The sequence below is a fragment of the Stenotrophomonas sp. PA-6-5C genome (assembly GCF_021605635.1).
GTDB lineage: Bacteria > Pseudomonadota > Gammaproteobacteria > Xanthomonadales > Xanthomonadaceae > Stenotrophomonas > Stenotrophomonas lactitubi.
Genome location: NZ_WKEE01000013.1, coordinates 1 through 57671, shown reverse-complemented (window position 1 = coordinate 57671; position 57671 = coordinate 1). Strand labels below are relative to the sequence as shown.

At 66.5% G+C, this 57671-nt stretch carries 41 protein-coding genes and 1 riboswitch (1 of these 42 running past the window's edge); of the genes, 22 read left to right on the top strand and 19 right to left on the bottom strand.

The features are described from left to right. From pbpC to prpB, 7 genes are all read right to left on the bottom strand, one after another. Nucleotides 1-1824 carry the 5' portion of a penicillin-binding protein 1C gene (gene pbpC, locus GIW57_RS07925; RefSeq protein WP_089236466.1) on the bottom strand. It extends 561 nt beyond the left edge of the window, so 1824 of the gene's 2385 nt are visible here — the first part of the coding sequence; it begins with the start codon at nt 1822-1824; its stop codon lies off the left edge, out of view. 49 nt (nt 1825-1873) lie between these two features. Next, nucleotides 1874-6796, bottom strand: a complete 4923-nt coding sequence (locus GIW57_RS07920; protein ID WP_236509862.1) for an alpha-2-macroglobulin — start codon at nt 6794-6796, stop codon at nt 1874-1876. Between the two features lie 301 nt (nt 6797-7097). Then, nucleotides 7098-8558 carry a bifunctional 2-methylcitrate dehydratase/aconitate hydratase gene (locus tag GIW57_RS07915; RefSeq protein ID WP_236509859.1) on the bottom strand — a complete coding sequence of 487 codons (1461 nt, stop codon included), beginning with the start codon at nt 8556-8558 and terminating at the stop codon, nt 7098-7100. 148 nt (nt 8559-8706) lie between these two features. Continuing rightward, a complete protein-coding gene (gene prpF / locus GIW57_RS07910; protein WP_100460047.1) occupies nt 8707-9885 on the bottom strand; it encodes a 2-methylaconitate cis-trans isomerase PrpF in 1179 nt (392 codons plus the stop codon). 51 nt (nt 9886-9936) lie between these two features. After that, complete coding sequence (gene acnD / locus GIW57_RS07905) at nt 9937-12555, bottom strand: Fe/S-dependent 2-methylisocitrate dehydratase AcnD (protein ID WP_100460048.1); 2619 nt, start codon at nt 12553-12555, stop codon at nt 9937-9939. A gap of 109 nt (nt 12556-12664) precedes the next feature. Then, nucleotides 12665-13822: a 2-methylcitrate synthase gene (gene prpC / locus GIW57_RS07900; RefSeq protein WP_089236472.1), complete on the bottom strand. Its 1158-nt coding sequence runs from the start codon at nt 13820-13822 to the stop codon at nt 12665-12667. A 35-nt stretch (nt 13823-13857) separates the two neighbouring features. Further along, a complete protein-coding gene (gene prpB / locus GIW57_RS07895; RefSeq protein ID WP_089236473.1) occupies nt 13858-14751 on the bottom strand; it encodes a methylisocitrate lyase in 894 nt (297 codons plus the stop codon). Nucleotides 14752-14907: 156 nt separating this feature from the next. Here prpB and prpR point away from each other — a divergent pair, with 156 nt between their 5' ends. Continuing rightward, nucleotides 14908-16491 carry a propionate catabolism operon regulatory protein PrpR gene (prpR, locus tag GIW57_RS07890; RefSeq protein WP_236509833.1) on the top strand — a complete coding sequence of 528 codons (1584 nt, stop codon included), beginning with the start codon at nt 14908-14910 and terminating at the stop codon, nt 16489-16491. A gap of 132 nt (nt 16492-16623) precedes the next feature. On the opposite strand, the gene pdxH is transcribed toward prpR, so the two are convergent. Next, nucleotides 16624-17223 carry a pyridoxamine 5'-phosphate oxidase gene (gene pdxH / locus GIW57_RS07885; protein ID WP_100460050.1) on the bottom strand — a complete coding sequence of 200 codons (600 nt, stop codon included), beginning with the start codon at nt 17221-17223 and terminating at the stop codon, nt 16624-16626. 40 nt (nt 17224-17263) lie between these two features. On the opposite strand from pdxH, the gene GIW57_RS07880 reads away from it, so the two are divergent. Next, nucleotides 17264-18091 (top strand): kinase, encoded by an 828-nt coding sequence (locus GIW57_RS07880; protein WP_100460051.1) that lies wholly within the window; start codon nt 17264-17266, stop codon nt 18089-18091. A 6-nt stretch (nt 18092-18097) separates the two neighbouring features. On the opposite strand, the gene GIW57_RS07875 is transcribed toward GIW57_RS07880, so the two are convergent. Beyond that, nucleotides 18098-18301 (bottom strand): dodecin family protein, encoded by a 204-nt coding sequence (locus GIW57_RS07875; RefSeq protein ID WP_049465447.1) that lies wholly within the window; start codon nt 18299-18301, stop codon nt 18098-18100. Between the two features lie 98 nt (nt 18302-18399). On the opposite strand from GIW57_RS07875, the gene GIW57_RS07870 reads away from it, so the two are divergent. The 5 genes from GIW57_RS07870 to mdtD all read left to right on the top strand — a co-directional run bounded on the left by GIW57_RS07870 (nt 18400) and on the right by mdtD (nt 23024). Beyond that, nucleotides 18400-18942 carry a shikimate kinase gene (locus GIW57_RS07870; RefSeq protein ID WP_099818888.1) on the top strand — a complete coding sequence of 181 codons (543 nt, stop codon included), beginning with the start codon at nt 18400-18402 and terminating at the stop codon, nt 18940-18942. Then, complete coding sequence (gene aroB / locus GIW57_RS07865; RefSeq protein ID WP_100460052.1) at nt 18939-20051, top strand: 3-dehydroquinate synthase; 1113 nt, start codon at nt 18939-18941, stop codon at nt 20049-20051. Before GIW57_RS07870 ends, aroB begins: the two co-directional genes overlap by 4 nt. Nucleotides 20052-20172: 121 nt before the next feature. Continuing rightward, a complete protein-coding gene (locus tag GIW57_RS07860; protein WP_099818886.1) occupies nt 20173-20412 on the top strand; it encodes a WGR domain-containing protein in 240 nt (79 codons plus the stop codon). Between the two features lie 28 nt (nt 20413-20440). Further along, entirely contained in the window at nt 20441-21523 is a 1083-nt protein-coding gene (gene hemE, locus GIW57_RS07855; protein ID WP_032951968.1) for a uroporphyrinogen decarboxylase, read from the top strand. A gap of 91 nt (nt 21524-21614) precedes the next feature. Next, the gene (gene mdtD / locus GIW57_RS07850; protein WP_100460053.1) at nt 21615-23024 is read left to right on the top strand and encodes a multidrug transporter subunit MdtD; all 1410 of its coding nucleotides are present in this window, start codon (nt 21615-21617) and stop codon (nt 23022-23024) included. 551 nt (nt 23025-23575) lie between these two features. Here mdtD and GIW57_RS07845 read toward each other — a convergent pair. Beyond that, entirely contained in the window at nt 23576-27106 is a 3531-nt protein-coding gene (locus GIW57_RS07845; protein WP_236509830.1) for a hybrid sensor histidine kinase/response regulator, read from the bottom strand. A gap of 96 nt (nt 27107-27202) precedes the next feature. Continuing rightward, nucleotides 27203-30748 (bottom strand): ATP-binding protein, encoded by a 3546-nt coding sequence (locus GIW57_RS07840; RefSeq protein ID WP_100460055.1) that lies wholly within the window; start codon nt 30746-30748, stop codon nt 27203-27205. 165 nt (nt 30749-30913) lie between these two features. Between GIW57_RS07840 and GIW57_RS07835 the strand changes: the two genes are divergently transcribed. Genes GIW57_RS07835 through GIW57_RS07825 form a run of 3 tightly spaced genes read left to right on the top strand, consistent with a single transcriptional unit; the run spans nt 30914 to nt 32703 of the window. After that, nucleotides 30914-31558 (top strand): YceI family protein, encoded by a 645-nt coding sequence (locus tag GIW57_RS07835; RefSeq protein ID WP_100460056.1) that lies wholly within the window; start codon nt 30914-30916, stop codon nt 31556-31558. Then, nucleotides 31555-32127 (top strand): cytochrome b, encoded by a 573-nt coding sequence (locus GIW57_RS07830; RefSeq protein ID WP_100553249.1) that lies wholly within the window; start codon nt 31555-31557, stop codon nt 32125-32127. Before GIW57_RS07835 ends, GIW57_RS07830 begins: the two co-directional genes overlap by 4 nt. Nucleotides 32128-32130: 3 nt before the next feature. Beyond that, a complete protein-coding gene (locus GIW57_RS07825) occupies nt 32131-32703 on the top strand; it encodes a YceI family protein (protein ID WP_236509827.1) in 573 nt (190 codons plus the stop codon). An 88-nt stretch (nt 32704-32791) separates the two neighbouring features. On the opposite strand, the gene GIW57_RS07820 is transcribed toward GIW57_RS07825, so the two are convergent. Next, on the bottom strand, nt 32792-33022 hold the full coding sequence (locus GIW57_RS07820; RefSeq protein ID WP_100553251.1) for a glutaredoxin family protein: 231 nt from the start codon (nt 33020-33022) through the stop codon (nt 32792-32794). Nucleotides 33023-33123: 101 nt separating this feature from the next. Here GIW57_RS07820 and GIW57_RS07815 point away from each other — a divergent pair, with 101 nt between their 5' ends. Beyond that, a complete protein-coding gene (locus tag GIW57_RS07815; RefSeq protein ID WP_100460060.1) occupies nt 33124-34506 on the top strand; it encodes an L-serine ammonia-lyase in 1383 nt (460 codons plus the stop codon). Between the two features lie 124 nt (nt 34507-34630). Beyond that, entirely contained in the window at nt 34631-35626 is a 996-nt protein-coding gene (locus tag GIW57_RS07810; RefSeq protein ID WP_236509815.1) for an alpha/beta hydrolase, read from the top strand. Nucleotides 35627-35716: 90 nt separating this feature from the next. Here the strand turns inward: GIW57_RS07810 and GIW57_RS07805 are convergent, their stop codons facing one another. The 3 genes from GIW57_RS07805 to GIW57_RS07795 are packed head-to-tail and all read right to left on the bottom strand — an operon-like array spanning nt 35717 to nt 39044. Beyond that, complete coding sequence (locus GIW57_RS07805; protein WP_100460062.1) at nt 35717-36784, bottom strand: homoserine dehydrogenase; 1068 nt, start codon at nt 36782-36784, stop codon at nt 35717-35719. Continuing rightward, complete coding sequence (locus tag GIW57_RS07800) at nt 36781-38016, bottom strand: O-succinylhomoserine (thiol)-lyase (RefSeq protein ID WP_205406138.1); 1236 nt, start codon at nt 38014-38016, stop codon at nt 36781-36783. Before GIW57_RS07800 ends, GIW57_RS07805 begins: the two co-directional genes overlap by 4 nt. After that, the gene (locus GIW57_RS07795) at nt 38013-39044 is read right to left on the bottom strand and encodes a homoserine O-succinyltransferase (RefSeq protein ID WP_089236491.1); all 1032 of its coding nucleotides are present in this window, start codon (nt 39042-39044) and stop codon (nt 38013-38015) included. The genes GIW57_RS07800 and GIW57_RS07795 overlap by 4 nt, the downstream gene beginning before the upstream one ends. A gap of 76 nt (nt 39045-39120) precedes the next feature. Next, a riboswitch (SAM riboswitch) is annotated at nt 39121-39239 on the bottom strand. 138 nt (nt 39240-39377) lie between these two features. Here GIW57_RS07795 and GIW57_RS07790 point away from each other — a divergent pair. The 4 genes from GIW57_RS07790 (at nt 39378) to GIW57_RS07775 (ending at nt 44762) form a co-directional block, all read left to right on the top strand. Continuing rightward, entirely contained in the window at nt 39378-40262 is an 885-nt protein-coding gene (locus tag GIW57_RS07790) for a M23 family metallopeptidase (protein WP_236509811.1), read from the top strand. 74 nt (nt 40263-40336) lie between these two features. Then, complete coding sequence (locus tag GIW57_RS07785; RefSeq protein WP_025877820.1) at nt 40337-41941, top strand: peptide chain release factor 3; 1605 nt, start codon at nt 40337-40339, stop codon at nt 41939-41941. Between the two features lie 96 nt (nt 41942-42037). Beyond that, the gene (locus tag GIW57_RS07780) at nt 42038-42676 is read left to right on the top strand and encodes a hemolysin III family protein (RefSeq protein WP_100460066.1); all 639 of its coding nucleotides are present in this window, start codon (nt 42038-42040) and stop codon (nt 42674-42676) included. Between the two features lie 112 nt (nt 42677-42788). After that, on the top strand, nt 42789-44762 hold the full coding sequence (locus GIW57_RS07775) for an AsmA family protein (protein WP_236509808.1): 1974 nt from the start codon (nt 42789-42791) through the stop codon (nt 44760-44762). A 565-nt stretch (nt 44763-45327) separates the two neighbouring features. On the opposite strand, the gene GIW57_RS07770 is transcribed toward GIW57_RS07775, so the two are convergent. The 3 genes from GIW57_RS07770 to mtgA all read right to left on the bottom strand — a co-directional run bounded on the left by GIW57_RS07770 (nt 45328) and on the right by mtgA (nt 47599). Further along, nucleotides 45328-45759, bottom strand: a complete 432-nt coding sequence (locus GIW57_RS07770) for a CBS domain-containing protein (RefSeq protein ID WP_089236496.1) — start codon at nt 45757-45759, stop codon at nt 45328-45330. Beyond that, a complete protein-coding gene (locus GIW57_RS07765; RefSeq protein WP_100460069.1) occupies nt 45719-46738 on the bottom strand; it encodes a glycosyltransferase family 2 protein in 1020 nt (339 codons plus the stop codon). Before GIW57_RS07765 ends, GIW57_RS07770 begins: the two co-directional genes overlap by 41 nt. Nucleotides 46739-46849: 111 nt before the next feature. Further along, complete coding sequence (gene mtgA / locus GIW57_RS07760) at nt 46850-47599, bottom strand: monofunctional biosynthetic peptidoglycan transglycosylase (RefSeq protein ID WP_100553261.1); 750 nt, start codon at nt 47597-47599, stop codon at nt 46850-46852. Between the two features lie 77 nt (nt 47600-47676). On the opposite strand from mtgA, the gene GIW57_RS07755 reads away from it, so the two are divergent. The 3 genes from GIW57_RS07755 (at nt 47677) to GIW57_RS07745 (ending at nt 52676) form a co-directional block, all read left to right on the top strand. Beyond that, nucleotides 47677-48570 (top strand): Hsp33 family molecular chaperone HslO, encoded by an 894-nt coding sequence (locus GIW57_RS07755; RefSeq protein WP_236509805.1) that lies wholly within the window; start codon nt 47677-47679, stop codon nt 48568-48570. Nucleotides 48571-48690: 120 nt separating this feature from the next. Continuing rightward, on the top strand, nt 48691-49545 hold the full coding sequence (locus GIW57_RS07750; protein ID WP_032952038.1) for a hypothetical protein: 855 nt from the start codon (nt 48691-48693) through the stop codon (nt 49543-49545). Nucleotides 49546-49919: 374 nt separating this feature from the next. Then, nucleotides 49920-52676, top strand: a complete 2757-nt coding sequence (locus tag GIW57_RS07745) for a TonB-dependent receptor (RefSeq protein WP_100460072.1) — start codon at nt 49920-49922, stop codon at nt 52674-52676. A 137-nt stretch (nt 52677-52813) separates the two neighbouring features. Here GIW57_RS07745 and GIW57_RS07740 read toward each other — a convergent pair whose 3' ends face one another. Next, on the bottom strand, nt 52814-53416 hold the full coding sequence (locus tag GIW57_RS07740; RefSeq protein ID WP_025877807.1) for a TetR/AcrR family transcriptional regulator: 603 nt from the start codon (nt 53414-53416) through the stop codon (nt 52814-52816). Nucleotides 53417-53558: 142 nt separating this feature from the next. Here GIW57_RS07740 and GIW57_RS07735 point away from each other — a divergent pair, with 142 nt between their 5' ends. From GIW57_RS07735 to GIW57_RS07725, 3 genes are all read left to right on the top strand, one after another. Beyond that, nucleotides 53559-54476, top strand: a complete 918-nt coding sequence (locus tag GIW57_RS07735; RefSeq protein ID WP_100460073.1) for an alpha/beta hydrolase — start codon at nt 53559-53561, stop codon at nt 54474-54476. Beyond that, entirely contained in the window at nt 54473-56950 is a 2478-nt protein-coding gene (locus GIW57_RS07730; protein ID WP_099818865.1) for an acyl-CoA dehydrogenase, read from the top strand. Before GIW57_RS07735 ends, GIW57_RS07730 begins: the two co-directional genes overlap by 4 nt. Nucleotides 56951-57014: 64 nt before the next feature. After that, nucleotides 57015-57482 (top strand): hotdog fold domain-containing protein, encoded by a 468-nt coding sequence (locus GIW57_RS07725; protein ID WP_100460074.1) that lies wholly within the window; start codon nt 57015-57017, stop codon nt 57480-57482. Nucleotides 57483-57671 lie beyond the last annotated feature (189 nt).

Below are 57671 nucleotides of genomic sequence, written 5' to 3'. Positions count from 1 at the left end.
GGCCAGTTCACCGGTCGGCCAGCAGATGTCCGCCTCGGTCACGCTGGCCGGCATCGGCGCGGCCGCCGCATCGCCGCGCTGGCGCGGCAGGCTGTCGACCACTTCGAACATCAGCGGCAACGCCGTGACCGCACCGTACTGGCCCGGCAAGGGCGTGCCATCGGGCCGCCCCACCCACACACCCACGGTGTAGTGGCGGGTACTGCCGATCGCCCACGCATCGCGGTAGCCATAGCTGGTGCCGGTCTTCCAGGCCACGCGCGGCCGCCCGCCAACATCGAACGTGCCAACGCCGTAACCCGGGCGCGGGTTCGATTCCAGCATCTCGCGCACGATCCAGCTGGCACCGGGCGACGCCAGCCGGCGCTCGATCATCGGTTCGTCATCGGTGTAGCGCACGCGGCCGGCAATGCCGTTGCGATTGAGCGCGGCAAACGCACCGACCAGGTCTTCCAGGCGCGCGCCGGTGCCGCCAAGAATCAGCGACAGATTCGGCGAGCTGCCCGGCGGGAAACGCAGTTGGATGCCAGCATGCGACAGCCGCGCGGCAAAGCGTGCAGCGCCCACCCGCTGCAGCAGGTCGACCGACGGCACGTTCAGCGACAGACGCAAGGCACTGGCGGCACTGATCGGTCCGTTGAAGGCCATGTCGAAGTTGCCCGGCCGGTAGTTGCCGAAACTCTGCGGCGCATCCACCAGCAGGCTCTCGGAATGGATCAGGCCATCATCGAGTGCCATCGCGTACAGGAACGGCTTCAGCGTGGAGCCCGGGGAACGCCAGGCCTGCACCATGTCCACGTGACCCAGCCGTTGCCGATCACCGAAAGACAGCGTGCCGACGTAGGCACGCGCCTGCAGGGTCTGGTTGTCGACCACCAGCAGCGCCGCCGAGGTGCGCTCGGGCAGCGTGGAGAAATAGCTGGCCACGCGCTCTTCCAGGGTGCGCTGCAGGCCGATGTCGATGCTGCTCTGGATCCGCGCCTGCCCCGGATGCGCGGAGTGCAGCCGCTGGGCCAGCAGTGCGGCATGCAGCGGCGGGCGCAGCGAGCGTGCAACCACGTTCTCGATGCGCGCATCTTCCACTTCGTCCGGCGTCCACGCGCCGAGCTCGGCCATGCGCGCCAGCACTTTGTCGCGCGCCTTCTGTGCCGCTTCAGGATGGCGGTCCGGGCGCAAGCGACTGGGCGCCTGTGGCAGCACCGCCAGCAGCGCGGCCTCGGCATGCGAAAGCTGCGCGGCCGGTTTGCCCAGATAGGCCCAGCTGGCCGCTTCCACGCCTTCGATGGTGCCACCGTAGGGCGCGCGCTCCAGATACAACGCAAGGATCTCGCGCTTGGACAGGTGCACTTCCAGCTGCACCGCACGCAGCATCTGCTTCAGCTTGCCCCAGGGGGTGCGTGTATGCGGATCCAGAATGCGCGCGACCTGCATGGTCAGGGTCGAGCCACCGGAGACGATGCGGCCACCGCGCAGCAACTGCCCGCTGGCACGCAGGATCGCCAGCGGATTGATGCCCGGATGCTGCCAGAACCAGCGATCCTCGTAGGTCAGCAGCGCCTGCAGGTACAGCGGCGAGACGCTGTCGACCGACGCCGGATAGCGCCACACGCCCTCGGCGTCGGCGAACGCACGCAACGGACTGCCGTCAGCGGCAACCACCAGCGTGCTGGTATCGCGCTGCTTCGGCAACGGTGGCGGAAAGACGACATCCAGCACCAGCAACAGCGCCAGCAATGCTGCGGTGCCCCAGCGCAGCCACGGCCATAGCGGTTGCAGCCGCTGCCGCAGGCGCGGCAGCCGCGTTTTCAGAGATCCCACCTTCATCCACGGCATCCTGTGGGACGGGCCGCGCCGTCGCGGCCCGTCCGCACGATCACGGCTGTACCACCGTCAACGTGGTCGGGTTGCTGCGGCCGACGCCACGCAGCTGCGGCCGGTACATGTCCTCCACCAGCGACGGCGGCACCGTGTAGGTACCCGGAGTGACCGCACGCACCAGATAGAACACATTGGCCTTGCTGCCACGCGAGAGCTTCAGCGCCGCCACGTAGCGGTCATCGCGGAACTCTTCGTGCTTGGTATCGGCCGCTTCGCTGCGGTCGCTGATGGTGATGCCATCCACCACCACATCGGCCCACTGCTTGGCATCGCCCAGGTTGAGGTTCTCGATCTCCAAGCCCGCCGGCAGCAGGTCGGTCAGCAACGCATCGGGCATCTCGCTGTCGGCGGTGACGGTGACGCGCACGATCAGCGCTTCGCCCTCCTTCAGCGGACGCGGCGACCACGGCTTGCCATCGGTGCCGAAGTAACTGCGCTCGACGCCGATCACGCTGTTGTCCGGTGCCGGTCCGCTGCGCGGGATGCCGGCCACGTCGATGCTGGCGAACATCGGCGGCTGCCCCTGCGGCGTGAAGCGCACGCCCGCGGCCAGCTGCCCTGCGTCGAAGTTGCGGCCAAACAGCTTGCGCTCGCCGATGGCCTCAATGCTGCCACCGATCACCAGCTCACCGGCCACCAGTGCCTTCTGGTTGGCAGCCAACGCCTTGCCGAGGCGGGCGATGGCCACCTGTTCCTGCGTGCTCAGCCACATCCAGCCACTGTTGCGGCGCGCATCCAGGCCGCGGCCAAGATCGACCGCGCGTGCATCCCATGCCGGCTTGGCCAACTTGTTTTCGTGGGTCAGCGCGATCATCAGTGCGTCGTCGCGTACGGCACTGCCGTAGTCGCCGAAGTACGACGGGCGTTCGCTGCTGGACTTGGCGAAGCCGGCCGCAAGAGCAGCCTGGCCACGCTTGGCATCGCCCTGCAGCGACAGTGCCACGCCCAGGTGCACCAGCGACAGGCCACCCACGGCCTTGCTGCGTTCGTTGTCGTACAGCGTGCGCAGGGTGCCCAGCGGCGCGCGATTGACGCGGGCCAGCACGTAACCCGAGTACGCCTGGTTGGCGAACTTCAGGCTTTCGCGTTTTTCCTGGCCGTAGAACTGGTTGCCACCGGACAGCAGGTCTTCGCTCAGGCGGTTCAGCGCCTTCTGCAGCACGTTGTCCGGCACCGCAAAACCACCGTCCTTGGCATCGAGCAGGAACTCGGCGATGTACGGCGTCAGCCACGGGTTCACGTAGCCATCGTCACCCCACATCGAGAAGTTGCCGTTGGCCACCTGCATCGACGCCAGGCGACCGAACGCACCTTCCATGCGCTCGCGACGGGTCTTCGCGTCCAGGCCATCAGCGCCGAGCATGGACGACGTGGCCTGGTCCAGGATCAGCGCGGCGTAGCCCTTGCTGGTGGTCTGTTCGGCGCAGCCGTACGGGTAGTTCAGTGCGCCCTGCAGCGCGCTGGCGAACGGGATCGGCGGCAGCGGGCTGACCAGCAGGCGGGCATTGACCGATTCGGACATCAGCCCGTCCATCAGGCTGCCATCCAGGCTCACCGCAGCCAGCGGATCGAGCGTGCGCACCTGCGAGCGCAGCACCTGCGGCCACGCCGCGCGTACCGGCAGATCGTAGCGGCGGTCGGCCTTGAAGCCGTTGCCATCCACGCGCACGCGAACCTTGGCCACGCTGTGGCCCTCGCGCGCCGACAACGGGAAGCTCAACGTGGTCTTGGCATCAGCATTGAGCTGCACGCTACGGGTGCCTTCGCTCAGGCTCAGCGGGCCTTCGCTGTCCACGCGCACGTTGAACTGACCGGGCTTGCCGGTGAAGTTCTGCACGTCCAGGGTGACGGTGCTGCGGTCGCCCGGGGCGAGCACGCGCGGCATGCTGGCCTCGGCCAGGATCGGCGCGCGCACCACGGTTTCCACATCCCGCTTGCCGTACTGGTCATCGCTGTAGACCAGCGCCGACACACGCAGGGTGCCATTGAAATCCGGCACCTTCAGGCGGATGCGGGCAATGCCCTTGGCATCGAGCTGCACCGGGCCGGAGAACAGGTCCACGGTCTGTACCCGTGCGGTCGGTCGCTTGGCCTGCGGCAACGCCTGCAGCGCCATGTCACCACCGAACTTCAGCTTGCCACTGCTGCCGTCGAAGCTCTCGATCACCCGGCTGTAGATGTCATAGGCATCGATGCCAAGGCGACGCTGGGCGAAGAAGTGCGCGCCGGCATCCGGCACCGGGAAACGGGTGATGTTGAGAATGCCCACGTCCACCGCCGAAACGGTGACGTGCGCGGCCTTGCCGGCCAGCTGCGGTGCACTGACCGTCACCGGCAGGTCCTGCTCCGGTCGCATCTGCTTGGGTGCGACCAGGCCGACGGCCACGGTGCGGCCCTTGCGGTCCATCGGCACGTGCACCACACCCACCGCGCGGGCCGGGGTGATCTTGCTCGGCGCACTGCCACCGCGGAACACCAGCGCGGTGATGTAGACGTCGTGGCGCTCCCAATCGGCAGTGACCGGGATCTTGTAGGTGGCACCGGGCTTGGCGTCGATGTCCTGCACGTACAACATGCGGTCGGTCTCGACCATCAACACACCCTTGCCGGCGTGCGGCGGGGTCACCGTCACTTCCAGGGTATCGCCGGCCTTGTAGCCGGTCTTGTCCAGGCCCAGCTTGACTTTGTCCGGGCGGGCATCGAGGCCACGGTTGTCATCGCCCCAGCTCCAGCCGGCGCGGAACGGATAGCGGCTGGTCAGGCCGGTGGACGGATCGAACACGTCCACCCGGTACTCGCCCCACTCCACCGGGAAGTCGAAGGCGACCGCGCTGCCGCCCGCATCGACGGTACGGGTTTCCTTGTTCTCGAAACGGCGGCTGAAATCGTAATCCCAGCGGTTGTCGTTGAAGGTCCAATGGTAGTCGCGCAGCTCGCGCACCAGGGTGATCTTCAGGCCCTTGGCCGGCTGCGGCTTGCCGTCCGCATCCACGCGCATCAGTTCAAAGCGCGCGTTGCCGTTGGAATCAGCGCCATCGTCCGGATTGAACAGCGGGCGCACGCCGACCAGTGCGGCGGCCGGCCACACCACCCGCTTCAGGGTGCGGGTGACCGTGCGGCCACCGGTTTCATACAGGCTGCCGGACAGTACCACCGCGATCGGCGCCTTCGCCTTGGTCGCTTCTTCCGGCAACGACACGTCTTCGCGCAGCTGGCCATTGGCCGGCAGCGTGGTGTCGATCACATCCTTGGCTTCGCGCGGCAGCTGCAGGGTCGGGTCGCCGAAGAAGTAACCCGGCAGCCCCTCCACCGGCTTCTGTTCGGCCGCCACCGCCATGCGCGCGGTGAAGCGGTTGCCATCGGCCGGGGCACCATACAGATAGGCACCGTTGGCCTGCAGACGCAGGTCTTCACCCGGCTTCAGCGTTTTCTGGGCACTGTCCAGGTCCAGCTTCATGCGCTCGGGCAGGAACTCCTCGATGCGCAGGGTCATGCCCTGGATCGCTTCCTTGCTGGCCGGGTCGGTGCGGAACTCGACCTGCCAGCGCCCGGTCGGCGCCTCGGCAGGAATGGTCTGCTCGAAATTGATGTAGCCCTGTTCGCCCGGTTGCACGCGGGTTTCGCGGAAGGTCTTGCCGTCGGGCTGCTTCAGGCGCAGGAACACCGGCTGGACGCTTTTACCAGGCCCGCCGACCGGCTTGCCGTCGTTGTCGCGCAGCAGCGCGGACAGGCGCACCGTCTCACCCGGGCGGTACAGGTCGCGGCCCGACCAGGCGTAGACATCGAACCAGGCGTTGTCACGGCCGGCCACGGCGAACTCGCTCAGGTCCAGCGCGGGCTGGTTGAAGGGCAGGAAGCTGGTGTCCTTGCCGCTGCTGGCCACCAGCACGTGGGTGGCATCCAGGGTGTAGTTCAGCAGCGCATTGCCGTTGCTGTCGGTGCTGCCCTTCAGCACCACCTCGCCCTTGGCATCGAGCACGCGCAGGTCGATGCCCTTCAGCGATGCACCGTCCTTGAGTGCGGCCGTGTGTACGAACAGCTTGTCCTTGTACGCGCGGGTGTGCAGGCCGATGTCGCTGACCGAGAAGAACGCGGTATCGAACTCGCCTTCGTAGTCACCGGTACGCTTGAGCAGGGCGAAATACAGGCCCGGCTCCTGCAGCTCCTTGATGTCCTGGGTCGGCAGGTAGGTCAGCACGCGCTCGTTCTGCTTGCCACCCAGAATGAAGCGGTTGACGTAGACCGGCTCGGCCAGCTTGTTGATCGGGCTGCGCTCGTAGTCGCTGCTCAGTTCCCAGCTGCCACGGCGACCGCCGCGCTGGTACTGGCTGAAGAAGGTCGGCAGGTCCTTTTCGCGCACGCGCAGGAACTCGACATCGACTTCCGGCACGTTCACCGACACCACCGGCAGGCCACGGCTGTCCTTGGCAGGCAGCACGCTGCCCTGCGAGGCAAAACCGGCCACCGGCTTCAGCTCGCCGCTGAACACCTTCTGCTTCAGTTCCTTGCCCAGGCGGCTGCCATCGGCGGCCAGCAGGTCCGGCGAGACCACCAGACTGAATTCCTTGCCGGCTTCGACGAACGGGTAGCGCAGGGTCAGGCCGTCATCGGACAGGGTCCAGCTGCTGTCATCGTTGCCGACCTTCTCTTCGAAGCGCACCAGCTTGTCGAAGTCCTGGGTGCCGACCAACGGGCGCGAGAACTCCAGCGCCAGCGACAGGCCTTCACTTTTCTGGTCCGGGTAGGCACGCAACAGGGTGAACTCCTTCACCTGCTCGGCCTTGGTGGCGATGGCCTCGCCGCTGGCCTTGGGCAGCTGTCCGCTGTCGTTGCGGCAACCGGCCAGGCCCAGCAACAGGCCTCCTGCCAGCAAAGCTGCCGTCCATCCCCACCGCATCCGCCGTGCCGGACCGCTCATGTCGTCACTCCTTGATCGAGGTGCCCATTATAGGGCCGCCGCGTCAAGGCGTTGACGCCCGGCACCCGGCACCGGAAACCCGGTAGACGCCAACCTTGGTTGGCACTGTCCGTCACGCGCCCGCTGCCGACGTTGTGCCAACCAAGGTTGGCATCTACCAGAGCAGGTCCGGAAACCCGGTAGTTGCCAACCTTGGTTGGCGCTGTCCGTCACGCGCCCGCTGCCGACGCTGAGCCAACCAAGGTTGGCATCTACCAGAGCAGGTCCAGCGCGGCTGCCCGGTGGAGCGTCGGAGCGGGCCCTACCCCGGCAGGTACAGGTCCACATAGTCGGTCACCGGCATCGCCGCCAACGCGACCGGGTCCAGCGAGGCGGCCAGGATGCGTTGTTGCTGGGCAGTCGGGAAGCGGTGGGCCAGGTGCCGGCGGAACTTGTCCATCAGCAGCGGGATACCTTCTTCGCGCCGGCGCGCGTGGCCCAGCGGATACTCCACCAGCACCTCCGGCAGCGCGCTGCCATCACTGAAACGCACGCTCAGGCCGTTGGCGATGCTGCGCTTGTCGGGATCCAGGTAATCGGCGCTGAGCTGCGGGTCTTCATGGCAGGTCATCTTCGCCCGCAGCGTGTCGATGCGCGGATCGGCAGCCATGTCGTCCTCGTAATCCTCGGCCACCAGCCGCCCATGCAGCAGCGCGATGGCCACCATGTACTGCACGCAGTGGTCGCGGTCGGCGGGGTTATGCAGCGGCCCCTGCTTGTCGATGATGCGGATGCAGGCTTGCTGGGTACGGATCGCGATGTGCTCGATGTCCTCGACCTTCCGCCCCAGCGCGCGCAACTGATGGTGCAGCAGGACCGCTGCCTCCACCGCCGTCTGCCCGTGGAACTCGGCCGGGAAACTGATCTTGAACAGCACGTTTTCCATCACGTAGCTGCCGAAAGGGCGGCCGAGGGTCAGCGCCTGGCCATGCATCGATACCGCCTCGAAGCCCCAGGTCGGTGCACTGAGCACGCTGGGGTAGCCCATCTCGCCGGTGGCGGCCATCAACGCCAGGCGCACGCCGCGGCTGCTCGCGTCACCGGCTGCCCAGCTCTTGCGCGAGCCGGTGTTGGGCGCATGCCGGTAGGTGCGCAGCGCCTGCCCATCCACCCAGGCCAGCGACACCGCATTGAGCATGCGCTCGCGGTCCAACCCGAGCATCTGCGCGACGACGGCGGTGGTGGCCACCTTGACCAGCAGCACGTGGTCCAGGCCGACCCGGTTGAAGGAGTTCTCCAGCGCCAACACGCCCTGGATCTCGTGCGCCTTGATCATCGCCAGCAGCACGTCGTGCACGGTCGGTGGTGGGCGTCGCAACGCAGCCGCATTGCGGCCGAGCCAGTCGGCTACGGCGAGGATGCCCCCCAGGTTGTCCGAGGGGTGGCCCCATTCGGCGGCCAGCCAGGTGTCATTGAAATCCAGCCAGCGCACCATCGCACCGATGTTGAAGGCCGCCTGCACCGGATCGAGTACGAAGTTGGTGCCGGGGACACGCGCGCCATTGGCCACGCTGATGCCCGGCACCAGCGGACCCAGCAGCTTGCTGCAGGCGGGGAAGGACAGCGCCTCCAGCCCGCAGCCCAGCGTATCGAGCAGGCAGTGATGCGAAGTCTGGAACGCCAGCGGCGAATCGATGCGGGTGTCACGCACGTAGTCGACGATGTCCACCAGCAGCGCATCCCAGGCTGCACGCGCGTTGGATGGGATCTGATTTTCGGACATCGTCGATCTCCTCGTGGGTTTGCCGGACCACGCCAGACCCGGTAGTCGCCAACCTTGGTTGGCGCGGACGTTTACCCGGCGCTGCCTACTCCATGCCAACCAAGGTTGGCATCTACCGAAGCATGTGATGCCACCACCGACCAGCCCATCACTCGGCGGGGACCCGGACCTTGCCTTCCATCAGCACGCGGGCGCTGCGGCTCATGATGGCCTTGGACACTGTCCACTGGCCGTCAACGAGCGCCGCCTGCGCGCCCACGCGCAGCGTGCCCGAGGGATGCCCGAAATTCACGGACTCACGCTCGCCGCCACCGGCCGCACGATTGACCAGCGTGCCGGGGATTGCCGCGGCGGTACCGATGGCCACTGCAGCGGTACCCATCATCGCGTGGTGCAGCTTGCCCATCGACAGCGCGCGTGCATGCAGATCGATGTCCGCAGCAGGGATCGCCTTGCCGCTGGACGACACGTAGTTCTGCGCGGGGGCAACGAAAGCCACCTTCGGCGTGTGTTGGCGGGTCGCCGCATCTTGCAGCGTCTGGATCAGGCCCATGCGCAAGGCGCCGTAGGCACGGATCTTCTCGAAGCGCTCCAGCGCCGCCTTGTCTTCATTGATCGCCGGCTGCAACTCGGTGCCGGTGTAACCGAGGTCGGCAGCGTTGAGGAAAATGGTCGGGATGCCGGCGGTGATCATCGTCACCTCGAAACTGCCCACGCCCGGCACGTCCAGCGTATCAACCAGGTTGCCGGTGGGGAACATCGCGCCAGCATCACCATCGTCGGACGGATCGATGAACTCCAACTGGATCTCAGCGGCCGGGAAGGTCACCCCATCCAGCTCGAAATCGCCGATCTCCTGCACTTCACCATCGCGCATCGGCACGTGGGCGATGATCGTCTTGCCGATGTTGGCCTGCCAGATGCGCACGGTGCACAGGCCATCGCGCGGCACCCGGGCCGCATCGATCAGGCCGTTGGCGATGGCGAACGGGCCGACGGCGGTGCTGAGGTTGCCGCAGTTGCCGCTCCAGTCCACGAATGCGGTGTCGATCGACACCTGGCCGTACAGGTAATCCACGTCGTGGTCGGGCACCGAAGCGGTGGAAATGATCACGCACTTGCTGGTGCTGGACGTCGCACCGCCCATGCCGTCGGTCTGCTTGCCATACGGGTCGGGCGAACCGATCACGCGCATCAGCAGCGCATCGCGTGCGGCGCCTGGCACCTGCGCGGCTTCGGGCAGGTCCTGCAGGCGGAAGAACACGCCCTTGCTGGTGCCACCGCGCATGTAGGTGGCGGGAATACGGAGTTGCGGGAGAAATGCCATGGATCGATTCCTTGCAATGAAAGACGGCCCGTTGCCGGGCCGTCGGATGTCTCACGCCACCTTGGCACCTTCCAGGAAGTCCTGGGCGAAGCGCTGCAGCACGCCACCTGCCTCGTAGATTGCCACTTCCTCGTCGCTGTCCAGGCGGCAGGTCACCGGCACGATCACGTCCTGTCCATCACGACGATGGATCACCACGCTCAGCTCAGCGCGGGGCGTACGCTCACCAATCACGTCGAAGGTCTCGGTGCCGTCGATGCCCAGGGTCAGGCGGGTGGTGCCCGGCTTGAACTCCAGCGGCAGCACGCCCATGCCGATCAGGTTGGTACGGTGGATGCGTTCGAAGCCTTCGGCAACGATCGCCTCCACACCAGCCAGACGCACGCCCTTGGCGGCCCAGTCACGCGAACTGCCCTGGCCGTAATCGGCACCGGCGATGATGATCAGCGGCTGCTTGCGCTCCATGTAGGTCTCGATCGCCTCCCACATGCGCATGACCTTGCCTTCCGGCTCCACGCGTGCCAGCGAGCCCTGCTTCACGCTGCCGTCGTCGTTGCGCACCATCTCGTTGAACAGCTTCGGGTTGGCGAAGGTGGCACGCTGTGCGGTCAGGTGGTCGCCGCGGTGGGTCGCGTAGGAATTGAAGTCCTCTTCCGGCAGGCCCATCTTCGCCAGGTACTCACCCGCAGCGCTCGAGGCAAGGATCGCGTTGGACGGCGACAGGTGGTCGGTGGTGATGTTGTCCGGCAGCACCGCCAGCGCACGCATGCCCGCCAGCGTACGCTCACCGGCCAGTGCACCCTCCCAGTACGGCGGGCGGCGGATGTAGGTGCTCTGCGCGCGCCAGTCGTACAGCGGACTGACCTTTGCAGCGTGCTCTACGCGCACGTTGAACATCGGGTTGTAGACGCTGCGGAACTGCTCCGGCTTCACCGCAGCCTTCACCACCGCATCGATTTCGGCGTCGCTCGGCCAGATATCCTTCAGGCGCACCTCGTTGCCGTCTGTGTCCACGCCCAGCACATCCTTTTCGATATCGAAACGGATGGTGCCGGCAATGGCGTAGGCGATCACCAGCGGCGGCGAGGCGAGGAAGGCCTGCTTGGCATACGGATGGATGCGGCCATCGAAGTTGCGGTTGCCCGACAGCACAGCGGTGGCGTACAGATCACGATCGATGATTTCCTGCTGGATCTTCGGATCCAGCGCGCCGCTCATGCCATTGCAGGTGGTGCAGGCGAAGGCGACGATGCCGAAGCCCAGCTTCTCCAGGTCCGGCAGCAGGCCGGCCTCTTCCAGATACAGCTGCACCGCCTTCGAACCCGGCGCCAGCGACGACTTCACCCACGGCTTGCGCAGCAGGCCACGCTCGTTGGCCTTGCGTGCCAGCAGCGCCGCAGCGATCACGTTGCGCGGGTTGGAGGTGTTGGTGCAGCTGGTGATGGCGGCGATGATCACCGCGCCGTCGGGCATCAGACCCCGTGCCTGTTCGGCCTTGCCGGCCTCCAGCTTGGCGGCATCGGCGATGCCACGCTCGACCAGTTCCGATACCGGCAGGCGGCGATGCGGATTGCTCGGGCCGGCCATGTTGCGCACCACCGTCGACAGATCGAAGTGCAGCACGCGCTCGTACTCCGCGGTGGCCAGGTCATCGGCCCACAGGCCGGTGCTGCGCGCGTAGTTTTCAACCAGTGCGACCTGCGTTTCCTCGCGGCCGGTCAGGCGCAGGTAATCGATGGTCTGGCCATCGATGTAGAACATCGCGGCGGTGGCGCCGTATTCGGGGCACATGTTGGAGATGGTGGCGCGATCACCGATGGTCAGTGCGGCGGCACCCTCACCGAAGAACTCAAGCCAGGCGCCGACCACGCGCTCCTTGCGCAGGAACTCGGTCAGGGCCAGCACCACGTCAGTGGCGGTGATGTCCGGCTTCGGCTTGCCGGTCAGCTCGACGCCGATGATGTCCGGCAGGCGCATCCACGACGCGCGACCCAGCATCACGTTCTCCGCTTCCAGGCCGCCCACGCCGATGGCGATCACGCCCAGCGCGTCCACGTGCGGGGTGTGACTGTCGGTGCCCACACAGGTATCGGGGAACGCCACACCGTCCTGCACGTAGATCACCGGCGACATCTTCTCCAGGTTGATCTGATGCATGATGCCGTTGCCCGGCGGAATCACGTCCACGTTCTCGAAGGCCAGCTTGGTCCAGTCGATGAAGTGGAAGCGGTCTTCATTACGGCGATCCTCGATGGCGCGGTTCTTCTCGAACGCCTGCGGATCGAAACCACCGCACTCCACCGCCAGCGAGTGATCGACGATCAGCTGCACCGGCACTACCGGATTGACCTTGGCCGGGTCACCACCCTTGTCGGCGATCGCATCACGCAGGCCAGCGAGGTCGACCAGCGCGGTCTGGCCGAGGATGTCATGGCACACCACGCGCGCCGGGAACCACGGGAAGTCCAGGTCGCGACGGCGCTCGATCAGCTGCTTCAGCGAGTCGGTCAACGTGGCCGGGTCGCAGCGACGCACCAGGTTTTCGGCCAGCACGCGCGAGGTATACGGCAGCGTGGCATAGGCACCCGGCTGGATGGCATCGACCGCGGCGCGCGCGTCGAAGTAGTCCAGCGAGGCGCCGGGGAGGTTCTTGCGATAGTCGATATTCATGGGCTGGCGGAATGCTTGAGGCGGGCCGGGTGCCGGCGATGCGGCGGCGAAAACATCCGGCCGGCACGGGGCCGGCCGGATGCATGCAGCAGTGGAACAGTGACGATGATCAGGAACGCTTGTCGATGGCCACGAACTCACGATCTTCCGGGCCGATGTAGTTGGCGCTCGGACGGATGATCTTGCCGTCGATGCGCTGCTCGACGATGTGCGCGCTCCAGCCGGCGGTGCGGGCGATCACGAACAACGGGGTGAACATCGCGGTCGGCACGCCCATCATGTGGTAGCTGACGGCGCTGAACCAATCCAGGTTCGGGAACATCTTCTTGATGTCCCACATCACCGTTTCCAGGCGCTCGGCGATGTCGTACATCTTCAGGCTCGACTGTTCTTCGGACAGTTCGCGGGCAACGTCCTTGATCACCTTGTTGCGCGGATCGGACACGGTGTAGACCGGGTGGCCGAAACCGATCACTACTTCCTTGCGCTCGACGCGGGCCTTGATGTCTTCCTCGGCTTCGTCCGGATTGTCATAGCGCTTCTGCACTTCGAACGCCACTTCGTTGGCGCCGCCGTGCTTGGGGCCGCGCAGCGCGCCGATGCCACCGCAGATCGCGCTGTACATGTCGCTGCCGGTGCCGGCAATGACGCGGCAGGCGAAGGTCGAGGCGTTGAACTCGTGCTCGGCGTACAGGATCAGCGAAGTGTGCATCGCCTTCACCCACGAATCCTGCGGCTTCTCGCCGTGCAGCAGATGCAGGAAGTGGCCACCAATGGAGTCATCGTCAGTCTCCACGTCGATCGCGCGACCGTTGTGGCTCCAGTGGTACCAGTACAGCAGCATCGAGCCCAGGCAGGCCATCAGCTTGTCGGCGATGTCACGTGCGCCCGGATGGTTGTGGTCGTCCTTCTCCGGCGACACGCAGCCGAGTACGGACACGCCGGTGCGCATCACATCCATCGGGTGCGCCGACGGCGGCAGTTCTTCCAGCGCAGCCTTCACCGCAGCCGGAATGCCACGCAGCGACTTCAGCTTGGCCTTGTACGAAACCAGCTCGGCGCGGGTCGGCAGCTTGCCGTGCACCAGCAGGTAGGCGATTTCCTCGAACTCGCTGGTGTTGGCCAGGTCGAGGATGTCGTAGCCGCGGTAATGCAGGTCGTTGCCACTGCGGCCGACGCTGCACAGCGCGGTGTTGCCGGCGGCGGTGCCGGACAGGGCGACGGACTTCTTCGGCTTGAAGGTCGGGGTTGCGGTCGTATCGTTCATGTTTCCCTCCGAAACTTGATGGTGCAGGGTACTGCTTATTTCTTGGCGGCGAACAGCGCATCGAGCTGCTGCTCGAAGGCGTGGTAGCCGATACGGTCATACAGCTCCTCGCGGGTCTGCATGCTGTCGATCAGGTTGCGCTGGTGGCCTTCGCGGCGGACCGTCTGGTAGACGTTCTCGGCCGCCTTGTTGGCGGCGCGGAACGCCGACAGCGGGAACAGCTGGATGGCCACGCCGGCCGAGGCCAGTTCGTCGCGGCTGAACAGCGGGGTCGCGCCGAATTCAGTGATGTTGGCCAGCACCGGCACCTTCACCGCATCAACGAAGCGGCGGTAGGTCTCCAGGTCATAGGCAGCCTCGGCGAAGATGCCGTCGGCACCGGCTTCGACGCAGGCGATGGCGCGCTCGATGGCCTTGTCCACGCCGTCCACCTGGATGGCGTCGGTGCGTGCGATCAGGAAGAAGTCCGGATCGGTCTTGGCATCGGCAGCCGCCTTCACGCGGTCGACCATTTCGCCCTGCGAGACGATCTCCTTGCCCGGGCGATGCCCGCAGCGCTTGGCGCCGACCTGGTCTTCGATATGGCAGGCGGCCGCGCCGGCCTTGATCAGCGACTTCACGGTACGGGCGATGTTGAACGCGCTCGGGCCGAAGCCGGTATCGATGTCGACCATCAGCGGCAGGTCGCAGACATCGGTGATGCGGCGCACGTCCACCAGCACGTCTTCCAGGGTGTTGATGCCCAGGTCCGGCAGGCCCAGCGAGCCGGCAGCAACGCCACCGCCGGACAGGTAGATGGCGCGGAAGCCGGCGCGCTTGGCCAGCAGCGCATGGTTGGCGTTGATCGCGCCGATCACCTGCAGCGGCGATTCGGCAGCCAGCGCCTCGCGGAAGCGGGCACCAGCGGAGAAGGGGGTGGAAGCGGTCATGCGGCGATCCAGGTTGAAGGACAGGGAGGTAAGCGCAAGCACCGTGCCAACCTGCAAGCGATTGATTTAACGGGGATGACCGCCCAACCTCGGCGAAACATATGAAACATTGAAACAGATGTATCATGAAACATCGCCACACCCGATCCCCGCGCCATGTACCTGCCCCGCTCGCCCTTGCGCCATGCCGATGCCGACCCCGGCCGCCCGGTGATCTGGACCGTCAGCGTCTCGCGCCTGACCGGCCTGCTGGGCGATGTCATTCCCGAATTCGACCGCCGCGCCCGCATCGAGCAGATCAACCTCGGCTTCGAGGAAGCAGTGGAAGTGATCGGCCAACGCCTGCGCCGCGAGCACTGCGATGTCGTGATCGCTGGCGGCTCCAACGCGGCTTGGCTGCGCGGCCGCCTGGACCTGCCGCTGGTGCCGATCCAGGCCAACGGTTTCGATCTGATGGAAGCACTGGCGCGGGCGCGCCGCATCGCCCCACGCATCGGACTGGTTACCCACGCCAGCGATGTGCCGGTGTTCAGCAGCTTCCAGCAGAGCTTCGGCCTGGACATCGAGCATCGCCGTTTCGTCACCCGCGAAGACGCTCGCGACTGCATCGCCGACCTGCGTGCGAACGGCATCGAGGTGATCGTCGGCACCGGCATGGCCATCGATCATGCCGAACAGGCGGGCCTGCCCGGCGTACTGCTGTACTCGGCCGATTCGGTGCGGCAGGCCTTCGAGCACGCGCTGGAACTGACCCAGACCCTGGCACGCTCGGCGGACGCGCGCCCGGCCGCACGCCGAAGGGCCGCGCCGCGCGCCGACGCGCATGCGCTGCTCGGCGACAGCAACGCGATGGCCGACGTGCGCGCACAGATCGCGCTGTACGCCCCGCACGACAGCACCGTACTGGTCACCGGCGAGACCGGCACCGGCAAGGAACTGGTAGCGCGGCAGCTGCATGCCAGCAGCGGTCGTCGTGGACGCTTCGTCGCGTTGAACTGCGGTGCGATCAGCGAATCGCTGCTGGAGGCAGAGCTGTTCGGCTACAGCGATGGCGCCTTCACTGGTGCGCGGCGTGGTGGTCGCGTCGGCCTGGTCGAGGCCGCCGATGGCGGCACCCTGTTCCTGGATGAGATCGGCGAACTGCCGCTGCCGTTGCAGACCCGCCTGCTGCGCGTGCTGGAAGAACGCGAGGTGCTGCGCGTGGGAGCGACCGAACCGACGCCCGTCGACCTGCGGGTGGTCGCCGCCACCCTGCAATCGCTGGAGCAGCGCACGGCGGCCGGCAGCTTCCGTCGCGACCTGTACTACCGGCTGGCAGCGTTGCGCATCGCGCTGCCCACCCTGCGTGCGCGTCGCGGCGATATCCCGCTGCTGACCACGCACTTCTTCCGCCAGTTGCGCGGCATCGATGCACCGCTGGATGCAGAAGCGCTGGCCCTGCTCAGCGCTGCCGACTGGCCGGGCAATGTGCGTGAGCTGCGCAATCTGGTCGATCGGCTGCGCATCCACTGGCAGCCGGGTGAAGGGCTGATCGATGCCGCGCGACTGCTGCAGCTGGCACCGGAGCTGGTGAACGAAGGCGTCGCGGCACTACCGGTGGAAAGCAACGGCAAGCGACCGCCGCGTGCGCAGCTGGAAGCACTGCTGCAGGAACACCGCAATGACCGCGAAGGCATGGCGCAGGTGCTTGGCGTCTCACGCACCACGCTGTGGCGATGGCTGCGTGCGGAGGGGTTATAACCACCTGTTGCCTGGTGGATGCGAACCGATGTCTGGTGGGTGCGAACCTTGGTTCGCACCGCTCTTCCCATCCACGCATGGCGTGGATCTACTGGCATCGCGGAAGTGCCACACCCGCCTCATCACTGCGCCTTACGGGTACAACAAGCGCTTGCTCCAGCGCCCTTCGGCACCCGCTTCATAGCACCAGCGCTCGTGCAGGCGGAACTGCGCGCCGTACCAGAACTCGATGCGGTCAGGCACCACCCGCAGACCACTCCAGCCGTCCGGACGCGGTACGTCCTTGCCGTCGAAACGTGCCTCGACCTCGGCCACGCGCGCGTCGAACTCCTCGCGCGTGTTCAAGGTCTTCGACTGCAGCGACGCCCATGCGCCGATCTGGCTCATGCGCGGACGGCTGGCAAAATAGGCATCTGCCTCGGCGTCGGCCACCTGCTCCACGCGCCCCTCGATGCGCACCTGGATGCCGGCCTCGCGCAGGCTGCGCCACAGGAACAGCAGCGCTGCCTGCGGATTGGCCTGCAGTTCGGTGCCCTTGTGGCTGTCCAGGTGGGTGTAGAACACGAAGCCGCGCTCGTCGAACGCCTTCAGCAGCACAGTGCGCGCCGATGGCCGGCCCTGCGTATCGGCAGTGGCCACTGTCATCGCATTGGGCTCGACTTCGCGGCTCTGTTTCGCTTCTTCAAACAGGGCGGCAAAGGTCGACAGGGCTTCGGCGTACAGGTCGCTCATGACAGCATTCTTCTCACACGGTTTGGGCTATTGTGGCGGCATGGTCGCTGCTGCGTACATGCCCCAGGTGAAAGGATTCCCCGAAACAGTGGTCGAGCAGGCGCTGGATGACGCGCTGGGCAGCAGTACAGCCGTTCCAGTATTGGCGATCAGCGGCCTGCAGGGGAGCGGCAAATCGACGCTGGCCGCGCAGGTGGTCGCCCGTGCCCAGGCCCGTGGCCTGAACGCCGCAACGCTCTCCATCGACGATGTCTACCTGACCCGCGCGCAGCGCCAGCGCCTGGCCCGGCAGGTGCATCCGCTGTTGATCACCCGTGGCCCGCCGGGCACCCACGACCTGCCGCTGGCGCATGCGGTGCTGGATGCAGTGGCCACACGACAGCCGCTGGCCCTGCCCCGCTTCGACAAACTGGCCGACGAACGCCTGCCAGAGGCGCAGTGGCCGCAGCTCGAGAAGCCGCTGGATCTGCTGGTGTTCGAGGGCTGGTTCCTCGGCACTCCGGCGCAGGACGAGGCCGAACTGGGCCCTCCCCTCAACGCACTCGAGCGCGAGGCCGATGCCGATGGCCGCTGGCGGCGCTGGTGCAACCAGGCGCTGGCCCGCGACTATCCGGCGCTGTGGCAGCGCTGCGACCGTCTGTGGTTCCTGCAGCCCCCGGATTTCTCGGTGGTGCCGCGTTGGCGCTGGCAGCAGGAGCAGAACCTGCAGGCGGCCCAGCCGGGCCGGCATGGCATGAGCCGGCCACAGCTGGAACGCTTCGTGCAGTACTACGAGCGGGTCAGCCGGCAGGCATTGCGTGCGCTGCCGGCCATTGCCGACCGGATGGTAGTGCTGGATGCGCAGCGCCAAGTGCAGGCGCTGCGCTGAGCAGGCTCACTCGACCAGGAAGGTGATCCGCAGGTTCACCCGCCATTCGGTGATCTCACCGTTGCCGTCGGTGACCACCTTGGTCTCGTTGATCCAGGCGCCCTGGATGCCCTTGACCGTCCCGGACACCTTCTTCAATCCGCTGCGCACCGCGTCCTCCACGCTCTTGGGCGAGGACGCATTGATTTCGATGACCTTGGCAACCGACATGGCAGGTACTCCGTCAGGCGCGGGAAACCCCGCAGGAACCTCCACCCTGACGTGAAGAACGTAAAGGCCAAGGCACGGAGGTGTTAGCATCAGAGGGCATGAATCCCGCTCCGAACCTGATCCTGATCGGCCCGATGGGTGCCGGTAAAACCTGCATCGGCCGTCGCCTCGCCGAGCGCTTCACGCTGGACTTCGTCGACGTCGACCAGGCCATCGTCGATGCGACCGGGGCCAGCATCCCCACGATCTTCGAGCATTCCGGCGAGGCCGGCTTCCGCGCCCATGAGCGCCAGGCACTGGCACAGGTGCTGGCCGGCCGTGGCCAGCTGGTGTCCACCGGCGGTGGTGCCGTGCTCGATCCGGACAATCGCGCCCTGATCGCCCGGCGTGGCTTTGTCGTCTACCTGCGGGTCAGCGTCGCGGCCCAGCTGGAGCGCCTGTCACGCGACAAGGCGCGCCCCCTGCTGCAGCGGCCGGACCGCGAACAGGTGCTGCAGGATCTGGCCGCGCATCGCGACCCGCTGTATCGCGAGCTGGCCGATGTCACCCTTGATACCGACCCGTTTACCGCAGCCGATGCGACCGCCCAGCTTGTGCTCAAGCTGGCCACGCACTGGCAGCGACAGGACCCCACTGCATGACTTCCCCTGCCCTGCTGCAGGTCGCCGTTGGCGGCGACCGCCCCTATTCCATCACCATTGGCGCCGGCGCCCAGGCCGAAGGTTCCGCGCTGGCCAGCCATGTACGTGGCCGCCATGTGCTGCTGGTCAGCGACAGCGAGGTTGCGCCGCGCTATCTGGATGCCGTCAAACAGACCCTGCTGGCCGCACGACCGGAGCTGATCGTGGGTGAGCATGTACTGGCTGCCGGCGAAGCCTCCAAGACCCTGGCCGAGTTCGGCTCGGTCATCGAGGCGCTGGCTGCGCTCGGCGCAACCCGCGACGCCTGCGTGTTCGCCCTCGGCGGCGGTGTGGTGGGCGACCTTGCCGGCTTTGCCGCGGCCTGCTGGATGCGCGGCGTCGACTGCGTGCAGCTGCCGACCACGCTGCTGGCGATGGTCGACTCCTCGGTGGGCGGCAAGACCGCCGTGGATATCCCGGCCGGCAAGAATCTGGTCGGCGCGTTCCATCCGCCGCGTGCGGTGATCGCCGATACCCGCGTGCTGGCCACCCTGCCGCCGCGTGAACTGCGCGCCGGCCTGGCTGAAGTGGTGAAGTACGGTGCGCTGGGTGATGCGGTGTTCTTCGAATGGCTGCAGCAGCATGCCGACGCGCTGGCAGCCGGTGAGGACGCAGTGATCGCCGAGGCCATCGCCCGCAGTTGCCGGCACAAGGCGGCGATTGTCGAGCGCGATCCCTTCGAGAAGGGCGAGCGCGCCCTGCTCAACCTGGGGCACACCTTCGGCCACGCCATCGAAACCGAACAGGGCTACTCCGCACCGGGGCGCGATGCGCTCAACCACGGTGAGGCCGTAGCGGTGGGCATGGTGCTGGCGGCCCGGCTATCCACCGATCTGGGCCTGGCCGACGACGCCGATCGCGTGCGCCTGCAGGCGCTGCTTGAACAGCTTGGCCTGCCGGTGGCAATCCCCGCCGGACTTGACCCGCAGGCCCTGCTCGGCCGCATGCGCCTGGACAAGAAAAACGTGGCCGGCCGCCTGCGCCTGGTGCTGTGGCGCGGCATGGGTCGTGCCGAAGTGGTACCGGATGTGGATGAAGCGGCGGTGCTGAAGGTGCTGGGCGCAGGCTGACCGCTTCCGCGTTCGCCGGGCATGGCCCGGCGCTACCGGATTGTGCCGCGGCATGAAGCGCAGCCGAGCGTGGGCTCGGCTCTACAGGTCCGTGCCGCCCCGGGGCGATACAATCGACGCCATGCACGTCCACCTGCAACAACCCGCCGACGGTGCCCAGGCACCGCGCTTCCTGCGCCTGACCCTGGTCCCGGACCTGTTCGGCGGTTGGGAGCTGCTGCGCGAATCCGGCCGCGTCGGCGCCCGCTCGCAGCTGCGGCGCGAGCTGTACCTCAAGGCCGACGAAGCCCGCCACGCCTACGAGAAGGCCCGCGATGCCGAACTGCATCGGGGCTTCCAGATTCTTTCGCACGGCGACTGACTGCGCCGCTGCCCTTTTCGCCCAAGGAATGCCCACTGTGACCAGCCCTCTCCGCAACGATCGCCTGCTGCGCGCCCTGCGCCGTGAACCGGTGGACTGCACCCCCGTCTGGCTGATGCGCCAGGCCGGCCGCTACCTGCCGGAATATCGCGCCACCCGGGCCAAGGCCGGCAGCTTCCTGGCCATGGCCAAGAACCCGGAGATCGCCTGCGAAGTCACCCTGCAGCCGCTGCGCCGCTTCCCGCTGGACGCGGCCATCCTGTTCTCGGACATCCTCACCATTCCCGACGCAATGGGCCTGGAGCTGTACTTCGTCGAAGGCGAAGGCCCGAAGTTCCGCCACCCCGTGCGCGATGAAGCGGCCATCGCCAGGCTGGCGGTGCCGGACATGGAACAGGACCTGGGCTACGTGATGGACGCGGTGCGCCTGATCCGCCGCGAGCTGGACGGCCAGGTACCGCTGATCGGTTTTTCCGGCAGCCCGTGGACACTGGCCTGTTACATGGTCGAAGGCGGCGGCAGCAAGGATTTCGCGCGCATCAAGGCGATGGCGCTGAATCATCCGCAGGCCCTGCACCGTCTGCTGGAGGTAACCACCGACGCGGTGATCGCCTATCTCGGCGCGCAGCGCGCGGCCGGCGCGCAGGCCCTGCAGGTGTTCGACACCTGGGGCGGCGTGCTGTCGCCGGCGATGTACCGCGAGTTCTCGCTGCGCTACCTGCAGCGCATCGCCGAGGGCCTGGAGCGCGGCGAAGGCAGCGAGCGCACGCCGCTGATCCTGTTCGGCAAGGGCACCGGCCTGCACCTGGAAGCGCTGTCGCAGACCGGCGCCGATGCGCTCGGCCTGGACTGGACGCTGGACCTGGATGAAGCACTGCGCCGCACCGGTGGCCGCGTAGCCCTGCAGGGCAACCTGGACCCGACCACGTTGTATGCCTCGCCCGATGCGATCGCTGCCGCGGCCGCACGTGTGCTCGACACCTATGCCGCCGGCAATGGCGGTTCGCGCGAGGGCCATGTGTTCAACCTCGGCCACGGCATGTCGCCGGACATGGACCCGGCCCATGTACAGGTGCTGGTCGACGCGGTGCACGCGCACAGCCAACGCTGAGCATCCCGCATGCGGTCACGGCGCGATGTTGATCGCGCCGTGACCCGCAGTGCGCGATCATGGCGCCCCCACGTTGCACCGGTCACACCCCATGTCCACAGCGCCATCGACCTACACCCGCCAGCGCCCCCTGCTGTGGCTGGTCTCGCTGGCGATCTTCATGCAGATGCTGGACTCGACCATCGTCAACACGGCACTGCCGGCGATGGCGGCCAGCCTCGGGGAAAGTCCCCTGCAGATGCAATCGGTGGTGTTCAGCTACGCGCTGGCCGTGGCCACCTTCATTCCCGCCTCCGGCTGGATCGCCGACCGCTACGGAACCCGTCGCACCTTCCTGGTGGCGATCATCCTGTTCACCCTCGGCTCGCTGGCCTGCGCGATGGCGCAGCAGCTGCACCAGCTGGTGGCGGCCCGCGTATTGCAGGGCATCGGTGGCGCGATGCTGCTGCCGGTCGGTCGCCTGGCGGTGATGCGCTCGGTACCGCGCGAGGACTTCCTGCGTGCAATGAGCTTCATCGCCATCCCCGCATTGGTCGGTCCGCTGATCGGCCCGACTCTGGGCGGCTGGCTGGTCGAAATCGCATCATGGCACTGGGTGTTCCTGATCAACCTGCCGATCGGTGTCATTGGCTTCATCGCCGCGATGAAGATCATGCCCGACCATTACGCCAGCCATCGCACCCGTTTCGACCTGCGCGGCTACGCCATGCTGGCCTTTGCGATGGTGGTGCTGTCGCTGGCGCTGGATGGCATTTCCGGACTCGGCACACCGCACGCGCTGGTGATGCTGATGACCGTGGCTGGCCTGGCTGCACTGGTCGGCTACTGGCTGCACGCGGCAAATTCAACGGCACCGCTGTTTTCGCTGGCGCTGTTCCGCGTGCCCAGCTATCGCATCGGCATTCTCGGCAACCTGTTCTCGCGCATCGGCAGCAGTGCCATGCCGATGCTGATTCCGCTGCTGCTGCAGGTCGGCCTTGGCCTCGGGCCGATGAACGCCGGCCTGATGATGGTGCCGGTGGCGGCCGCGGGCATGGTGTCGAAGAAGCTGGCGGTGAAGCTGGTCGAACGCTACGGCTATCGCCGCGTACTGATGACCAACACCGTACTGGTCGGCCTGGCGATGGCCAGCTTCATCCTGATGACGCCGGGCCAGCACCTGAGCGTGCGCCTGCTGCAGCTGGCCTTCTTCGGCGCGGTCAATTCGCTGCAGTTCACCGTGATGAACACCGTCACCCTGCGCGACCTCGACCGCGAGTTCGCCAGTTCCGGCAACAGCCTGCTGTCGATGGTGATGATGCTCGCCGCCGGCTTCGGTGCGGCGGCTGCAGGCAGCCTGCTGGCCGCGTTCGGCACGCAGCTGGAAGGCCACGGCGCCACGGCGGCGCTGCACGCTACCTTCCTGTGCGTGGGCGCGATCACCCTGACCTCGACGCTGATCTTCTGGCAGCTGCCCGACACCAAGCCGGAGCCGCGCGAGGTCGAGCACGTAGCGGAGTAGTGGGTTCGGCAGGGCTGCGCCCTGCACCTGCAGAGGCCAGAGCAACGGCAACAGCCGAAGCAAAAGCTGGCATTCCGTGGGATGGCGGGGCGGTGTCGGAGTGCGGGGACGCCGTAAATCCGTCCATGGAGGCTTGGCAGCCGCATCCATGCGGCTGACACCCCGCAATCCGACACCGCCCCACCTTCGATAGATTTCTGGTGGCTGATGGATTCACGCCATGCGTGGATGAATCTCTGTCAGATATCGAAATAATTCTGGGGTCAGATCCGTTTTCCATCGGAAAACGGATCTGACCCCAAGAGCCAACACAGAACGCCGTTCCGACAGATCGCGGAAATCTGTCGAAGGCGGGGTGGGTCCGGTTGCGGGGGTGTCCGCGGCATGGATGCCGCGGCCAAGCCTACAGGGACGTATTTACGGCGTCCCCCGCAACCGGACCTACCCCGCCATCCCACGGATAGCCAGCTGTTGCTGTTGCTTCGGCCGTTGCCGTTGCCGTTGCCGTTGCCGTTGATTCGGCAGGTGCAGGGCGCAGCCCTGCCGAACCCCTACCTCCCCAGCACGCGGGCGATCGCTTCCACCAGCAGCTCACCGGTCACCGGCTTGCGCAGGAAACCACCGATGCCCGCCGCTTCCACCTGCTGCTGCAGATCGGGGTCGGTGCGTGCGGTCACCGCCAGCAGCGGCAGCGTGTAGCCCTGGTTGCGCAGATGCTGGGCCAGTTCGAAACCGCTCAGGCCCGGCAGATCCAGATCAAGCAGGCCGACATCGAAATCGCCTGCGCTGATTTCACGCAGTGCAGCCAGCGCGTGGGCGGCGTGGACCACCTCATGGCCACGGGTCGTGAGCAGGCCACACATCACATCGGCTACGGTCGCATCGTCCTCCACCAACAACACCCGCAGCGGTGGCATGTTGACCGCGGCAGCAGCGGCATCGCTGTCGGCACCTCCGTCGCTGGTCGCACCCTGCTGCAGCGGCAACGGCAGGCTGACACCGAAGCAGGTACCGCTGCCCAGTTGGCTTTCCACGCGGATCCGGCCCTGCATGGCCAGTGCCAGCTCGCGGCAGATCGCCAGGCCCAGGCCACTGCCACCGTACTGCGCGGCAGTGCGCGCGCCGTCAGCCTGCTCGAAGCGTCGGAACAACCGTTGCTGCTGTTCCTGGCTGATGCCCGGACCGGTATCGCGCACTTCGAAGTGCAACCCGCGCGGCCCTTCCTCGCAGCGCGCGTGCAGCGTGATGCTGCCGCGGCTGGTGAACTTGACCGCGTTGGACAGCAGGTTGAGCAGGATCTGTCGCACCCGCATCGCATCGCCGGTCGCCTGCATCCCTGCAGGCAACTGGTTGTCGAGGATGAACCGCAGGCCCTTCTGTGCAGCCAGCGGCCCCATCAATGCGGCCAGATCCTGCAGCAGACGATTGAGACCGAACGCATTGGATTGCAGTTCCAGGCGCCCCGATTCGATCCGCGCCAGATCCAGCGCATCGTTGACCAGGTGCAGCAGATGCTCACCCGCATGCCGGATCGACTGGGTATAGCCACGCTGCTGCGGATCCAGCGGCGAGGCCAGCAACAGCTCACTCATGCCCAGCACGCCGGTCATCGGCGTACGGATTTCATGGCCGAGATTGGCGAGGAACCGCGTCTTGGCCGCCGACGCGTGCTCGGCCAGATCCTGCTTGTGCAGAGCGAGCTGGTAGGCGTGCTGGCGCTGCAGCCGGCGCCGGTACAACCAGGCGAACCAGCTGGTCAGCAGCAACGCGATCGAGGCCAGCACCAGCAGGCCGGACAAGCTGCGCCACCATGGCGGCTGCACGTGGAATTCCAGGGTCTGCACCCGCGACCACACGTGGTCGGCCGAGCGCGCCTGCACTTCCAGCCGGTAGGCCCCGGGGGGCAGGCGCGAGAACAGGCGCTCGCCTGCCGGGCCCACCTCGACCCAATCCGGGTCATAGCCGGCCAACCGGTAGCGGTAAGTGTTGGAGGCCGAATCGGCGAAGGACAACAGGCGCGCGACGATACGCAGGTCGCGGTCGCCATCGGCGATCTGCAGCGGCGTGTCATGGGTCAGGTCCAGCAACTGTTCGTTGCGGCGCACCTCCACCCGCTCGATCACCAGCGGCGCACGCCGGGTGGAAGGCCGCACCTGCTCGGGATCGAACACCACCACGCCAGCGGGTGTACCTGCCACCATGCGCCCAGCGGCGGAGGCGATGAGGGTATGTTCGCGGAACTCCTGGCTGGGCAGGCCATCGTGTACCCCGTACAGGCGTACGCTTTCGCCATCGGCACTGACCCGCACCAAGCCGCGGGCACTGGTGGCCCACGCCACGCCCTGTGCGTCGACGACCAGACCGGTAGCGGAAATCGCCGGGTAGCCCTGCTCCGCGCCCACCACCGCCTGCCGTTCCAGTCTGCCCTGGCTCCAGAGGTAGCGCGACAGTCGACCATCCTCGGACAACCAGACCTGCCCGTCCTTGCCGACGTGCAGGGCATACACCGCCGTGGCCGGCGCGCCGGGCACCGGCTGGAAGCGCTGCGCGTCCGGTTGCCATTGCAGCAGGCCACGGCTGCTGGCCAGCCAGATCCGGTCCTGCGGACCGCATTCCACGTCCAGATTGAGCTGACCCGCCTGCAGACCGTCCTGGCCGTTTTCCAGCTGCCGGCGCACGTGCCCGTCCAAGTCGCGCTGCTGCAGGCCCGCCGACAGCATCAACCACAGGCTGTCGCCATCGCAGGTCATCATCGCCTCGATATTGCCTTCCATGGTCGCATCCGCGCCGGAGTCCCGCCCCCAACGCCGCAGTTCGCCACGACGCGGGTCGTAGCGCATCAAAGCGTCGGTCGAGCCCACCCACACCCGTCCCTGCCGGTCTTCGCGCACCGACGTCAGCCAGTGCATGCCGTTGACGAAGGTGCGGTGCTGCTCGATCACGCCCGTGCGTGGATTGAAACGGTCCAGCGCGCCATGGCTGCCGACGGTCCACACGCCACCATTGCTGGAGGGGCTGGTACCCAGCACATAGGAATTGCGCAGCGAGGACGGATCATCCTCCAGCCGCGAGAACACCGAGAACTGCCACCAGCGCGGAAGCAGATGCCACAGGCCCGCATTGGTGCTGGCCAGCCAGATGCCACCTTCGCGGTCCTCATAGGCGCCAGTCCAGTTCGGTCGCACCAGGCCACGGGCGATGGCGCTGTACAGCGGGACGGTCTGGTATCGGCCATCGATGCCCCGGCCCAGGCCGCTGCGTGTATCCAGCCAGTGCCCGCCCTGCTCATCGCGCAGCATCATGCCCAGCACCTGGTCGCCGGCTGGCAATGTCCAGGGCACGGATTCGAAACGGCCATCCGGGCGGCGCACGGAGGCCCCCGCCAGCGTGCTGATCCAGAGGCTGCCGTCGGGTTCGGCAGTCAGTCCATTGATCAACAGGCTGGGCACCAGATCGCTGCCGATGCGTTCGAAATCGGTGCCGGTCCAGCGCGCCACGCCATGCTTGGTGCCGACCCACAGGCTGCCGTCGGCAAGCGTGGCCAGGTACGGCACCGACGCGGCCGGCACGCTGCGCGGGTTGTTCGCTTCGGGCAGGAACCGCTGCAGACGGTCATTGCTGTCCAGCCGGTACAGGCCGCCCTCGTGGGTGCCGAACCAGATCGAGCCATCCGGCGTCGCAGCCAGGCTCCAGACCGTGTTGCTGCCCATCAGTGGCTGGCTGCTGCGGTCGTAGAAGCGCAGCTGTCGGCGATCGGCCGACATCCGCACCAGGCCGGCATTTTCAGTGCCGATCCACAGCTCGTTGCGGGCATCGACCAGTACGCTCCAGATGCGGTTGTCGCGCAGGCCGTCTTCGGAACGCCAGATGCGGTAGTTGCGCCCGTCGTAGCGGGCCAGGCCATCGTTGGTGGCAATCCACAGGTAGCCGTAGCGGTCTTCGGCCATGCGGTTGACGGTGTTGGACGGCAAGCCATCGAATACGGTGACCTGCCGCGGCGAAGGTGGCACCGGCTGCGCGGCAGCGGGCGCCAGGCAGCACAGCAGCAGCATCAGCAGCATCACTGCCCGCAGATACACCACCGATGGCCTCCTCACGCTGCTGTTGATGATGCCCACGTCGTGGGCGTCGGCATGGTAAACCGAAAGTTGCGGGATTCACGCCGCAACATGCCGTACTCAGCTGATGATCTGACGTTTACTGCGCGCCTGGGCAATCGCCGCCACCAGCAGATCGCCGGTCACCGGCTTGCGCAGGAAACCATCGAATCCGGCCGCAAGCACCTGGGTCTCGGCATAGGCGTCCGAGCGCGCGGTAACGGCCACCAGCGGCAGTTCGTAGCCCATCGCGCGCAGCTGGCGGGCGATCGCGGTGCCGTCGAGTGCCGGCAGGTCGAGGTCGAGCAGGCCGACATCGAACCCCTCGGTGGATATCTCCGACAGTGCCCCCAGGCCATGCAGCACGTGCACCACCTCATGGCCACGGCCGCGCAGCAGGCCGGCAATGACCTCGGCAACGGTTGCGTCGTCCTCGACCAGCAGGATGCGCAGTGCAGGCAGCGTCGGCGACGCTGCCTCGCCAGGGCTGGAGGCCTGCTGCCGGCTCCATGGCAGCGGCAGCCGCACGGCGAAACGTGCGCCGCGCCCCGGCTGGCTGTCGACATCGATGCGGCCGCCCATCGCCACCGCCAGCTCCTGGCAGATCGCCAGACCCAGCCCGCTGCCGCCATAGCGTGAGGCGGTACGCGGGCCATCGGCCTGTTCGAAGCGGTGGAACAGGCGCTGCTGCTGCTCGGTATTGATGCCTGGCCCGCTGTCGCTGACCTCGAAGGTCACCGCGCCGCCGTCCTCGTCCAGGCGTGCCGCCAGACCGACATGACCGCGCTCGGTGAATTTGATCGCGTTGCCCAGCAGGTTCAGCAGGATCTGGCGGACGCGCATCTCATCGCCACTGACGCAGATCGGGCCTGGCAGTGCATCCCCGCGCTGGAAAGCCAGCCTGCGCTGTTGTGCCATCGGCTGCATCAGTGCCTGCACCTGGTCCAGCAGTCCGCCCAGGTCGAACGGCCGGATGTCCAGTTCAAGCCGGCCGGCCTCGATCCGTGCCAGGTCCAACGCATCGTTGACCAGCCGCAGCAGATGACTGCCGGCCTGCTGGATCGAGCCGGCATAGCTGCGCTGCACCGGGTCCAGTTCGGTGGCCAGCAGCAGCTCGCTCATGCCCAGTACGCCGGTCATCGGCGTGCGCACTTCGTGGCCCAGGGTCGCCAGGAAGCGGCTCTTGGCCTGCGATGCCTGCTCGGCGATCTGCTGCTTGTGCACCGTCAACTGCCACTGCTGGCGCCGCCGCAGCCGCCTGCGGATCGACCACAGCAGTGCCAACAGCAACAGCGAGCCGAGCATCACATAGCCGAAGATCGCCATGCCGCTGCGCCACCAGGGCGGCAATACCTTGATGTGCAGCTGCTGCGAGGGTGTCCACGGGCCACTGGCCGATGCGGCCTGCACCTCGATCGAATAGGCCCCGGGCGGCAGTCGCGACAACGTCCGCTGGCCATCCCCGCCCTGTTCCACCCAGTTCTGGTCGTAGCCCTCCACGCGGAACCGGTAGCGGTTGCCCTGTGGGTTGGCATAGGACAGCAGCCGCGCATCGATCTGCAGGTCACGGTCGTCGGGCCCCAGCAACAGCAGGCCGGAGGTCGGCAAGGGCTGCCAACCGCGCGCATCATCGCGACGCACGCGCACCTGCGCGATCACCAGCTGCGACGGTGGCAGTTCGACATCCGCAGCATTCGGGTCGAAACCCACCATGCCGGTCTGGGTAACGGCCAGCACCCGCCCATCGGCATCGATCGCCGGTGGGCGTCCGGTGAACTCGGCATCGAGCAGGCCGTCGCGCTCATTGAAGATCTGCAGGCGACGCTGTTTCGGATCCCAGCGCAGCAGGCCACGGGGCGTCGTCGCCCACAATTGTCCGTTCGCGGCAAGGGCCAGCCCTCCCATGCTGACCGGCGGCACGCCGGCGCCGGCATCGACGCGCTGGATCAGGCGCAGGCTGAGGCCATCCCACTGGTAGCGTTCAAATGCGCCCTGGCGTGCGATCCACATCTGCCTGGGATCGATCCACACCAGATCGTAGATCGGGCCCCTGGAAACGCCGGGTACCGCCTCGAAGCGGTCACCCTGCTCGCGCATGATCCCCGTTTCCCCCATCACCCAGGCCCGCCCCGTGGCATCGAAGCGGATCTGTTCGACCGGTGCATCGGTATCACCACGCAGCATGGCGCCATCGAAACTGCGCAACAGGCGACCCTCGGCACTGCGCTGCTGCAGGCCCAGATTCATCACCGACACCCAGACCGTGCCATCAGGCGCCTGCCGCATCAGATCGATCCGCTGTCGCAGGTCGGAGCCGCCGCCGATGCGCCAGTCGCGCAGCGCGCGGGTGGCCGGGTCATACACGCTGATGCGTCCCGCGCGCCCCAGCCACAGCCGCCCATCGGGACGTGGCAGCACCGACCACACCGCGCCACCGCCCAGCTCGCGCTCGCTGGCCAGCAGGCTCAACGTCCCCTGCGCATCGATCTGGTAGACACCGTGCGCAGAACCGACGTAGTAGCTGCGACCATCGCTGGCGGCACTCAGCAGGTACTGGCTGTCCAGCGGCTTGCCATCGAACTGGTACCAGGTCGAAAAGCGCCGCCAGTCTGGTGGAAGGTAGGCCAGGCCCTGGGTCAGCAGCGCGACCCAGAGCCCTCCCTCATGATCCTGCAGCAGGTCGAGCACGCCACTATGGCCCGTCAGGAAGCCGCTGCCACGGTCGCCTTCCAGTTTGCGCAGCACCTGACCGTCACCGCGCAGCAGGCCATCGGAGGTTCCCGCCCAATAGCCTCCGCGGCTGTCGGGCAGCACCAGTGCCGAACGCAGGCCGGCGCTGTCGGCCCAGGCCGGTCGCGTTACCCGATCCTGCGCATCGACGCGATACAGGCCTTCATTCTGTGTGCCGACCCATATTGCGCCATCGGCATCGCGGCTCAGCCGCAGCACGCTGACGGCCGCCAGTTCGCGCGGCGCCACGACGTCGAAGGCATGGCCGTTCCAACGCGCCAGGCCGGATTCGGTTCCCACCCACAGCCGTCCCTGCGCGTCGACCAGGCTGCTGTAGATCGTGTTGCTCGGCAGTCCGCCGGGCTGCGCCGGATCATGCTGGAAATGGCGCAGCGAGCCGTCTTCGCCGAAGCGGCAGACTCCATGACTGCTGCTGCCGACCCACAGCGCATCCTCGGCATAGGCCAGCGTCCAGAACTGTCCCTGGCAGCCCTCAGTGACGGAATCGAAGGTCTTGAAGCGCTCGCGGTCGGCATCCAGGCGGGCCAACCCCTTGCCGTTGATGCCGACCCATACCCGGTCGAGCGGGTCGACCAGCAGCGTTTCGATCTCGTTGCCGGGCAGCGAATCCGGTTGCGCCGGGTCGTGCTGCCACACCCGCAGTTCCCCACCGTCATAGCGGGCCAGGCCGCCGTCGGTGGCAGCCCATACATGGCCCTGACGGTCTTCGGCCAGCGCGACCACCATGCGCGAGGGCAACCCCTCGGCCGCGCCGAAACGGCGCAGGCGCGGTGTTTCACCAGCCATGTCCAAGGTCGCGGCTGCCGCGGAAAGCGCCAACAGCACCAGACCTGCTCCTGCAATGCCTTGGCACCACCGGCGCCAGCCGCTCGTCATCCTGAACCCCCTGTCCTGTGCCGATTGTCACACAGGGCTGCAGCCATCGCTGCAACAGCCTGTTTCCGGCCACATCGACACCACGAACTGTTGCAGCCATGCACACAGCGTTGCGCGAAGGCTATGGGTATGATCGAACAGTCTTTTTCCCGGAGTCCACCGCCGATGCGCCACTGCCTGGCCCTGCTGCCGATGCTGCTTGCCGTCGCCCCCGCCTGGGCAGGCAACGATGCCTACCGCATCGATCCGGTGCACACCCGGGTGCTGTTTGCCATCGACCATGCCGGCTATTCGCAGGCGCTGGGTACGATCTCCGGAAGCCAGGGCCAGCTGCAGTTCGATAGCGACAACTGGCACGATGCGACACTGGACGTCGAGATTCCGGTAGCACGACTGGACCTTGGCGATGCCAAGTGGAACCAGGCCACGCTGGCGCGCAGCCTGCTCGACGGCGAACGCTTTCCCACCGCCCGCTTCGTTTCCCACCATGTCGAACCGGTCGACGCGAAACGTGCCCACGTGACCGGTACCCTGACCCTGCGCGGGGTCAGCCAGGAAGTCACGCTGGAGGTGACCTTGAACCAGGTCAAACGCTATCCGCTGCCGCCGTTCCGGCGTACTGCGGGCTTCTCCGCCACCACGACACTGAGCCGCCGAGCCTTCGGCATCACCGCCTGGCCGGGCGTGATCGGCGATGCGGTGCAGGTGCGGATCGAGGCTGAAGCCACGCTCGACCGCAGCGATTCTCCGGGAACTCCCGCGCCCCAACCCCACTCCGACAGCCAGACGGCCACCAAGGACCCTTCATGACCGCCAAGAACACCCCCGCCGCCTGGGGGAGTGTCAGCCAGACCCTGCACTGGCTGATCGCATTGCTGATTCTCGCCCTGGGCATCGTCGGCCTGACCATGGGCGAACTGCCGAAGACGCCCAAGTATTTCTGGGTCTACACCGCGCACAAGTCGATCGGCATCACCGTGCTGGCACTGGTGGTGCTGCGCCTGGGCTGGCGCCTGTATGCCGGTGCCCCCAAGCCGGTACCGGGCGTACCGAGCTGGCAGGAGCGCATCGCCAGCGCCACCCATGTGCTGCTGTATGTGCTGATGTTCGCCATCCCGTTGTCGGGCTGGATATACGACTCGGCCAGCGGCCTGCGTCCGTTCCGCTGGTTCGGTCTGGTCGAAGTGCCCAAGCTGAGCGGACCGGACCCGCAGGTCGTGGCGGTTTCCCATGCCCTGCACGAATACGGCTTCTGGCTGTTGATCGCGGTGGTACTGGCCCATGCCGGTGCTGCCTTCTACCACCACCTGTTCCAGCGCGATGCCACCCTGTCCCGGATGTTGCCGCGTGGCTGGCTCGCCTCTCCCCAGAAGGACTGACCGATGACCCTGAAACTGACCACCCCGGCCGCCGTGGCCGCCGCCCTCGCCGGCATGCTGGCCACCGCACCGGTGCTCGCCGCCGATTACGCCCAGGCGCCAGGTGCCGGTTCGTTCCTGGCCTTTGCCACCAAGTACGACGGTGAAGTGTTCACCGGCAGCTTCCCGGGCTTCGCCACCAAGCTCAGCTTCGACCCGGCCAATCCGGCTGCGGGTTCGCTGGACGTGGTGATTCCGCTGGCCGGCGCCAAGAGCGGCAACAGCGACCGCGACTCCACCCTGCAGGGCGCGGACTTCTTCAACGTCGGCAAGTTCGCTACCGCACGCTACACCGCCAAGGGTTTCCGCGCGCTCGGCAACGACCAGTTCGCCGCCGATGGCACGCTGGAACTGCGCGGCGTCAGCAAGCCGGTCACCTTCACCTTCACCTGGAAGCCCGGCGCACAGCCGGTGCTGACCGGCAAGGCGACGGTCAAGCGCCTGGACTTCGGTGTCGGCGGCGGCGACTGGGCCGATACCAAGACCATCCCGGACGAAACCGCCATCAGCACCATCGTGAAGTTCGACGCGAAATAAGACGCCCTGGCGTCCGCGGTAGCGCCGGGCCATGCCCGGCGGCTTCCCCCGATGGCCGCGCTACGCGCTCGCCGGGCATGGCCCGGCGCTACCTGCCCGCGGCCAACCAGGCCTGCACCGCAGCCGCATCAAACGGCCAGTCCAGCTCGCGCCCGCCGGTCTCATCACGCAGCACCGGCACCCGCGCCCCATAACGCGCCTCCAGCGCCGGCTGGTCATCGAGGAACACCGATTCGAACTCGGGCGCCCGCGCCTTGGCCAGTTCGGCCAGGGCCATGTCACACAGATGGCAGTCGTCACGCTGGAACAGGGTCAACACCGGGGTTTGCTCCCTTGGCGGAAATGCTGCGCCGCAGTCATGGAAGTGCGGCGTGAACCGCTAGAATAGCGGTCTCTCCCGGTACCCGCAGTACGGCAACCATGGCTGTCAGCACGTTCGACGTTTTCAAGATCGGCATTGGCCCGAGCTCCTCGCACACCGTCGGGCCGATGAGGGCCGCCGAGCGCTTCATCCATCGCTGGCTGCTCGACCCGGGCAAGCTGGGGGAGGTCGCGCGCATCCGTGCCGACGTGTACGGCTCGCTGGCGCTGACCGGCCGCGGCCACGGCACCGACAAGGCGATCCTGCTGGGCCTGGAAGGGCAGCGTCCGAACCTGATCGACCCGGACATCATTCCGTCCACGCTGGAGCGCATCCGCAGCAGCAAGCGCATCATGCTGATGGGCCAGCACGAGATCGCCTTCGACGAAAAGCGCGACCTCGGCCTGAACAAGCGGCAGAAGCTGCCCTACCACACCAACGGCATGCGCTTCACCGCGTACAACGCCGATGACGAAGTGCTGGCCACCCGCGATTACTACTCGGTGGGCGGTGGCTTCGTGGTCAACCAGGACGATGCGGCCGATGACCGCATCGTGCCGGACGAAACGCCGTTGCCCTACCCGTTCAAGAGCGGCGACGAGCTGTTGGCGCAGACCGCACGCAGTGGCCTGAGCATCGCCCAGTTGATGTTCGAGAACGAGAAATGCTGGCGCAGCGAGGACGAGATCCGCGACAACCTGCGCGAGATCTGGAGCGCGATGCAGGCCTGCGTGGCGCGTGGCATCCGTGAGGAAGGCGTGCTGCCGGGTGGACTGAAAGTGGGCCGCCGCGCACCGGCGCTGTACCGCGAACTGTCGTCGAAGCCGGAAGCAGCGATGCGCGATCCGCTGACCACGCTGGACTGGGTCAACCTGTACGCGCTGGCCGTGAATGAAGAGAACGCCGCCGGTGGCCGTGTGGTCACCGCACCCACCAACGGCGCGGCGGGCGTACTGCCGGCGGTGCTGCACTACTTCGACCGCTTCTGCCCCGGCGCGAACGAACAGCGGGTGTTCGACTTCCTGCTGACCTCGGCGGCGATCGGCATCCTGTACAAGGAAAACGCCTCGATCTCCGGCGCCGAAGTGGGCTGCCAGGGTGAGGTCGGCGTTGCGTGTTCGATGGCCGCCGGTGGCCTGGTCGCGGCGCTCGGCGGCAACCCGAGCCAGATCGAGAACGCGGCGGAAATCGGCATGGAGCACAACCTGGGCCTGACCTGCGACCCGATCGGCGGCCTGGTGCAGATTCCATGCATCGAGCGCAACGCGATGGGTGCGGTGAAGGCGATCAACGCCTCGCGCATGGCCATGCGCGGCGACGGCAAGCACAAGGTGTCGCTGGACAAGGTCATCAAGACCATGCGCGATACCGGCCGCGACATGCAGGACAAGTACAAGGAAACCAGCCGCGGCGGGCTGGCGGTGAACGTCATCGAGTGCTGATGATTGGCGCAGCCAGGCATGGCCTGGCGCTACTGTGCAGCCGGGCATGGGCTCGGCTCTACACCGGACGGCGTCGTCACCGCTTTGCGGTTAGGCTCGGGCATCCCCTGCTCCGGAATGTCCCATGCGTGTGATCGCTGCTGCCCTGCTTGCCTGCGTTCCGTTGTCCGTTCTCGCTGCGCCAACCTACGGGCCGCGGCTGGAAGGGTTCGATTACGGCTATCCGGTGAAGACCTTTGTGCTGGAATCGCAGCACCAGCCGCTGGAAATGGCCTATCTGGATGTCGCGCCGAAGAAGAAGCCGATCGGCGTGGTGGTGCTGCTGCATGGCAAGAACTTCTGTGCAGCGACCTGGAAGGAGACGATCAAGCCACTGGTGGCTGCAGGCTACCGGGTGATCGCACCGGACCAGGTGGGTTTCTGCAAATCGAGCAAGCCCGAGCGCTACCAGTATTCATTCGGGCAGCTGGCCGACAACACCCATGCGTTGTTGCAGCAGCTGCAGCTGGGTGACGTGCCGGTGCATGTGGTCGGTCATTCGATGGGCGGCATGCTGGCCATCCGCTATGCGCTGATGTATCCGCAGGAACTGCGCAGTCTGTCGCTGGTCAATCCGATCGGGCTGGAGGACTGGAAGGCGCTGGGCGTGCCCTGGCGCAGCGTGGACGCGTGGTATGCCGGCGAAATGAACATCAGCTATGACAGCATCCGCCGCTACCAGCTGGACGTGTACTACGACGGCAAGTGGAAGCCGGCGTACGAACCGTGGGCGCGCATGCAGTCAGGCATGTACGAAGGCCCGGGCAAGCAGCAGGTCGCCTGGAGCCAGGCGTTGACCTCGGACATGGTGTTCAACCAACCCGTCGTCCATGAACTGAAGAACCTGCAGGTGCCGACCACCTTGTTCATCGGCCAGAAGGACCGCACGGCGATCGGCCGTGACCAGGCATCACCCGAACTGAAGGCGACGCTGGGCAACTACCCGGCACTGGGCAAGGCGGCAGCGGCGGCGATACCCGGCTCGACCCTGGTCGAGTTCGCGGCACTGGGCCATTCGCCGCAGGTGCAGGACCCGAAGCAGTTCAATGCGGCGTTGTTGAAGGCACTCAAAGCGCGCTGACGTTCCATGACCGCCGGGCATGGCCCGGCGCTACCAGGATCGGTGTGGGTAGCGCCGTTCCATGCCCGGCGAGCGCAGCGGCGGCTGGGGTCAACCCACGATCCGCAACACATCATCCAGCAGCGCCGCTGCGGTCACTTCCGCACCCGCGCCCGGCCCCTGGATCAACAGTGGCTGCGCGCGATAGCGATCGCTGTGGATGGCCACGCGGTTGTCGGTGCCCGCGCCCTGCGCCAGCGGATGGTCGGCCGCCAGCTCACGCAGGCCTACCTGCGCCCCCCCGCCATCAACGCGCCCGACAAAACGCAGCACCCGACCGTTTGCACGCGCTTGCTGCCAACGCGCCTGCAGCGGTGCGTCCAGCTGCTCCAGCGCGTTCACTGCATCTTCCAGCGACAACGCCGCCAGCGTATCCGGCACCAGTGAATCGACCTGCACCTGCGAAGCGTCCAGCGCCAAGCCGCTGCTGCGCGCGAGGATCAACAACTTGCGGCGCACATCCTCGCCGGAGAGATCCAGTCGCGGGTCCGGCTCGGTGTAGCCCGCCGCCAGCGCTTCACGCACCGCTGCCGAGAACGGTGACTGGCCGTCATAACGATTGAACAGCCACGCCAGCGAGCCGGAGAGCACGCCCTCGATGGCATGGATGTGGTCACCACCGGCAACCAGCGCACGCAGGCTGCTGAGCAACGGCAGGCCGGCACCAACGGTGGCACTGTCGCCATAGCGCGCACCGCTGTCGGCGCAACGGTCGGCGATGGCCTGCGCACGCGACAGGTGCGCACCACGGCCAAGCTTGTTGGCGGTCACCACGTGCACGCCGCGCGCCAACCACTGCACATGGCGCGCCGCTACATCTTCACTGGCGGTGGCATCGACCACCACGTCACCACGCTCCAGCCCTTCGGCGCTGGCCCAAGGCGGCGAACTCTGCCCATCGCGCGGCGCACGGCGTGCCAGTTCCAGCGGCAACGCCAGATCACGGTCGATCGCCAGCGCCGTGCGCGAATTGGCCAGCCACTGCACGCTGGGCAACTCCAGCCCGCGTGCCTGCAGCGCCTGGTAGCGCTGTACGAAGGCCGAACCGACGGTGCCGGTTCCGAGCAGCGCCAAGCGGCCGGTACCCAGCAGCGGAATCTCGACAGGCAAAGCGCTCATGCGTCTGCCACCTGTTTGCCACGCGCCACCGCATCGATCACCGCCTCCGCACGCGCCAGTGCAGCACCCAGATCCGCCAGCAGGTCACGCTCGCCTTCGATGCCGACCGACAGCCGCAGCAGGCCTTCGCTGATGCCCGCAGCGGTGCGTGCTTCGGCCGTCATCGCCGCATGGGTCATGGTTGCCGGATGCGCGATCAGGCTCTCAACGCCCCCCAGCGACTCGGCCAGCGTGAAGTAGCGCAGGCCATCGACAAACGCGCGCACAGCGGCATGCGGATCATCGCCGGCACAGCTGGCCAGTTCGAAGGACAGCATCGCGCCGAAACCACTCTGCTGCCGGGCGGCAACGGCGTGGCCCGGATGATCGGCCAGGCCCGGGTAGTAGACCTTGGCCACCGCCGGATGCGCATCAAGCAGTGCCACGATCGCGGCGGTGTTTTCCTGGTGCGCGCGCAGGCGTGCATCCAGCGTGCGCAGGCCGCGCAGGGTCAGGAACGCATCGAATGGCGAACCGGTGAGACCCAGTGCGTTGCCCCACCACACCAGCTGTTCGTGCACGGCGGGATCGCGGGCAATCACCGCACCACCGACCACGTCGCTGTGGCCGTTGATGTACTTGGTGGTGGAGTGCAGTACCACGTCCGCACCGAACGACAGCGGTTGCTGCAATGCCGGCGACAGGAACGTGTTGTCGACCACCACCAGCGCTCCGGCCTTGTGCGCGGCATCGATCACGAAGCGCAGGTCGGTGATGCGCAGCAGCGGGTTGGACGGCGTTTCCACCAGCACCAGCTTCGGCTGCGTGGCCAGCGCCTGGGCCAGCGCGCGTGGGTCGGTCAGGTCGGCGGTGACCAGTTCGAAATGGCCCTTCTTCGCCAGCGCGTTGAACAGGCGCCAGCTGCCGCCGTACGCATCATGTGGCACCACCAGGGTATCGCCCGGCTGCAGCAGTGCGTTCAGCACCAGGTTGATCGCGCCCATGCCGGTCGCCGTGACCACGCCGCCGGCGCCGCCTTCCAGTTCGGCCAGCGCTTCGCCCAGCAGGTCGCGCGTGGGATTGCCACTGCGGGTGTAGTCGTACTGGCGCTTGTTGCCGAAGCCTTCAAAGCTGAAGTTCGACGACAGCACGATCGGCGGCGTGACCGCGCCGTGGGCGGTGTCCCGATCGATGCCGGCGCGGACGGCGGCGGTGGTGCGACAACAGGACGGTTCAGCGGCGTGCAGGCTCATGCGGACTCTCCAGAAGTGCGGAAGGCGGTGGCGAGGATCGCGTCGATGCGATCGGTTTCTTTCAGGAAGGCGTCGTGGCCGTATGGCGAGCGCAGCACGCGCAGGCTGCCGCGCGGGCCCAGTCCCTCGACCAGCCCGACCAGGTCGGCAAGCGGAACCAGGCGGTCGCCTTCAACGGCAACCACCACGGTCGGCGGCAGGATCGCGCTCGGGTCCACGCGGTGCAGGTCGATCGACTCGGACAGGCGCAGGTAGGCATTGACCGGCGTGCGCGCCACGTACTGCGCGCCAGCGGCGTCGAGGTAATCTTCGGCGGCGACACGAACGCGGCCATTGACCACTTCCGGTGCTGCGTCGAAGCGCTCGCCGAATTCTTCCGGCGTGCGATAGCTGAGCATCGCGAACTGGCGGGCCAGCGCCAGGCCGTGGTCTTCGCCACACTGCAGCTGGCCCAGCGCCACGGCACGGCGCTGCAGCGCGCGCCAGGCGGCGGCATATGGATGCGGGCGATGCGCGCCGCTGACCAGCACCAGCTGCCGGACCCGTGCACGGTGGCGGATCGCCAACTGCTGGCCGACCAGCGCGCCGTAGGAATAGCCGACGAACGCCTTCAGCGCGCGGATGCCGAGGTGGTCCAGCAGCAGTGCCAGCGCATCGGCCTGGTCGGCGGTATCGATCGGCACATCCAGTGCGCCGTCGGCCCCGATGAAATCGAACGCGAGCACACGCAGCTGCTGCGGATCCAGTGCGCGGCCGCTGCCGACCAATCCTTCGGCCCAGCCCTTCTCGGTGAACTGCGCATTGGAGGCCACATGGCGGTGCGCGGAAATGCCGCCGGCCAGCACCACCACCGGTGCGTTGACCGGACCGACCCATTCATAGCGCAGGCGCACCGGGCAAGGGCCGGCATGACGCATCGACAGCACGGCGGCGAACTCGCCGCGCTCGGCGTGCACGCGGTCATCGACCGGCACGCTGACGGGGACAAAGGGTTCGGGGCGAAGCACGGTGCTGGTGGCGAAGCTCATGGCGGGTTCCGGTAGGGAAATCGGCCATCGAGCCTTCGCGGGGCTCGCGTTCGAAATGCACGTGGTGTGCAGGTTCGAACCATCTTTCGGTGGACGCCACGGTCCCCGCAGGATTTGGCACCTACGCAGGCGCTTTCGCGTCTGCGGGCTGCCCCGGCTTCAAAGGGCCTGTCCCTCTGCCGGTCTCGATGGTGGAGCCACGATGCCAGTCCTTTCCGGGCATGTCAATCCCTTCATGCGGATAAAGAGATGAATGAGTGCGAAAGCCCCCACCCTTCCCCCATCCCGGCAGCTTGCGTAGAGTCCCGGCGGTCCATGTCGCTGGAGCCGTCGATGCGCCGCTTGCCCCTGTCCTGCCTGCTGCTGCCCCTGTTGGCGAGCGCCTCCGCGAACGCCGCCGACTGGCGCCAAGGCTGGGGACTGGTACCGAAGACGCCAGCCGCGCCCACGTACGACGCCACGCCGCAAGCGGCGCCGACGGCCCGCCTGCGGCTGCAGCCGATCGGCGACCAGTGGCAGGCACGGATCGACAACCCGCTGTCCGGCCCGGTGCAGATCGAGCTGCGCGCCGCCCCCGGCACGCAGGTGGAGGGCCTGCCGCTGCAATCACTGGTGCAGGCCACCGGCAGTCTGGTGGTGGGCCACCTTCCCTCCCCTTCCAGCGGCAAGGCACTGGACCTTCGCCTGCAGTCGGTGCCGGGCAATCCGGCCGCGCGCGCCGAAGACGTCGCCTATCGCCTGCCCTTCGAGGCTGTCCAGCTGCGCGTGGACCAGGCCCCACAGGGTCGGTTCAGCCATGATGACGAGGAGAACCGCGACGCCATCGACTTTGCCCTGCCCGAAGCAACGCAGGTCCTGGCTGCCCGCGAGGGCACGGTGATGCAGGTACAGGACGGTTTCCGCGGCAATGGCCTGGATCGTGAACGCGATGCCGGACGCGCCAACTTCGTTCGCATCCTGCACAGCGACGGCAGCATGGCGATGTACGCCCACCTGCAGGCCGGCGGCATGCGGGTCCGTCCTGGCCAGGCCGTGCAGGCGGGCCAGCCGATCGGCCTGTCCGGCAACAGTGGCTACAGCACCGCCCCGCACCTGCACTTCGTGGTGCAGCTCAACCGGGGCATGGGCCTGCGCTCGGTGCCGGTGCGCATCCTCGCCCCGCAGGGCGAATTGCACTTCGCCCGCGAGGGCAGCGGCGACGCCAGCGCCGGGCGCTGACCCGCCGACGCCGGCAGGCCGGTATAATCGGGCGCTTATCTCTTTGAAAAGCGCCCCGTGCGGGCGCCACTGCCATGTCCGAAGTCGCCACCGAAGCGTCGCGTCGCCGCACGTTCGCCATCATTTCCCACCCTGACGCCGGCAAGACCACGTTGACCGAAAAGCTGCTGCTGTTCGGCGGCGCGATCCAGATGGCCGGCTCGGTGAAGGGCCGCAAGGCTGCCCGCCACGCCACCTCGGACTGGATGGCGCTGGAAAAGGAGCGCGGCATCTCCGTCACCTCCTCGGTGATGCAGTTCCCGTACGAAGGCAAGATCATCAACCTGCTCGACACCCCGGGCCACGCCGACTTCGGCGAGGACACCTACCGCGTGCTGACCGCGGTGGACTCGGCGCTGATGGTGATCGACGTGGCCAAGGGCGTGGAAGAGCGCACCATCAAGCTGATGGAAGTGTGCCGCCTGCGCGACACCCCGATCATGACCTTCATCAACAAGCTCGATCGCGAGGGCAAGGAGCCGATCGACCTGCTGGATGAGGTTGAAAGCGTGCTCGGCATCCAGTGCGCACCGGTCACCTGGCCGATCGGCATGGGCCAGCGCCTGAAGGGCGTGGTCCACCTGATCACCGGCGAAGTGCACCTGTACGAACAGGGTCGCAACTTCACCCGTCAGGATTCGACCATCTTCCCGTCGATCGATTCGCCCGGGTTGGCCGAGAAGATCGGCGAGCGCATGCTGGCCGATCTGCGCGACGAACTGGAACTGGTGCAGGGCGCCAGCCACCCGTTCGACCTGCAGGCCTATCGGGCGGGCAAGCAGACCCCGGTGTTCTTCGGTTCGGGCGTGAACAACTTCGGCGTGCAGCCGCTGCTGGACTTCTTCGTCGAGCACGCGCCGTCGCCGCAGGCACGCTCCACCACCGGCCGCGACGTCGCCCCGCAGGAGCCAAAGCTGACCGGCTTCGTTTTCAAGATCCAGGCCAACATGGATCCGCAGCACCGTGACCGCGTGGCGTTCATGCGTGTCTGCTCAGGCCGGTTCACTGCCGGCATGAAGACCCTGCACGTGCGCACCGGCAAGGACATGAAACTGGCCAATGCACTGACCTTCATGGCCAGCGACCGTGAAATCGCCGCCGAGGCGTGGCCGGGCGATGTGATCGGCATCCACAACCACGGCACCATTTCCATCGGTGACACCTTCACCGAAGGCGAAGCGATCACCTTCACCGGCATCCCCAACTTCGCCCCGGAACTGTTCCGTCGCGCCCGCCTGCGCGATCCCCTCAAGCTCAAGCAGCTGCAGAAGGGCCTGGCACAGTTGTCCGAGGAAGGTGCGACCCAGTTCTTCCGTCCGTTGACCAGCAACGACCTGATCCTGGGCGCCGTCGGCGTGCTGCAGTTCGATGTAGCCGCGTACCGCCTGAAGGACGAATACGGCGTGGAAGCCACCTTCGAGCAGGTCAGCGTGACCACGGCGCGCTGGGTCCATTGCAGCAACGAGAAGAAGCTGGAGGAGTTCCGCGAGAAGAATGCGCTGAACCTGGCCCTCGACGCCGCCGGCCACCTGGTCTACCTGGCGCCGACCCGGGTCAACCTGCAGCTGGCGCAGGAACGCGCGCCGGATGTGCGTTTCTCGGCAACCCGGGAAGCCGCGCATACGGTCACCGGCAACTGATTGCAGCGACCATACGGTGGCGGGGGTGCACGCGCCCGCCATCGCGGCGATGATAGGGGGGTGCGGGTCCCCCTCCCTGCAGACGATGCCCATGCCATGTCCACGACTTCCGCTGTTTCGATCCGTGAAGAAATCGCCAGCGCCCTGACCCACGGGCTGGGCGCGGTGCTTGCCCTGGCCGCCAGCGCGGTACTGATCACCCTGGCCGCGATCTACGGCGATGGCTGGCAGCTGGCCAGCGCGATCGTGTTCGGCATCGCCCTGCTGCTGCTGTACACCGCCTCCACGCTGTACCACGCCATCCAGCACCCGCAGGCCAAGGGCCGCCTGAAGGTGTTCGACCATTGCGCGATCTATGTGCTGATCGCCGGCACCTATACCCCGTTCACCCTGATCGGCCTGCGCGGCCCCTGGGGCTGGGGCATGTTCACCGCGATCTGGGCGCTGGCGCTCGGCGGCGTGGTGTTCAAGCTGTTCTACACCGGCCGCTTCAAGGTGCTGTCCACGGTGATCTACATCGCCATGGGCTGGTTGGTGGTGGTGGCGATCAAGCCGATGTGGGCCTCGATCGATGGCGGCACCCTGGCCTGGCTGTTCGGCGGCGGCCTGTCCTACACGCTGGGCACCTACTTCTACCACCGCGAATCCATCCCCTATTCGCATGCGATCTGGCATCTGTTCGTGATCGGTGGCAGCGTCTGCCACTTCGTCGCAGTGACCCGACAGGTGCTGTGACCCTCGATCAGCGGTAGCGCCAGGCCCTGCCTGGCAAGCAGGCGTGCACTCTGCACACCATGCACATGATCGCTTCGCGCCCCGTCCACCCCGACGGGGCAACCATGGCAGCGTGAATGCTGCCTCTGCTCCTGCTGCTCCCAAGGCGTCGCGCTGGCGCCTGCGTCGCCCCGGTCCACGTGGGCAGCGCTGGCTCGCCGTGCTGGTATTCCTGTTCGCGGCAATCCTGATCCTCATTGCCCTGTGGGACTGGAACTGGTTCAAGGGCCCGGTGGAACGTGCGGTGCAGGCCCGTACCGGGCGCGCCCTGCACATCGGCAACCTGGATGTCGACCTCGGCCGCACCACCACCGTGCGCGCCGATACCCTCACCTTCGCCAATGCGCCCTGGGCGAAACAGCCGAACATGGCCAGCGCCGACCGGATCGAGATCGACGTGCGCGTGTGGCCACTGCTGCGCGGCAACGTGCAGCTTCCCGAAGTCCGCCTGACCCGCCCTGACGTACTGCTGGAGACGGCGCCGCGCAAAGGTGACCCGGGCAACTGGAATTTCCTCGGCGACAGCAAGGGCGGCGCCACACCGCAGCTCAAGCGCCTGCACATTGATGATGGCCGCCTGCAGTTCCTCGACGCACTGGGTCGCACCGATATCCTGGTGAACGTGCGCAGCGGGCAACCGAAACAGGCCGACGCCGCACCACCGTTGCTGGTGGCCGGTAAAGGTCGCTGGCGGGGCAATCCCTTCGTCCTGAGCGGTGGCACCGAATCGCCGCTGGAACTGACCGACAGCGCCCATCCCTTCCGCATCCACCTCGATGGCCGCGCTGGCGCCACCCATGCCGTTGCCAGCGGCACCTTGACCAACCCGTTCCAGCTGCAGGTGTTCGACCTGCAGTTCGCGCTGAGCGGCAACGACCTGGCCGATCTGTATCCACTGCTGGGCATCGCCATTCCTCCCTCTCCGCCGTATGCCCTGGATGGCCGCCTGAAGCGCGATCACCAGGTGTGGCGCTATGAGCGCTTCACCGGCAAAGTCGGCGACAGCGATCTGGGCGGCGATGTGCAGTTCGATGTCTCCCGGGAACGCCCACGGATGACCGCGAACCTGGTGTCGCGTCGTCTTGATTTCGATGACCTTGCCGGCTTCGTCGGTGCACCGCCGAAGACCGGCGGCGGTGAGACCGCCAATGCAGAACAGAGGGCCGAGGCGGCGCGGGTGGCTGCCAGCGCGAAGGTGTTGCCGGCCACCCCGTACAACCTCGGCAAGCTGCGTGCGATGGATGCCGACGTGCGCTGGAAGGCCCAGCGCATCAATGCGCCGAAGCTGCCGCTGGACGACATGGATGCCCACCTGCTGCTGGACGATGGTGTGCTGCGGCTGGACCCGCTGAACTTCGGCGTTGCCGGCGGCGACATCCGCAGCACGATCCGCATGGATGCACGCCGCCCGCAGATCGCCACTTCGCTCAAGGCCAGCGTGCGCGGCGTGCAGCTGGGCCAGTTGTTCCCCGATGCCAAGCTGGCCGAGCAGGCCAAGGGTGGTATCAGCGGCGACATTGATCTGACCGGCAACGGCAACTCGATCGCGGCGATGCTCGGCAGCAGCAGCGGCAACGTGGCGTTGGGCATGGGCCGCGGCCATGTCGGCAACCTGCTGATGGAAGTGGCGGGGCTGGACATCACCGAATCGCTGAAATTCCTGTTCACCGGCGACAAACAGATTCCGCTGCGCTGCGCCTTCGCCGATTTCGGCGTGCGCGAGGGCCTGATGCATACCCGGTCGATGGCAGTGGACACCACCGATACGATCATCCTCGGCGAGGGCGATGTGAGCCTGCGCGATGAAACACTGGACCTGCTGCTGAAGCCACGACCGAAGGACAGGAGCATCCTGGTGCTGCGCTCGCCGCTGCGCATCGGCGGCACCTTCAAGGACCCGTCATTCCGCCCCGACTTCAAGGCGCTGGGTATCCGGGGTGCGGTGGCGTTGACGCTGGGCAGCATCGCGCCGCCGGCGGCACTGCTGGCCACCATCGAACTGGGCCCGGGCAAGGATGCCGACTGCGGTGGGCACTACGCGAAATAGAGCGGGCGTTCGCGGCGCCTTTGTTTTCCGTGCGGAGAGCCGAAGCAAGGCGACAGGCAGGACACGCCGTAAACCCCGCTCCGCGGCCCGGCCCAGCCGCTGGCGGCTGTGCGTTCGGGCGCTTGCGAAGCAGTGCTTCGCAAGCAAAGCGCCCTCACCCATGGGGGCTCGGTCGGCGCATCCATGCGCCTCACGGTCCTGCCTGCCGCCTTGCTCCGGCTTCGGACAGTTTCCTGCAGCCGCGGAACGAGAGCAGGAATTCAAAGTCAAAAGAAAAAAGCAGAATCAAAAGCAGTGCCGACCAAGGTTGGCATCCACCAACGGCGGATTGTCGGGGTGAAGCCCACCGCGCTCGCAGGAACGTGTCCTGAGGCGGAGGGCATGGCCGTGCAGGACCGTTGGCGCCATGGATGGCGCCATCGAGCCCCATGGACGGGTTTACGGCGTGTCCTGCACGGCCATGCCCTCCGCCTCCCCGCACATCAGGAAGGCGCTGCTTTGGCTTTGGCTTTGGCAGTTGCTTGAAAAAGCGGGCCGGCGGGCCGCAGGCCCGCCAGCGACAAACTTACCCCGCCACGATGTACTGCTGCAGCTGATCCAGCTCGCGCCGCTGCGCATCGATCACCGACTTCACCAGGTCACCGATGGAAATGACCCCAAGTACCTGCCCGCCCTCGACCACCGGCAGATGGCGGATGCGGTAATCGGTCACCAGCTGCAGGCAGTGTTCCACCTGCTCACCCGGGGTCACCGTCACTACTTTCGCAGTCATGATCTCCGACACCGCCGTGTCACGCGACGAACGATCGTGGAGCACGATCTTGCGCGCGTAATCGCGCTCGGACAGGATCCCGACCAGTCGCGGTCCATCCATCACCAGTACCGCGCCGATGCCCTTCTGTGCCATCAGCCGGATCGCATCGATCACCGCCGCGCCAGGCGCGACCGCATGTACTTCAGGGGACTTGCCGTCCAACAGTTGCCGTACCGACGTCATCTGCCTGCCCTCCCAGGGTGGGTTGCAGCTCCGAGTCTGCCACGGAAGGGGCCAACCATGCGTCAACCAGGTACAACGGCCGTTGCTTGGACTCCTCGTACAGGCGTCCCAGGTACTCGCCGATAAGCCCCAGCGCGATCAACTGCACGCCCCCCAGGAACAGGATCACCGCCATCATCGTCGGCCAGCCGGCCACACGGTCGCCGTACATCGCCGCCTTGGCGATCACCCAGATGGCAAACACGAAGGCCACGCTAGCGGTGGCCAGCCCCATGTAAGTCGCCGCCCGCAGCGGGACCGTCGAGAAGCCGGTGATGCCTTCCAGCGCGAAGTTCCACAGCCGCCACAGGCTGAACTTGCTGCTGCCGGCCAAACGGGCATGCCGGTGATACGGCACCGCCACGCGGCGGAAGCCGACCCAGCTGAAGAGCCCCTTCATGAACCGGTGACGTTCGCGCATCTCGCGCAGTGCGCTCAGCGCGCGCGGCGACAGCAAACGGAAATCGCCGGTATCGGCAGGGATGGGCGTGCGCGAGAGGCGGCCGATCACCCGGTAGAACACCGATGCGGCAGCACGCTTGCTCCAGCTCTCACCGTCACGCACCAGACGGGTGCCATAGACGTTGTCGTAGCCTTCGCGCCAGCGCTCGACAAAGTGCGGCACCAGTTCCGGCGGGTCCTGACCATCGGCGTCGAGGATCATCGCCGCGCCTTCGCGCACATGGTCCAGGCCGGCGGTCAGCGCCGCCTCCTTGCCGAAGTTGCGCGACAGCTTCAGCGCCGATACCCGCGGGTCGGCCTGGGCCAGCGATGCGATCAACGACCAGGTGGTGTCACTGCTGCCGTCATCCACGTACAGGATGTGTCCATCGATTCCGGCCAGGCCGTCCAGTACCGCGCACAATCGCGGATGCAGCTGGGGTAGAACCAGCTCTTCATTGTGCGCGGCGATGACGAAGGTAAGACGCTCACGAGTCATCGCCGGATTGTACGTGGTTGACGGGCGTGCAGCCCGCCAGTCCACCGTCCACGCCACCCGCTTCCGGCACCAGAAGCGAAGACACCACGGACGCCGCTGCTGTCGGCGCCCTCAGTCCTCGGCCAGATACCCCGCTCCACCCAGCTGCCGTGCCTGCCGCTGGATCCACGCCGCACGCCGCTGCACGTACGGGCCTGGCTTGGCCGCGTTGTAGCGACGCGGCGCCGGCAACACTGCCGCCAGACGTGCGCTCTCCGCAGGGCTCAGCCGCGCGGCGTCCTTGCCCCAGAATGTCTGCGCCGCCGCTTGGGCGCCGTACACGCCGTCGCCGAACTCGGCGATGTTGGCGTACATCTCCAGGATCCGCTGCTTCGGCCAGAACGCTTCGATCAGCACCGTGTACCAGACCTCCAGGCCCTTGCGGATCCAGCTGCGGCCCTGCCACAGGAACAGGTTCTTGGCCACCTGCTGGCTGATCGTGCTGGCCCCGCGCAGGCGCCCGCCGCGCGCGTTGTGGTCGCGCGCCTTTTCAATAGCCTGCAGATCGAATCCGCTGTGGTCAGGGAAGCGCTGGTCCTCCGCGGCTACCAGCGAAATGGGAAGGCTCGGCGCCATCTGGTCCAGGTCCCGCCACTGGTAGTGCAGCCGGTAGGACCAGTCGCCTTCACCCAGTGCCTCGCCGAAACGCCAGACCATCACCGTGGACAGCGGCGGATCGATGAAACGCAGCACCAGCACCTGCAGGCAGCTGAAGGCCACGAACAGCACCGGCAGCCACAGCAGCCGCTTCCAGCGCCAGCGCCGACGCGGCGCCGTTTCGGCGGCGGCCACTACCTTGTCCTGCTCTCCCCCTGCCCCCATTACTGGTGCATCCTTCTTATGCCTGGTTGTCGGCGCATTATCCGGCAACCATCCCCGTTTCCGCGCGATGTGAGCCGATGACCGCCCAATCCGATTCCCTTATCCGTTTCCTGCTCCCCGACGCCGGTGTCCGTGGCGTCCACGTGCGCCTGCAGGCCACCTGGCAGGACATCCAGTCCCACGGCGAGTATCCGGACAGTGCCACCGAACTGCTCGGCGAGGCCTGCGTGGCCTCGGCGCTGTTCACCGGCCACACCAAGGTGGACGGCCGCCTGTCGATCCAGCTGCGCAGCAACACGGCCCTGCGCACGCTGTTCGCCGAATGCACTGCCGCCGGCACCCTGCGCGGCATCGTCCAGCTGGCCGAAGGCGGTGACGCCCCCCGCGACCTGACCGACCTGGGTCAGGACTCGCTGCTGGCCATCACCATCGAAAATCCGGGCCTGGATCCGCGCGAACCGCAGCGCTACCAGAGCCTGGTCGCACTGACCGCGCCAGAACTGGATGAAGCGTTCGAGGACTACTTCCGCCAGTCCGAGCAGTTGCCGACGCGCCTGCTGCTGGCCGCCGGCCGCGGCGGTGCTGCCGGCCTGCTGCTGCAGAAGCTGCCGGGCGACGAGGGCGACGACGACGGCTGGGCCCGCGCCAGCGCGCTGTTCGACACCCTGGGCAAGGCCGAACTGCTGGCGACCCCGGCCGAGGAACTGCTGCACCGCTTGTTCCACGAGGAGAAGGCGGAGCTGGTGGGTGACAAGGCCCTGTCCTTCGCCTGCTCCTGCTCGCGTGAACGGGTTGCCTCGATGCTGTTCTCGCTGGGCGAGGAAGAGGCCCGTGCGGCTGCCGAAGACACCGGCGCGGTGGACGTACGTTGCGAATTCTGCGGACGGGAGTATCACTTTCCGTTGACGGAGTTCGGCATACTGTTCCACGGTGCCCAGGGGGCTGTACCGGCACCTGAACGTCTTCAGTGAAAACGAATGAGTCTTGTATCTGGGGAGGAACAAGGCTTGTTAAGAATTCATAAACACCCTAGGATCGAGTTCCCGCCCCAGCGGGAACTTTCACTGTCCGTCACTGTCTGAACTGGTCCGATGCGTACCTTCCTGCGTCTACCGCTGGCCCTGCTGATCGCCCTTGGCGCGATCACGGGCGTGCATGCGCAGAGCAAGGACACCCGCACCGTGATTCCGGTCTGGAACAAGGGCAGTGGCAAGGTCGAGGCCCTGCTGTACCTGGAGCCGACCGGTGAACAGGCCGTCGGCGCACGCTGGCATTTCGGCCGCAATTCGCTCGATGCTGCGTTCGGCCTGTCCTCGGGCGACTCGCTGGGCCTGCTGTGCAACAGCAGCAGCGGTTCGAGCATCAGCGGACTGGCGAGCCATTGCATGCTGGCCAGCCTGGGTGACGACGATGACGCCATCGGCTCCAACCGGCGCCTGACCGGCACCGCCGCGCTCAACCGCGGTACCGGCCGCCTGGGAATCACTGCCGGCACCGGTCGCGAGACCCTGCCCGCCTGGCTGGCGACGCCCAGCAAGACCCCCTCGCTGCGCGCCGAACAGAATGACCTGACCGTGTTCGCACAGAAGAACATCGGTCGCGAGGGCTTTGTCTCCATCGCCGGCACGTATGCCAAGGCACGCCTGGTACCGCTGGCTGACGCCTCGCCGGCCATCGTCGACCGCTGGGACAGCAAGAGCCTGAGCCTGGGTGCCGGCTACGGCAATTTCAGTGGCAGCATCATCGGTCGCGTGGTTGACGTTCCGGGCAAGCCCGGCAAGTGGGAAGGCCTGGGCATCGGCCTGACCTGGCGCACCCCGTGGTCCGGCCAGCTCACCGTCGGCGCCGAGAACGTCATCAGCCGCGGCAAGAACCCGTTCTCCCCGCGCAACGAAAGCAACGATGACGGCACCGTGCCGTACGTCCGCTACGAGCAGGATCTGTAGTCGCCTATCGACTGGTAACAAGCAGTGTTCAACATCGGGCGCCCTGGGGCGCCCGAATTGTTTCCGGACACTTCTGTCAAGTGCGAAAAGCACTCATCTGTTACAAACAGATACATCACGACATGCATCAACTGAAACTTTTTTGTGCTTCGGAGGCGGGCAGATGCAGTGGCGCCCGCCCGCGCACCAGCATAACTCGTTGAAATAAAAGAAATCGAAGCGCATTCATGTGTAACCACAGCGTGAATTAACACAGCTTTAATTTTTGGCAGAGGGCCGTTACTATCGATTCAGCCTCGCGATTTTGGAGTCCTCTTTTGGACTCCGCCGCGCAGGCACTACCCCAGCCAAGATTTCTTGGAGAGAGAGAGCCAATGAATTTCCAGTCCAACAAGCTGCGTGACGCTGTCGTCGTCGCGCTGATCGCCGGTGCGGCGACGTCCGTAACAGCCCAGGCGCAGGAAGCGACCAACCTGGATCGCATTTCGGTAACCGGTTCGCGCATCAAGAGCACCGATATCGAAACCTCGCAGCCGGTCCTGAGCCTGACCCGCGCCGACATCGAGAAGCAGGGCGTGACCTCGGTCGCCGACATCCTGCAGCGCGTTGCCGCCAACGGTGCCGCACTGAACCGCACCTTCAACAATGGCGGCGACGGTACGTCCGGCATCAGCCTGCGCAACCTCGGTGCCGAACGCACCCTGGTGCTGGTCAACGGCCGTCGCTGGACCACCGGCCTGGATGGCAGCGTCGACCTCAACACCATCCCGGTTGCGATGATCGAGCGGATCGACGTCCTGAAGGACGGCGCTTCGACCATCTACGGTTCGGATGCCATCGCCGGCGTGGTGAACATCATCACCAAGCAGAACTTCGACGGCGCCGAAGCGAACTTCTACAAGGGCCAGTACAGCCAGGGCGACGGCGAGCGCGAGGCTGCCGACTTCACCATCGGCACCACCACCGACCGCGCGTCGCTGGTGCTCGGCGTGTCCTACGTGAAGGAAGGCACCGTGATGGCTGGTGATCGCAAGATCTCAGCCGGTGGCCCGCCGTTCTTCGGCGGTCAGAGCAGCACCGGCATCCCGGGCTCCTACATCCGCGATGACGAGCGCTATGTACTCATCAACGGCGTGCAGACCCCGTTCGACAGCGACGTGCATGGCTACAACACCTCGCCGGACAACTACCTGCTGACCCCGCAGGAACGCACCTCGCTGTTCGCCACCGGTTCCTACAACGTCACCGACAACATCACCTTCCGTACCGAGGCGATGTACAACGAGCGCAAGTCCGAGCAGCTGCTCGCGGCGATGCCGGTGACCGGCCGTCGCCTGAGCGCCAGCAGCATCTACAACCCGTTCGGCGAGGACCTGACCGGCGTGAATCGCCGCTTCAATGAAACCGGCGGCCGTTCGTTCAACCAGAACGTCAAGAACTGGCACTTCTACGGTGGTTTCGAGGGCTTCTTCGAATTCGCCGACCGCAACTTCGACTGGGACGTCGGCTACCGTTACGACAAGACCGACCAGAATGATCTGACCTACGGCCTGTTCAACGTCCAGCGCTTGAACGAAGCCTATGGCCCGTCGGCAATTCAGGGTGGCCAGGCTGTCTGTCTGACCGCAGCCGGCGCTGTCATTCCGGGCTGCGTGCCGATGAATCCGCTGGGCGGGCTGGGCTCGATCTCGCAGGAAGCACTGGACTACGCCTCCTTCACCGCGCATGACTCGGCCAGCTTGGTTTCCAAGAGCTACTACGCCAACATCTCCGGTGAAATCGTGCAGTTGCCGGCAGGTGCGCTGGGCTTCGCAGCAGGTTATGAAGGCCGTAAGGAAAGTGGCCAGTTCGATCCGGACGCGTTCATTGCCGCTGGCCTGAGCACCGGCAACGGCGCGGCACCGACCAAGGGCGCCTACGACCTCGACGAGTTCTTCCTGGAATTGTCGATCCCGGTGCTGGCTGACCTGCCGGGTGCCAAGCTGCTCGACTTCAGCGTGGCTTCGCGCTACTCGAAGTACAGCAACTTCGGCAACACCACCAACAACAAGTTCGGTTTCCGTTGGAAGCCGATCGATGACCTGATGGTGCGTGGTAACTACTCCGAAGGCTTCCGTGCGCCGAGCATCAACAACCTGTATCGCGGCGACGCCGATTCGTTCGAAACCTATGCCGATCCGTGCTCGGCCTCCAGCGGGCGTCGCACCGGTGCGGTGGCCGCGCAGTGCGCTGCTGAAGGCGTACCGGCGAACTTCCAGCAGCCGGGTGCCGGCAGCGGCGCCAACAAGCAGACGCCGGAAGCGTTCACCTGGAAGTCCAACCCGGATCTGAAGCCGGAAACCTCGACCAGCAAGACGCTGGGCCTGGTGTGGAGCCCGAGCTTCGTTACCGGCCTGAACGTCACCGTGGACTGGTGGCAGATCGAGGTCGAAGACGCCATCACCCGTCCGGCGATCGGCGACATCATGGATCGCTGCTACGGTGGTTCACCGCAGGAACAGGCAGCCTACTGCGGCCTGATCACCCGCGACCCGACCTACGGCACCGCGACCCAGCGCTATACCATCACCAACGTCGACATGCCGCTGCAGAACCTGTCCTCGTACAAGGTGGAAGGCTGGGATGTGGGCGTCCTGTACAAGCTGCCGGAAACCTCGTTCGGCCAGTTCACCGTCAGCTGGGACAGCACCTATCTGTCCAAGTGGGACACCAAGTCCACCGAAGATGCTCCGGTCGACGGCCGTGCCGGTCGCTACCTCGACCAGGATCCGTACTGGCGCATCCGTTCCAACCTGTACGTCGACTGGTCCTACGGTGATTTCGGCGTGAACTACGGTCTGCGCTACAAGTCGGGCATGACCGAAGAATGTCCGTTCGATCCGGTGCGCGACTCCGACCTGGTGGGCTACTGCTCCGACGGCCAGAACGGCAAGAACCACATGGCATCGACCACCTACCACGACATCCAGGTGCGCTACAACACCCCGTGGAAGGGCACGATCATGCTGGGTCTGAACAACGCATGGGACAAGCAGCCGCCGGTCTCGTACTCGACCTCGTACAACATGTTCGACCCGCAGTACGACCTGCCGGGCCGTTACATGTACATGCAGTACAAGCAGAAGTTCTGATCGATCCACTGATCAGCTGATGCAGCAACGGCCCCGAAAGGGGCCGTTGTTTTTTGTGCGTTCGCTGCTGGCGTCAACACCAACGAAAAAGGCCGCGGCACTGCCGCGGCCTTTCTGCATCCAGCGATGAAGAACGCTCAGCCGTTCGGAATCAGGGTGTCGATCAGGTGTTCGACATACGCTTCGAAGTCCTCGCGCGCCTGCTTGGGTTGCTGCAGCTGCAGCGACAACTGCAGGAAGCCCACATATGCCGCGTAGGCCAGGCGTGCGCGATGGCGTGCATCGGTCGAGCTCAGGCCCGCCTGGCGGAAGGAGGCGATCAGGTAATCGAGCCGCCGCTGCGACACGCGGTCGATCACCGGCCGCACCATCGGATGGTCCAGCGCCTTCAGCAGCTCGCTGTAGATGATGTGCGGCTGCACTTCGTGCGCCACCATCTGGAACAGCTGGCGCAGGCGCACGCGCGGGTCCGGCACGTCTTCCAGGCTGCCGAACACCTGTTCCTGCTCGAACAGTTCCCAGCGTTCCAGCGCGGCCTGCAGCAGCGCGTCACGCGAGGGGAAGTGCCAGTAGAAACTGCCTTTGGTCACGCCAAGGCGGCGCGCCAGCGGCTCCACCGCGACGGCGCTGACACCTTGCTCGGCAATCAGATCGAGGGCCGCCTGGGCCCAGTCTTCGGCACTCAGGCGGCTGTTGCGGCCGGCACGCGGTTCGCCGGCGGAAGCGTCAGGTTGATTCATTTGCTGATTTAACCATACGCCGGGGTTCGTTGCAGTACGCGGTTGCGGCCGAAACCGTCGGCAACCGGGCCAGAAGGGATTCCTGCAGCGCACCATACCGTGCAGTATTGACTTCCTGCAGAAGCAATCCATACTAGCGAGTATGGTTATGTCCCCTACTCCCGCTGCATTCCATGACCTGCGCCTGGAGGCTGCCCACGGCGCCTTGCTGGCTGCAACTGCCAGCACCTCCGGCCGTCGCGGACGCGTGCTGTTCGCACACGGCTTTGGCCAGACCCGCCACGCCTGGACGACCACGGCCAAAGCACTGTCGGCCGCTGGCCTGCAGACTCTGGCCTACGACGCCCGCGGTCATGGCGATTCCGACTGGAATGCGGCCGATCTGGCCTATCACGGCGAGCAGTTCGCCGATGACCTGATCGTGCTGGCCGGCGAGCAGCCGCGACCGCCGGTGCTGGTGGCCGCGTCCATGGGGGGCCTGTTCGGCCTGCTGGCCGAATCACGCTGGCCCGGGCTGTTCTCGGCCATGGTGCTGGTGGACATCACCCCGCGCTGGGACACCGCTGGCGTCGAACGCATCCTCGCCTTCATGACCGCGCATCCGGAAGGATTCGCCTCGCTGTCGCAGGCTGCCGATGTGATTTCGGCCTATGTGCCACACCGTCCGCGCAAATCCGAGGATTCACTGCGCGCCCTGCTGCGCGAAGATGGCCACGGCCGCTGGCGCTGGCATTGGGACCCGCGCCTGGTGGCCGAGCTGGCCCGCGACAGCGAGCAGCACCAGGATGCACTGGCCGAGGCCGCGCGCCAGGTGAAGTGTCCCCTGCTGCTGGTCAGCGGTGGCCGCAGCGACCTGGTCACCCCGCAGACGGTGGCCGAATTCCTGGCATTGGCGCCGCACGCGCGCCACGTACAGTTGCCGCAGGCCACGCACATGGTCGCCGGTGATGACAACGACGCCTTTACCGCTACTGTGTTGGACTATCTGGACGTGTTGCCCGCAGCGGATGCTGCAGCTTCGTCCGCCATAAACGAGCACGTCACCGGAGCACGCTCATGAGCCTCGTCATTCCCTTCCTCGCCCTGCTGCTGGCAGGCGCGTTCGTTGCCTACCACCGCATGCGCCTGCTGACCTGGACGCTGATCAGCGTGGCCCTGCTGGTCGCCTGCTGGTTCATTCCCTACGTCAACCAGACCGCCACGATCGTCGCTGCCGCCGTACTGGCCGTGATCGTCGTGCCGCTGCTGCTGCCGTTCATCCGCAAGCCGCTGCTGACCGGCCCGATGATGAAGGTGTTCCGCAAGGTGCTGCCGCCGCTGTCGCAGACCGAACGCATCGCCCTGGAAACCGGCTCGGTCGGCTTCGAAGGCGAGCTGTTCACCGGTGACCCGGACTGGAACATCCTGCTGAACTACCCCAAGCCGCAGCTGAGTGCTGAAGAACAGGCCTTCCTCGATGGCCCGGTCGAAGAGCTGTGCAAGATGGTCAACGACTGGGAGATCACCCACGTCCATGCCGACCTGCCGCCGGAACTGTGGAGCTTCATCAAGAAGAACAAGTTCTTCGGCATGATCATTCCGAAGGAATACGGCGGCCTGGGCTTCAGCGCGCTGGCCCACCACAAGGTGATCCAGAAGCTGGCCTCGGTGTCTTCGGTGGTCAGCTCCACCGTTGGCGTACCGAACTCGTTGGGCCCGGGTGAGCTGCTCAACCATTACGGCACCCAGGAACAGAAGGACCAGTACCTGCCGCGCCTGGCCGATGGCCGCGAAGTGCCCTGCTTCGGCCTGACCGGTCCGTTCGCCGGCTCGGACGCCACCTCGATCCCCGATTACGGCATCGTCTGCAAGGGCGAGTGGAACGGCGAGCAGGTCCTCGGCGTCAAGCTCACCTTCGACAAGCGCTACATCACGCTGGCCCCGGTAGCCACGCTGATCGGCCTGGCCTTCCGCATGTACGACCCGGATGGCCTGATCGGCACCACCCGCGATATCGGCATCACCTTGGCCCTGTTGCCGCGTGACACCGCCGGTGTGGAAATCGGCCGTCGCCATTTCCCGCTCAACTCGACCTTCCAGAACGGCCCGATCCGTGGCAAGGATGTCTTCATCCCGCTGACCCAGCTGATCGGCGGCGCCGAGAAGGCCGGCAAGGGCTGGAACATGCTCAACGAGTGCCTGGCCGTCGGCCGCTCGATCACCCTGCCCTCCACCGCCAGTGGCGGTGCCAAGGCCGGCGCGGTGGTGACCGGTGCCTACGCGCGCATCCGCAAGCAGTTCGGCCTGTCGGTCGGCCGCTTCGAAGGCGTGGAAGAAGCGCTGGCCCGCATTGGTGGCAAGGCGTACAAGATCAGCGCGCTGTCGCAGGCCACCGCTGCCGCTGTGGACCGCGGTGACGTGCCGTCGGTGCCGTCGGCGATCGCCAAGTACCACTGCACCAACATGAGCCGTGAAGTGATCTCGGACGTGATGGACGTGATCGGCGGCAAGGGCATCATCCTGGGGCCGCGCAACTTCGCCGGCCGCAGCTGGCAGGCCGCACCGATCGCGATCACCGTGGAAGGGGCCAACATCATGACCCGCAGCCTGCTGATCTTCGGCCAGGGTGCGATCCTCTGCCACCCGTGGGTGCTGAAGGAAATGAAGGCCGCGCAGGATCCGGACACCCGTGCCGGCCTGCAGGACTTCGACCGCAGCCTGTTCGGTCACATCCGCTACGGCATTTCGAATGCTGTTCGTTCGTTCTGGTTCGGCCTGACCGGCGCGCGCTTCGGCGCTGCCCCGGGCGACGCCTACACCCGCCGCTACTTCCGCAAGCTGGACCGTTATTCGGCCAACCTGGCGCTGATGGCCGACATCTCGATGATGACGCTGGGCGGCAAGCTGAAGTTCAAGGAATCGCTGTCCGGCCGCCTGGGCGATGTGCTGAGCCACGTCTACATGACCAGCGCCATGCTCAAGCGCTACCACGACGAAGGCGCACCGCAGGCCGACCAGCCGCTGCTGGCCTGGGCCTTCCATGACAGCGTGCACAAGATCGAGGAATCGCTGTCGGCGGCCCTGCGCAACTTCCCGATCCGTCCGATCGGCTGGCTGATGTGGGCACTGATCTTCCCGCTGGGCCGTCGTGCCGAGGCCCCGGGCGACCGCCTGAGCCGTCGCGTGGCTGCGCTGCTGATGGCACCGAACGAAGCCCGCGACCGCCTCGCCAGCGGCGTGTTCCTGACCCCGTGCGAGAACAACCCGGGTGGCCGCATCAACAGCTACCTGAGCAAGGCGATCATGGCCGAGCCGGTGGAGCGCAAGTTCATCAAGGCGCTCAAGACCAAGGGCATCGAAGCGCTGGATTTCGTCACCCAGTTGGACGAGGCCGTGGCCGAAGGCGTGATCACCCAGGACGAACGCACCCTGCTCGAGGAGCTGCGCACGCTCACCCTGGAAACCATCACCGTGGACGACTTCGATCCGGAAGAGCTGCGCTCGGCGGGTTACTACAAGCGCGAACAGAAGGGCGCGCAGTCGCAGGCCGCGTGATCGCAGCCACCATGTAAACGACAACGGCGGACTTCGGTCCGCCGTTTCTTTAGGGAGACACCCGATGTCTGCTCCACTGCTTACGCTTTACCACCGCCTGCAGCGCTGGCCTGCCGGCAACTGGTTGTTCTCGCGCGCGGTGTGCTTCAAGGCACCCTACTTCGCCAGCATCGCCCCGCGCATCACTCTCCTCGAGAACGGCCGCTGCGAGGGCACGCTGGCCGACCGCCGCAAGGTGCGCAACCACATCGGTACGGTGCACGCGATCGCGATGTGCAACCTGGCCGAGCTGACCGCCGGGCTGATGGTCGATGCGTCGCTGCCGAAGGGCATGCGCTGGATCCCGAAGGGGATGCAGGTGCAATACCTGGCCAAGGCCCGCGGCACGCTGCACGCGACGGCGTTGCCGGCGCAGCCGATCGTGGTGGCGGCCGAAGGTTACGCGTTGCCGGTGACGGTGACGGTGCGCGACCGCGCGGGCACGGAGGTATTCAGTGCGGTGATCGACATGTGGGTGTCGCCGGCGAAGTGATGTTCCCGCGAACGGCGCAGCCCCTCGTGGGTTGGTCGCTGGAAGCGGGTCATGGGTTGGGCCGGAGGGCTGGGGCCAGGCGGGGACGCCGCAAGTACGTCCCTGTAGGCTTGGCCGCGCCATCCATGGCGCGGGCACACCCCAAACCCACACCCACCCCCCTCCCCCACCTTTCCCGGGCCCGTGCCG

Coding starts and splice junctions, on each gene's coding strand:
- prpC (WP_089236472.1), bottom strand. CDS start 13,822: ATGAACGATACGACCGCAACCCCGACCTTCAAGCCGAAGAAGTCCGTC.
- prpF (WP_100460047.1), bottom strand. CDS start 9,885: ATGGCATTTCTCCCGCAACTCCGTATTCCCGCCACCTACATGCGCGGT.
- mdtD (WP_100460053.1), top strand. CDS start 21,615: ATGTCCACAGCGCCATCGACCTACACCCGCCAGCGCCCCCTGCTGTGG.
- GIW57_RS07770 (WP_089236496.1), bottom strand. CDS start 45,759: ATGACGTCGGTACGGCAACTGTTGGACGGCAAGTCCCCTGAAGTACAT.
- prpB (WP_089236473.1), bottom strand. CDS start 14,751: ATGACCGCTTCCACCCCCTTCTCCGCTGGTGCCCGCTTCCGCGAGGCG.
- GIW57_RS07745 (WP_100460072.1), top strand. CDS start 49,920: ATGAATTTCCAGTCCAACAAGCTGCGTGACGCTGTCGTCGTCGCGCTG.
- GIW57_RS07725 (WP_100460074.1), top strand. CDS start 57,015: ATGTCTGCTCCACTGCTTACGCTTTACCACCGCCTGCAGCGCTGGCCT.
- GIW57_RS07840 (WP_100460055.1), bottom strand. CDS start 30,748: ATGACGAGCGGCTGGCGCCGGTGGTGCCAAGGCATTGCAGGAGCAGGT.
- GIW57_RS07815 (WP_100460060.1), top strand. CDS start 33,124: ATGGCTGTCAGCACGTTCGACGTTTTCAAGATCGGCATTGGCCCGAGC.
- GIW57_RS07835 (WP_100460056.1), top strand. CDS start 30,914: ATGCGCCACTGCCTGGCCCTGCTGCCGATGCTGCTTGCCGTCGCCCCC.
- GIW57_RS07735 (WP_100460073.1), top strand. CDS start 53,559: ATGGTTATGTCCCCTACTCCCGCTGCATTCCATGACCTGCGCCTGGAG.
- mtgA (WP_100553261.1), bottom strand. CDS start 47,599: ATGGGGGCAGGGGGAGAGCAGGACAAGGTAGTGGCCGCCGCCGAAACG.
- prpR (WP_236509833.1), top strand. CDS start 14,908: ATGTACCTGCCCCGCTCGCCCTTGCGCCATGCCGATGCCGACCCCGGC.
- GIW57_RS07750 (WP_032952038.1), top strand. CDS start 48,691: ATGCGTACCTTCCTGCGTCTACCGCTGGCCCTGCTGATCGCCCTTGGC.
- GIW57_RS07860 (WP_099818886.1), top strand. CDS start 20,173: ATGCACGTCCACCTGCAACAACCCGCCGACGGTGCCCAGGCACCGCGC.
- GIW57_RS07825 (WP_236509827.1), top strand. CDS start 32,131: ATGACCCTGAAACTGACCACCCCGGCCGCCGTGGCCGCCGCCCTCGCC.
- GIW57_RS07765 (WP_100460069.1), bottom strand. CDS start 46,738: ATGACTCGTGAGCGTCTTACCTTCGTCATCGCCGCGCACAATGAAGAG.
- GIW57_RS07880 (WP_100460051.1), top strand. CDS start 17,264: ATGGTCGCTGCTGCGTACATGCCCCAGGTGAAAGGATTCCCCGAAACA.
- GIW57_RS07755 (WP_236509805.1), top strand. CDS start 47,677: ATGACCGCCCAATCCGATTCCCTTATCCGTTTCCTGCTCCCCGACGCC.
- GIW57_RS07915 (WP_236509859.1), bottom strand. CDS start 8,558: ATGTCCGAAAATCAGATCCCATCCAACGCGCGTGCAGCCTGGGATGCG.
- GIW57_RS07920 (WP_236509862.1), bottom strand. CDS start 6,796: ATGAGCGGTCCGGCACGGCGGATGCGGTGGGGATGGACGGCAGCTTTG.
- GIW57_RS07795 (WP_089236491.1), bottom strand. CDS start 39,044: ATGAGCTTCGCCACCAGCACCGTGCTTCGCCCCGAACCCTTTGTCCCC.
- GIW57_RS07740 (WP_025877807.1), bottom strand. CDS start 53,416: ATGAATCAACCTGACGCTTCCGCCGGCGAACCGCGTGCCGGCCGCAAC.
- GIW57_RS07870 (WP_099818888.1), top strand. CDS start 18,400: ATGAATCCCGCTCCGAACCTGATCCTGATCGGCCCGATGGGTGCCGGT.
- hemE (WP_032951968.1), top strand. CDS start 20,441: ATGCCCACTGTGACCAGCCCTCTCCGCAACGATCGCCTGCTGCGCGCC.
- aroB (WP_100460052.1), top strand. CDS start 18,939: ATGACTTCCCCTGCCCTGCTGCAGGTCGCCGTTGGCGGCGACCGCCCC.
- GIW57_RS07730 (WP_099818865.1), top strand. CDS start 54,473: ATGAGCCTCGTCATTCCCTTCCTCGCCCTGCTGCTGGCAGGCGCGTTC.
- GIW57_RS07780 (WP_100460066.1), top strand. CDS start 42,038: ATGTCCACGACTTCCGCTGTTTCGATCCGTGAAGAAATCGCCAGCGCC.
- GIW57_RS07800 (WP_205406138.1), bottom strand. CDS start 38,016: ATGAGCCTGCACGCCGCTGAACCGTCCTGTTGTCGCACCACCGCCGCC.
- acnD (WP_100460048.1), bottom strand. CDS start 12,555: ATGAATATCGACTATCGCAAGAACCTCCCCGGCGCCTCGCTGGACTAC.
- GIW57_RS07805 (WP_100460062.1), bottom strand. CDS start 36,784: ATGAGCGCTTTGCCTGTCGAGATTCCGCTGCTGGGTACCGGCCGCTTG.
- GIW57_RS07875 (WP_049465447.1), bottom strand. CDS start 18,301: ATGTCGGTTGCCAAGGTCATCGAAATCAATGCGTCCTCGCCCAAGAGC.
- GIW57_RS07830 (WP_100553249.1), top strand. CDS start 31,555: ATGACCGCCAAGAACACCCCCGCCGCCTGGGGGAGTGTCAGCCAGACC.
- GIW57_RS07785 (WP_025877820.1), top strand. CDS start 40,337: ATGTCCGAAGTCGCCACCGAAGCGTCGCGTCGCCGCACGTTCGCCATC.
- GIW57_RS07810 (WP_236509815.1), top strand. CDS start 34,631: ATGCGTGTGATCGCTGCTGCCCTGCTTGCCTGCGTTCCGTTGTCCGTT.
- GIW57_RS07790 (WP_236509811.1), top strand. CDS start 39,378: ATGCGCCGCTTGCCCCTGTCCTGCCTGCTGCTGCCCCTGTTGGCGAGC.
- pdxH (WP_100460050.1), bottom strand. CDS start 17,223: ATGAGCGACCTGTACGCCGAAGCCCTGTCGACCTTTGCCGCCCTGTTT.